45 protein-coding genes (1 of these 45 running past the window's edge) are annotated in these 57,671 nt (G+C 42.9%); all 45 read left to right on the top strand.

What is annotated here, in order from left to right; translation table 11 throughout:
• Positions 1-1,404: the 3' portion of a peptide ABC transporter substrate-binding protein gene (locus tag M3180_RS18170; RefSeq protein WP_251670119.1), read on the top strand. 243 nt of this gene lie to the left of the window's left edge; the window shows 1,404 of its 1,647 coding nt (coding positions 244-1,647); the start codon falls outside the window, past its left edge; its stop codon occupies positions 1,402-1,404.
• 84 nt (positions 1,405-1,488) lie between these two features.
• Entirely contained in the window at positions 1,489-2,424 is a 936-nt protein-coding gene (locus M3180_RS18165; protein WP_251670118.1) for an ABC transporter permease, read from the top strand.
• Positions 2,424-3,347 (top strand): ABC transporter permease, encoded by a 924-nt coding sequence (locus tag M3180_RS18160; protein ID WP_251670116.1) that lies wholly within the window; start codon positions 2,424-2,426, stop codon positions 3,345-3,347. Before M3180_RS18165 ends, M3180_RS18160 begins: the two co-directional genes overlap by 1 nt.
• 11 nt (positions 3,348-3,358) lie before the next feature.
• Entirely contained in the window at positions 3,359-4,366 is a 1,008-nt protein-coding gene (locus M3180_RS18155; protein WP_251670115.1) for an ABC transporter ATP-binding protein, read from the top strand.
• The gene (locus tag M3180_RS18150) at positions 4,363-5,319 is read left to right on the top strand and encodes an ABC transporter ATP-binding protein (protein WP_251670113.1); all 957 of its coding nucleotides are present in this window, start codon (positions 4,363-4,365) and stop codon (positions 5,317-5,319) included. Before M3180_RS18155 ends, M3180_RS18150 begins: the two co-directional genes overlap by 4 nt.
• Positions 5,320-5,576: 257 nt before the next feature.
• On the top strand, positions 5,577-6,206 hold the full coding sequence (gene upp / locus M3180_RS18145; RefSeq protein WP_251670111.1) for a uracil phosphoribosyltransferase: 630 nt from the start codon (positions 5,577-5,579) through the stop codon (positions 6,204-6,206).
• A 32-nt stretch (positions 6,207-6,238) separates the two neighbouring features.
• Positions 6,239-7,387 (top strand): non-hydrolyzing UDP-N-acetylglucosamine 2-epimerase, encoded by a 1,149-nt coding sequence (wecB, locus tag M3180_RS18140; RefSeq protein WP_285855790.1) that lies wholly within the window; start codon positions 6,239-6,241, stop codon positions 7,385-7,387.
• A gap of 189 nt (positions 7,388-7,576) precedes the next feature.
• Entirely contained in the window at positions 7,577-7,807 is a 231-nt protein-coding gene (locus M3180_RS18135) for a hypothetical protein (protein ID WP_251670109.1), read from the top strand.
• The gene (locus M3180_RS18130; RefSeq protein ID WP_251670107.1) at positions 7,800-8,192 is read left to right on the top strand and encodes an ATP synthase subunit I; all 393 of its coding nucleotides are present in this window, start codon (positions 7,800-7,802) and stop codon (positions 8,190-8,192) included. The genes M3180_RS18135 and M3180_RS18130 overlap by 8 nt, the downstream gene beginning before the upstream one ends.
• 9 nt (positions 8,193-8,201) lie before the next feature.
• Positions 8,202-8,972, top strand: a complete 771-nt coding sequence (gene atpB / locus M3180_RS18125; RefSeq protein ID WP_251670105.1) for a F0F1 ATP synthase subunit A — start codon at positions 8,202-8,204, stop codon at positions 8,970-8,972.
• Positions 8,973-9,071: 99 nt separating this feature from the next.
• Positions 9,072-9,287 carry a F0F1 ATP synthase subunit C gene (gene atpE / locus M3180_RS18120; RefSeq protein WP_251670102.1) on the top strand — a complete coding sequence of 72 codons (216 nt, stop codon included), beginning with the start codon at positions 9,072-9,074 and terminating at the stop codon, positions 9,285-9,287.
• 85 nt (positions 9,288-9,372) lie between these two features.
• On the top strand, positions 9,373-9,855 hold the full coding sequence (atpF, locus tag M3180_RS18115) for a F0F1 ATP synthase subunit B (protein ID WP_251670100.1): 483 nt from the start codon (positions 9,373-9,375) through the stop codon (positions 9,853-9,855).
• On the top strand, positions 9,852-10,400 hold the full coding sequence (locus M3180_RS18110) for a F0F1 ATP synthase subunit delta (RefSeq protein WP_251670098.1): 549 nt from the start codon (positions 9,852-9,854) through the stop codon (positions 10,398-10,400). The genes atpF and M3180_RS18110 overlap by 4 nt, the downstream gene beginning before the upstream one ends.
• Before the next feature lie 15 nt (positions 10,401-10,415).
• The gene (gene atpA, locus M3180_RS18105) at positions 10,416-11,930 is read left to right on the top strand and encodes a F0F1 ATP synthase subunit alpha (protein ID WP_251670095.1); all 1,515 of its coding nucleotides are present in this window, start codon (positions 10,416-10,418) and stop codon (positions 11,928-11,930) included.
• 111 nt (positions 11,931-12,041) lie between these two features.
• A complete protein-coding gene (gene atpG / locus M3180_RS18100; RefSeq protein WP_251670093.1) occupies positions 12,042-12,905 on the top strand; it encodes an ATP synthase F1 subunit gamma in 864 nt (287 codons plus the stop codon).
• Between the two features lie 31 nt (positions 12,906-12,936).
• Complete coding sequence (gene atpD / locus M3180_RS18095; RefSeq protein WP_251670091.1) at positions 12,937-14,346, top strand: F0F1 ATP synthase subunit beta; 1,410 nt, start codon at positions 12,937-12,939, stop codon at positions 14,344-14,346.
• A gap of 21 nt (positions 14,347-14,367) precedes the next feature.
• The gene (locus M3180_RS18090; protein ID WP_251670090.1) at positions 14,368-14,775 is read left to right on the top strand and encodes a F0F1 ATP synthase subunit epsilon; all 408 of its coding nucleotides are present in this window, start codon (positions 14,368-14,370) and stop codon (positions 14,773-14,775) included.
• Positions 14,776-14,907: 132 nt separating this feature from the next.
• Positions 14,908-16,674 carry a hypothetical protein gene (locus tag M3180_RS18085; RefSeq protein WP_251670088.1) on the top strand — a complete coding sequence of 589 codons (1,767 nt, stop codon included), beginning with the start codon at positions 14,908-14,910 and terminating at the stop codon, positions 16,672-16,674.
• A 151-nt stretch (positions 16,675-16,825) separates the two neighbouring features.
• Positions 16,826-18,817: a proton-conducting transporter transmembrane domain-containing protein gene (locus tag M3180_RS18080; protein WP_251670086.1), complete on the top strand. Its 1,992-nt coding sequence runs from the start codon at positions 16,826-16,828 to the stop codon at positions 18,815-18,817.
• 16 nt (positions 18,818-18,833) lie between these two features.
• Positions 18,834-19,064 (top strand): DUF1146 family protein, encoded by a 231-nt coding sequence (locus tag M3180_RS18075; RefSeq protein ID WP_251670085.1) that lies wholly within the window; start codon positions 18,834-18,836, stop codon positions 19,062-19,064.
• Positions 19,065-19,316: 252 nt separating this feature from the next.
• Positions 19,317-20,648 carry a UDP-N-acetylglucosamine 1-carboxyvinyltransferase gene (gene murA, locus M3180_RS18070; protein WP_251670083.1) on the top strand — a complete coding sequence of 444 codons (1,332 nt, stop codon included), beginning with the start codon at positions 19,317-19,319 and terminating at the stop codon, positions 20,646-20,648.
• A gap of 136 nt (positions 20,649-20,784) precedes the next feature.
• Positions 20,785-21,942: a stage II sporulation protein D gene (spoIID, locus tag M3180_RS18065; protein ID WP_251670080.1), complete on the top strand. Its 1,158-nt coding sequence runs from the start codon at positions 20,785-20,787 to the stop codon at positions 21,940-21,942.
• Between the two features lie 83 nt (positions 21,943-22,025).
• On the top strand, positions 22,026-22,781 hold the full coding sequence (locus tag M3180_RS18060) for a M23 family metallopeptidase (RefSeq protein ID WP_251670078.1): 756 nt from the start codon (positions 22,026-22,028) through the stop codon (positions 22,779-22,781).
• Between the two features lie 213 nt (positions 22,782-22,994).
• Positions 22,995-23,285 carry a sporulation transcriptional regulator SpoIIID gene (gene spoIIID, locus M3180_RS18055; protein WP_251670075.1) on the top strand — a complete coding sequence of 97 codons (291 nt, stop codon included), beginning with the start codon at positions 22,995-22,997 and terminating at the stop codon, positions 23,283-23,285.
• Positions 23,286-23,433: 148 nt separating this feature from the next.
• The gene (mreB, locus tag M3180_RS18050) at positions 23,434-24,423 is read left to right on the top strand and encodes a rod shape-determining protein MreB (protein WP_251670073.1); all 990 of its coding nucleotides are present in this window, start codon (positions 23,434-23,436) and stop codon (positions 24,421-24,423) included.
• A 191-nt stretch (positions 24,424-24,614) separates the two neighbouring features.
• Complete coding sequence (locus M3180_RS18045; RefSeq protein ID WP_251670071.1) at positions 24,615-25,475, top strand: flagellar hook-basal body protein; 861 nt, start codon at positions 24,615-24,617, stop codon at positions 25,473-25,475.
• Positions 25,476-25,489: 14 nt separating this feature from the next.
• Positions 25,490-26,323: a flagellar hook-basal body protein gene (locus M3180_RS18040; RefSeq protein ID WP_251670069.1), complete on the top strand. Its 834-nt coding sequence runs from the start codon at positions 25,490-25,492 to the stop codon at positions 26,321-26,323.
• A gap of 8 nt (positions 26,324-26,331) precedes the next feature.
• A complete protein-coding gene (locus tag M3180_RS18035) occupies positions 26,332-26,742 on the top strand; it encodes a DNA-directed RNA polymerase subunit beta (protein ID WP_251670067.1) in 411 nt (136 codons plus the stop codon).
• Positions 26,743-27,123: 381 nt separating this feature from the next.
• The gene (fabZ, locus tag M3180_RS18030; protein ID WP_251670065.1) at positions 27,124-27,561 is read left to right on the top strand and encodes a 3-hydroxyacyl-ACP dehydratase FabZ; all 438 of its coding nucleotides are present in this window, start codon (positions 27,124-27,126) and stop codon (positions 27,559-27,561) included.
• Between the two features lie 23 nt (positions 27,562-27,584).
• Positions 27,585-29,300 carry a phospho-sugar mutase gene (locus M3180_RS18025; protein WP_285855789.1) on the top strand — a complete coding sequence of 572 codons (1,716 nt, stop codon included), beginning with the start codon at positions 27,585-27,587 and terminating at the stop codon, positions 29,298-29,300.
• A gap of 109 nt (positions 29,301-29,409) precedes the next feature.
• Positions 29,410-31,533 (top strand): DUF5693 family protein, encoded by a 2,124-nt coding sequence (locus M3180_RS18020; protein WP_251670063.1) that lies wholly within the window; start codon positions 29,410-29,412, stop codon positions 31,531-31,533.
• Positions 31,497-32,636 carry a polysaccharide pyruvyl transferase CsaB gene (csaB, locus tag M3180_RS18015; protein WP_251670061.1) on the top strand — a complete coding sequence of 380 codons (1,140 nt, stop codon included), beginning with the start codon at positions 31,497-31,499 and terminating at the stop codon, positions 32,634-32,636. Before M3180_RS18020 ends, csaB begins: the two co-directional genes overlap by 37 nt.
• Before the next feature lie 7 nt (positions 32,637-32,643).
• Positions 32,644-33,405 (top strand): WecB/TagA/CpsF family glycosyltransferase, encoded by a 762-nt coding sequence (locus tag M3180_RS18010; protein ID WP_251670059.1) that lies wholly within the window; start codon positions 32,644-32,646, stop codon positions 33,403-33,405.
• A gap of 205 nt (positions 33,406-33,610) precedes the next feature.
• On the top strand, positions 33,611-34,756 hold the full coding sequence (locus M3180_RS18005) for a glycosyltransferase family 4 protein (RefSeq protein WP_251670057.1): 1,146 nt from the start codon (positions 33,611-33,613) through the stop codon (positions 34,754-34,756).
• A gap of 306 nt (positions 34,757-35,062) precedes the next feature.
• The gene (locus tag M3180_RS18000) at positions 35,063-39,268 is read left to right on the top strand and encodes an S-layer homology domain-containing protein (RefSeq protein ID WP_251670055.1); all 4,206 of its coding nucleotides are present in this window, start codon (positions 35,063-35,065) and stop codon (positions 39,266-39,268) included.
• Between the two features lie 448 nt (positions 39,269-39,716).
• Complete coding sequence (locus M3180_RS17995) at positions 39,717-42,155, top strand: beta strand repeat-containing protein (protein WP_251670053.1); 2,439 nt, start codon at positions 39,717-39,719, stop codon at positions 42,153-42,155.
• Positions 42,156-42,283: 128 nt separating this feature from the next.
• A complete protein-coding gene (locus tag M3180_RS17990) occupies positions 42,284-44,746 on the top strand; it encodes a hypothetical protein (RefSeq protein ID WP_251670051.1) in 2,463 nt (820 codons plus the stop codon).
• A 60-nt stretch (positions 44,747-44,806) separates the two neighbouring features.
• A complete protein-coding gene (locus tag M3180_RS17985; protein WP_251670049.1) occupies positions 44,807-45,295 on the top strand; it encodes a hypothetical protein in 489 nt (162 codons plus the stop codon).
• A 218-nt stretch (positions 45,296-45,513) separates the two neighbouring features.
• On the top strand, positions 45,514-45,780 hold the full coding sequence (locus tag M3180_RS17980; RefSeq protein ID WP_251670047.1) for an alpha/beta-type small acid-soluble spore protein: 267 nt from the start codon (positions 45,514-45,516) through the stop codon (positions 45,778-45,780).
• 187 nt (positions 45,781-45,967) lie between these two features.
• On the top strand, positions 45,968-47,170 hold the full coding sequence (gene metK, locus M3180_RS17975) for a methionine adenosyltransferase (RefSeq protein WP_251670045.1): 1,203 nt from the start codon (positions 45,968-45,970) through the stop codon (positions 47,168-47,170).
• Between the two features lie 172 nt (positions 47,171-47,342).
• On the top strand, positions 47,343-51,764 hold the full coding sequence (locus M3180_RS17970) for an Ig-like domain-containing protein (RefSeq protein ID WP_251670043.1): 4,422 nt from the start codon (positions 47,343-47,345) through the stop codon (positions 51,762-51,764).
• 224 nt (positions 51,765-51,988) lie between these two features.
• The gene (locus M3180_RS17965) at positions 51,989-54,682 is read left to right on the top strand and encodes a stalk domain-containing protein (RefSeq protein ID WP_251670041.1); all 2,694 of its coding nucleotides are present in this window, start codon (positions 51,989-51,991) and stop codon (positions 54,680-54,682) included.
• A gap of 70 nt (positions 54,683-54,752) precedes the next feature.
• Positions 54,753-55,892, top strand: coding sequence for a sensor histidine kinase (locus M3180_RS17960; RefSeq protein WP_340834591.1), 1,140 nt, complete (start codon positions 54,753-54,755; stop codon positions 55,890-55,892).
• Between the two features lie 24 nt (positions 55,893-55,916).
• Positions 55,917-56,639: a response regulator gene (locus M3180_RS17955; protein ID WP_251670192.1), complete on the top strand. Its 723-nt coding sequence runs from the start codon at positions 55,917-55,919 to the stop codon at positions 56,637-56,639.
• 470 nt (positions 56,640-57,109) lie between these two features.
• On the top strand, positions 57,110-57,475 hold the full coding sequence (locus tag M3180_RS17950) for a hypothetical protein (RefSeq protein ID WP_251670039.1): 366 nt from the start codon (positions 57,110-57,112) through the stop codon (positions 57,473-57,475).
• The last annotated feature ends 196 nt before the right edge of the window (positions 57,476-57,671 follow it).

Here is a 57,671-nt window from a genome sequence, read left to right as displayed (position 1 = left end):
GGTATTGCTGAGAAATGGGATGTGTCTGAGGACGGTAAAACGTACACATTCACTATTCGTTCTGATGCAAAATGGAACAACGGTGATCCTATAACAGCACATGACTTTGAATTCTCATGGAAACGTGCACTAGATCCGAAGCTAGTTCCTAAGCCATCTCAATATGCTTACCAAATGTACTATATCGAAGGTGCAGAAGCATATAATACGGGCTCTGGCTCTGTCGACGACGTAAAGATCAAAGCGACAGACGATCATACATTAGTCGTAACGCTTAATGCTCCGACCGTGTATTTTGAATCCTTGCTTTCTACAGCAATCTACTTCCCGGTTCACCAATCGGTAACTGAGAATGAAGCATTTGCTGCAGCAGCAGATACAATGATTACCAACGGTCCATTTACGATGACGGAGTGGAAACGTAATACATCCATCGTCCTAGAACCAAGTGAATCTTATTATGCTCGTAATGATATTAAATTCGCTAAAGTATCCTTCACGATGGTTAACGATTCTAACTCTGAGCTTAATATGTATGAGACTGGTAAGCTGGACTATGCTGGTTACCCTACAGGTGCTCTTCCAACCGATCAGTTTGCGAGCTTGAAGGAGAAATATCCTAATGAGTTCCAAATTAAAGGTACAGCTAGCTTGTACTACTATTTGATCAATACAACGGAAGCGCCATTTACAAACGAAAAAATTAGACAGGCATTGTCTCTATCCATCGATCGTGCAGCGATTACTGAAAAAGTAACGCTTGGCGGACAAATTCCTGCTTACGGCTTAGTTCCTCCGGGTATTAAAGGCGTTGAGGATGAATATCGCAATGAAGTCGATGATAACTACTTCCAAGAGGATCTTGAGCTTGCAAAACAATTGCTTGCAGAGGGTCTTGCCGAAGAAGGACTTACAGAGCTTCCAGCTTTCTCATTAACGTTTAACACGAATGAACTACACCAAAAGGTTGCTGAAGCTGTCGTTGATATGTGGAGCAATAATCTTGGTGTTAACGCTCAAATCGGTAACGAAGAGTGGGGCGTATTCCTAGATAATCGTACAGCAATGAACTATCAGGTTGCACGTGCAGGCTGGGGTGCTGACTACAACGATCCGATTTCATTCATTGGACTCTTTACTTCAAAAAGCGGAAACAACAACACGGGCTATGCTAACGTTGAATACGATGCGCTTGTAAGTCAAGTGGATCAGTCAACAGACGCAGCTGAACGTGTTCGTTTAATGGCCGAAGCTGAAAAAATGATTATTGATTCGCATTCGATCATTCCGATTTACTACTACAGTACAGTGTATCTAATGAAGCCTGACGTTAAAGGTGTTTACGTTGACTATAAAGGCGATGTTATCTTCACGCGTGGTTATTACGAAGCAGAAGCAGAATAAGTACGTTAGAAAAATCGAGGGATATATGCGCAGTTGGTAGCATATATCCCTTTCTTTCAGCATGATATGGAGGTGTACAAGCAATTGGTTCGATACGTTATCAAGAAGATACTGTTTATGCTGCTATCGCTTTTTGTATTAGCTTCAGCAACATTCTTCTTAATGAAGGCCATACCCGGCAATCCGTTTCAATCTGAAAAAAACATTCCTCCAGCTATTCAACAAATGCTGATGGAAAGATATGGATTTGACCAGCCTTTATGGAAGCAGTATATCACTTATATTGGTAATTTACTGCAGTTTGACTTGGGTACATCAATGAAACAGCAGTACGTTACCGTAGAAAGCGTAATAAAAAATGGCTTTGCCTATTCAATGCAACTTGGTGTGTTAGCAATTTTAGTATCTATTGTTGTCGGGGTGCTGCTTGGTCTTGTAGCAGCATTGAATCATCGTAAGTTTCTAGACGGATTTACTATTTTTATAGCCGTACTAGGAGTTTCTATTCCTAACTTTGTCGTTGCTTCTGCATTGCAGTATATATTTGGTGTTCAGCTGCGCTGGTTTAATGTAACTGGCCTGTATGGACCGCTCGATTATGTTCTACCTGTTATCGCACTCTCTTTCTTGCCTACCGCGTTTATCGCGCGATTAACGAGATCCAGCATGCTAGAGGTGCTTTCGGCTGATTATATTAAAACGGCTCGTTCAAAAGGCTTGTCGGGCAGAGTAATTCTCGTAAAGCATGCTTTGCGTAATGCGATTTTACCTGTTGTAACCTACGTAGGTCCTATGACAGCCAACATTATTACCGGTTCGGTCATTGTCGAACAGATCTTTGGTATCGGCGGTCTAGGTAAAGACTTTGTTAGCAGTATTACGAATCGTGACTATACACTCATTATGGGTTTAACGTTATTCTATGCAGTTATCCTCATGATCGCACGTCTTATTACGGATGTCGCCTATGGCTTTGTTGATCCTCGGATCAAACTTACAGGCGGGAAAGGAGGTTCGTAATGTCAGATCAAACGCTAAAAAAGCAAGATTTTGCTAAATTAGACAGAACGGAGCAGCCCAAAGAGCTTGTTGTACGCGAAAGTATATCGGCTTGGAAGGATGCATGGCTTCGTCTAAAAGAAAATAAACTAGCGATGATTAGCTTGTATGTGTTAATCGTTATTGCTTTGTTTGCGATTTTTGCTCAGTTTATGACACCTTATGATTATAAAACGAATGATCTTTCAAGTACGAACCTCCCTCCTGGTCCTGACCATTGGTTTGGTACCGATGCACTAGGCCGCGATATGTTCGAGAGAACATGGATGGGCGCAGGGATCTCCTTGCAGGTTGGACTATATGCTGCGCTGGTTGATCTAGTACTTGGCGTCATTATCGGCGGCATTATGGGCTACTATGGCGGTAAAGTCGATGAAATCTTAAACCGCTTTTGTGAAATTATGTACTCTATTCCAAGTATGCTTGTTGTCATTCTGCTCATTGTTGTTCTAGAGCCTAGTATGTTTACGATCGTTCTCGCACTAAGTATTACAGGCTGGATCAATATGGCCTGGATTGTACGCGGACAAGTCATGCAGCTAAAAAACCAAGAGTATGTGCTTGCTGCACGTACGATCGGTGCAAGTACAAGCCGCATTATGTTTAAGCATCTTATTCCGAATGCGCTAGGACCAATTATCGTTACGATTACGATGACTGTGCCATCAGCAATATTCGCAGAGGCTTTTCTAAGCTTTCTTGGCTTAGGTGTTCAATCGCCTGCTGCTTCTCTAGGTACGTTGATTAATGACGCCTTAAAGGCGATGACTGTATATCCATGGCGGATGCTGTTCCCTGCTATACTCATAAGTTTAACAATGCTTTGCTTTAATATTTTTGGAGATGGCTTACGTGATGCGCTTGATCCGAAGATGAAAAAATAGGAGGTGGAAACATGGAAAAGCTACTTGAGGTTCATGATCTAAAGGTTAACTTTAATGTTCGCGGTGGTGTCGTACAAGCAGTACGCGGCGTGAATTTTCATATTAACAAGGGTGAAGCAGTAGCTATTGTAGGTGAATCAGGTTGTGGTAAAAGTGTCACCGCTCAATCCTTGATGCGCCTTATTCCGAGTCCTCCTGCTAATTTGAGTGGTGAAATATTATTTAATGGGGAAGATCTATTAAAAAAATCAGATAAAGAGATGGAAGCTGTTCGAGGTAAAGATATCGGGATGATCTTTCAGGATCCGATGACATCATTGAATCCTACGCTAACAATCGGTACTCAAATTATCGAAGGTCTTAAAAAGCACGAAAAAATAAGCAAAGCAGATGCACGGGAGCGTGCGATCGAAATGCTTAAGCTTGTTGGTATACCAAATCCAGAAAGCCGTGTAGACCAATATCCCCATCAATTTTCCGGTGGTATGCGTCAGCGTGCTATGATTGCTATTGCGCTGGCTTGCAATCCCGCATTATTAATTGCGGATGAGCCAACGACCGCGCTTGATGTAACGATTCAAGCTCAAATTATGCAGGTCATGAAGGACTTGCAGCAAAAAATGGGCACTTCCATTGTGCTTATTACACACGATCTAGGCGTTGTTGCCGATGTATGTGATCGCGTCATCGTTATGTATGCGGGTAAGGTTGTAGAAACGGGAACGAAGCATGAGATATTCAACAATCCGCAGCACCCGTATACAAGAGGTCTTCTTCGTTCTGTTCCACGTCTTGATCAGAAGAAGGACGAGCCATTAGTTCCTATTCATGGCACACCGCCAGATTTGTTCTCGCCACCGAAGGGCTGCAGCTTCTGCGCTCGATGTGATGAGGCAATGAGAGTATGTGTGGATAATGACCCAGATCTTGTCGCAGCTGAAGAGGGCGATGAGCATGCTGGTCATCGAGCAGCCTGCTGGCTGTTGCACCCTTATGCGAAGGGGGAAGTGAACCAATGAGTAAGCCGCTTATAGAGGTTAATCATTTAAGTAAATTTTTTAATCTAGGTAATAATAACATTCTTAAAGCAGTCAATGATCTTAATTTTTCGATAGAGCAAGGTGAAACCGTAGGGGTTGTAGGTGAATCTGGATGCGGGAAGTCAACAGCTGGCCGCACGATGATGCGCTTATACGAGCCTACGGAAGGTGAAGTACTGTTCAATGGAAAAAACATTTATTCGATGCGCGGTTCAGAGCTGAAGCAGCTTCGCCGCGATATGCAGATGATCTTCCAGGATCCGTACGCTTCACTCAATCCTAGAATGACGGTTATGGACATTATCGGTGAATCCCTTGATGTGCATAAGCTCGTTAGCAGCCGTAAAGAGCGTAAAAAACGTGTTGAGCAACTGCTTGATCTCGTTAATCTTAATGCTGCGCACGCTTCACGTTATCCTCATGAATTTTCAGGTGGTCAACGTCAACGTATCGGGATTGCTCGAGCACTTGCGGTAAATCCGAAGTTCATTATTGCAGACGAACCAATCTCTGCACTGGACGTATCGATTCAGGCACAGGTCGTTAATCTCTTGCAGGACCTTCAGCGTGATATGGGCTTAACGTATTTGTTTATTGCGCATGATCTGTCTATGGTCAAGCATATTAGTGACCGAGTGGCCGTGATGTACCTCGGCAAAATCGTAGAGCTTGCGCGTAGCGAAGACCTGTATAGCGACCCAAGACATCCTTACACAAGAGCGTTGATGTCTGCGATACCGATTCCAGATCCTGATGTAGAGCAGACAAGGGAGAGAATTGTACTAAGCGGTGATCTGCCTAGTCCAATCCATCTTCCAACCGGCTGTCCGTTCCATACGAGATGCCCGATCGCTACTGATAAATGTAAAGTGGATGCTCCTAAGCTGCTAGAAGTGAAGGATAAGCATTTTGCTGCATGTCATTACGCGTAAAACACTGTTAAGGAATGTGAATATAAAACAAAATCGACCAAGGCAGCTTGCTTTTGGTCGATTTTGTTTAATGTATGATATAATTTTCACTAACTTTTTCCCTAACTTCATAAAGAAATGTGGCTTGCTTGTTAACAACAAGTAAATTATGATGCAACTCGCTAATGACAGTGCTATAATAAGTTGGATTATGAGCAATATTAATAATAAGAATAAAATAGATGAATAATAGAAAAAGGATAAATTTGGGAGGCAACATGGGTAAATTATTTATTTGTGATCATCCGATGATCCAGCACAAGTTAACATTTATTCGAGACAAAAATACAAACACAAAGGATTTTCGTGAGCTCATCGATGAAGTAGCTACTTTCATGGCATATGAGATTACTAGAGATTTGCCGCTCGAGACGGTTCAGGTAGAAACACCTGTAGCTGTTACGGATGCCAAGATTGTGTCTGGACGTATGATTGGGCTAGTGCCGATTCTTCGTGCTGGTCTCGGAATGGTGGATGGGATCCTTAAGATGATTCCTTCTGCAAAGGTTGGTCATATTGGACTGGCTCGTGATCACGAAACATTAAAGCCTAAAGAATATTACATTAATTTACCTACTGATGCGCAGGAACGTCTACTTATTGTTGTAGATCCAATGCTTGCAACAGGCGGCTCTGCTGTTGCTGCCATTAACTCTCTAAAGCAACGCGGCTGTGATCATATCAAGCTAATGTGTGTCATTGCAGCGCCTGAAGGGATTAAAGCTGTACAGGATGCACATCCAGATATTGATATCTATATTGCAGCGCAGGATGAGCGTCTTAACGAGAAAGGCTATATTGTGCCAGGCCTTGGAGACGCAGGCGACCGTATATTTGGTACGAATTAACTGAAATGTAGAATGAATTGGAGTTGAGCAGTTTGTCGAAGTTGAAAGTGATGACGATTTTTGGAACGAGACCTGAGGCTGTAAAGATGGCTCCTCTGGTGCTGGAGCTGCAAAAGCGCGAGGATGAGATTGAATCGATCGTATGTGTTACGGCTCAGCATAGGGAAATTCTTGATCAAGTGCTTGAATTTTTTGAGATCAAGCCGAATTATGACTTGAACGTCATGAAGGAGCGTCAAACGCTAACACAAACGACGATAAGCGTCATTGAAGGTCTAGATCCAGTGTTAGAAGAAGCTAAGCCAGATATCGTTCTCGTTCACGGAGATACACAGACAACGTTTCTAGCCAGCTATGCTGCGTTTTTGAAAAAAATTAAAGTCGGACATGTCGAGGCAGGGTTGCGGACTTGGAACAAGATGTCTCCTTATCCTGAGGAGATGAATCGTCAACTTGCTGGCGTTTTGTCAGATATTCATTTTGCGCCGACTGAGTGGTCAGCAAACAACCTACGTAAAGAGAATAAAAACGAAGAGACGATTTACATTACCGGTAATACAGCCACTGATGTATTTCAATATACAGTGGATGAATCCTTTATGCATCCCGTCATCGATTGGGCCCGTGGAAAACGCATGGTGCTGATGACTGCACACCGTCGCGAATCAATCGGTGAGCCTCATCGTAATATTTTCCGTGCAGTTAAGCGTATCGCAGATGAGTTTGAGGATGTTGTGTTCGTATATGCTGTTCACCCTAATCCAGCTGTTCGCGAGCCAGCCAAGGAAATATTGGGCAATCACCCACGCATACAGCTAATCGAGCCGCTTGACGTATTCGAATTCCATAATTTTTACCCTCATACATACATGATTATGACAGATTCAGGGGGCTTGCAGGAAGAAGCGCCGTCGTTTGGCGTACCTACGCTTGTGCTGCGTGATACGACTGAGCGTCCTGAAGGAATTGAAGCTGGAACACTTGAGCTTGTTGGTACAGATGAAGAGCAAGTATATGAGCGTGCGAAAGTACTGCTTACCGATTCAGAGCTATACAAACGTATGAGTCAGGCAGCTAATCCGTATGGAGATGGACAGGCTTCAGAGCGAATTGTTGATTCCATTCTCCATTTTTTCGGAAAATCAACTAATCGTCCTGATCCGTTCACACAACGTTCATAGTTTTTGTTTTAAGAAGATGACGTAGCCGAATATACAGTATACAGTAGTACTGTACGGTTTTCGCTGGCTAACAACCCTTATCAGATAAGGATTGTTAGCCGTAAATATAAGCATTTATATTGGAATTAGAATTGACAAACCTTCTACCGCTTCGATAAAATATATTAGGATTGACAGGAGTGTCTACCTATGACAAAGCAAAGAAAAAAAGATCGGCCAATTTTTGCTATTGCTCTTATGGGAGTATTCGGAATACAGGTCGCAATCTTCATTGTTCTTGGCTATTGGGTAGGTTCTTATGTGAGTGATTTGACTGGCAGCAAGGGTTGGCTCATCGGTGGTGTTCTAACTGGACTTGCTATTGGGATCGGATCTGCAATCTTAGTAGTATTGAAGGTGTTGGAGGGCTCCGATGGATAAAATGATGAAGTCAGCAACACGTTGGATGCTCTGCCTTCTGGTGCCGACGTTAATCGCCTATGCTGCATTGCCCCAGTGGAGATCAGTGGCATTAGGGTTAGCGCTGGGCTTACTCGCGAGTGCTATGAATGCGTTTTTATTGCAGCGGAGAGTTGTAATGTCAACTGAATCTGCAGTGCAGCAAGAAGGAACTCGCACAAGAAGAAAAGGGCTCGGATTTGGTAATCGGATCGCGACGGTTTTACTGCTTGCGATGTTCGGCTATCGATACCCAGACATAATCAATTTACCTGCAGCGCTTGTTGGCAGCATGGTGATGCCTTTTCTTATATTAGTGGCAGCTTTTATTCACACTGTGAAAGAAAATAACAGCGGAAAGGGGTGATATTGACTTATGCATTTGTTTCCAATAGTGGAATTCATGGGGATCCGCTTTGACCTTTCAGCTATTATTGCAATTGTTGTAACTTCAATAATTGTATTAGTGCTAGCTCGCTTATCTGTTCGTAATCTATCAGTTGAAAATCCTAGTAAGATGCAAAACTTCATGGAGTGGATTATCGAATTCGTTCACAGCACGATTGCAAGTACAATGCCGTTTGAAAAAGCAAAGAAGTTTGTTAGCTTAGGGATGACGATCATTGTATTTATTTTCGTAGGTAACTTGCTAGGCTTGCCGTTCCAAATCGTGACGGAAGCAACAACAGAAATTGAGTGGCTAGGTATTACGCAAGCAGTGCTTGATTCTCATGATGGTCATGCGCATATCGCTTGGTGGAAATCTCCAACAGCTGATCTATCGGTAACAGCTGGACTAGCGCTTGTCGTATTCATCATCGTGCATTCTCTAGGGTTAAAGTGGAATAAAAAGCACTATTTGAAGCATTACTTTGAGCCATATCCAATTTTCTTCCCAATTAACTTGATTGAAACGCTGGCGAAGCCTTTAACGTTGGCTTTGCGTCTATACGCAAACATTCTAGCGGGTGAAATCTTAATTACAACCATTTTGATGCTAGGTGGTTGGGGCGTACCGTTTATGATGGTATGGCAAGGCTTTAGTATTTTCGTAGGTGCAATTCAAGCCTTCCTATTCACAATTCTTACAATGGTGTATATCTCGCAGGCAGCCGTTCACGAGGACGATCCTGCATTGAGCCATTAATGTTAGGAACTAGCTTTGAACGAGCCTAATGGGCGGCTTCAAGGTTTGTTATACAGATTTTAATTAAAATTATTTTCTAAATTTGAGGAGGATTCAGTAATGAGTGTATTGGCAGCAGCTATTGCAGTAGGTTTGGGCGCGATTGGCGCAGGTATTGGTAACGGTATGATCGTATCTAAAACAGTTGAGGGTATCGCTCGTCAACCAGAACAAAAAGCAGCACTTCAAACAACAATGTTTATCGGTGCTGGTATCGTAGAGGTTGTTCCTATCGTTGGCGTAGTTATCGGTTTCTTGGCGTTCTTCAGCGCTTAATATTTACCTCTAATGGCGGGGAAGGGCTTGCCCTCTTCGCCTTTGTTTTGATTACCTTTACTAATCGGAGGAAAGGAGTGCAGATATGGATATCGTTATGTCATCTACCTTGATTACAATTATTGCCTTTCTACTCTTGCTCTGGCTTTTGAACAAATATGCGTTCGGTCCATTGTTTGGAGTAATGGAGAAGCGTAGAGAGTTAATTAAAGAACAAATGAATGCTGCAGAAACTAGCCGTAACGCAGCGGAAGCTTCGATGGCTGAGCAAAAGGCAGCGCTTGATGAAGCACGTAAGGAAGCATATGCAATTCTTGAGCAGGCTCGTGCAACTAGCTCGAAGCAAGCTGATGAAATTGTTACATCTGCTAAAAATGAAGCAGCTAGACTTAAGGATGAAGCACTCAAAGATATCGAGAGTGAGAAAAATAAAGCGATCTCCGCGCTTCGTACAGAAGTGGGCGGCATTTCTGTGCAAATCGCTTCCAAAATTATTGAGAAGCAAGTGGACGAGAAATCCCAAGAGGAGATTGTTAACAAGTATCTTAAAGAGGTTGGAAGTAAATGAGCCGCGATATCGTGGTAGCTAAACGCTACGCACAAGCGTTGTTCGAACTTGCAGCCGCTGGCAAGATCGTTTCTCAAGTTGAAAATGAGCTTAAGCTTATTGTTGACGCGTTAGAGAGCAATGAGCAATTGAATAAATTTTTAGCTCTGCCAAGCGTGCAGACTGAAAACAAAATGCAGCTGTTGAAGGATTCCTTCGGCGCAGAGCTGTCTGAGCTTGTATACAGCACGTTACGACTTATGATTGAGCGTGGTCGCCAATCCGTAATCCCGAATTTATATGATAGCTACGTTAAAATCGCAGGTGCAGCACTTGGCCAAGCTAAAGCGGTAGTTTATACTGCGAAAAAGCTGTCAGATGCTGAGCTGGCAGGTGTAGCTGCTCAATTCGAAGGAATTACAGGCAAAAAGATCGTTGCTGAGCAAGTCGAAAATCCAGCGCTTCTTGGTGGCGTACAAGTGCGTATCGGTGATCGCCTTTACGACGGAAGTCTAGCAGGTAAGCTGGAGCGTTTGCAAAAAACTTTAAATTCTAAAGCACTGTAGATAGGGGTGAACGAATTGAGTATCAGACCTGATGAAATTAGTACGCTGATTAAACAGCAAATTGAAAACTACAAATCTGAAATTCAAGTCGTGGATGTCGGCACTGTTATCAACGTCGGTGACGGTATCGCTCGCGTTCACGGTCTTGAAAATGCGATGCAGGGAGAGCTTCTTGAATTCGCAAATGGTGTCGTCGGTATGGCTCTTAACCTTGAAGAGAGCAACGTCGGTGTCGTTATTCTAGGACCGTATACTGATATTCGTGAAGGTGACCAAGTTAAACGTACGGGTCGCATTATGGAAGTTCCAGTTGGTGAAGCACTACTTGGACGTGTCGTTAACGCACTGGGTCAACCAGTTGACGGCAAAGGACCAATTAACACAACGGAATTCCGCGCAATTGAATCACCAGCTCCTGGTGTTATCGATCGTAAAAGCGTTCATGAGCCAATGCAGACTGGTATTAAAGCGATTGACTCCATGGTACCAATTGGCCGCGGTCAACGTGAGTTGATCATCGGTGACCGTCAAACGGGTAAAACAACAATCGCAATTGACGCGATTATTAACCAAAAGGGCACAGGCGTAAAATGTATCTATGTAGCGATTGGTCAGAAGCAATCTACCGTTGCTAACGTAGTAGAAACATTGCGTCGCCATGGTGCACTAGATTACACAATCGTAGTTACAGCAAGTGCTTCTGAGCCTTCTCCATTGCTATTCCTTGCACCATATGCAGGTTGCTCAATGGGTGAGTACTTCATGTACAAAGGCGAGCATGTTCTTGTAATCTATGATGACTTAACGAAACAAGCTGCAGCATATCGTGAGCTTTCCCTATTGCTTCGTCGTCCTCCAGGTCGTGAGGCGTATCCAGGGGATGTATTCTACTTGCACTCTCGTTTGCTAGAGCGTGCTGCTAAGCTGAGTGATAAACTAGGCGGCGGTTCCTTGACTGCTCTACCATTTATCGAAACTCAAGCTTCTGACGTATCTGCATATATTCCAACAAACGTAATCTCCATCACGGACGGACAGATCTTCCTTGAGTCTGACCTGTTCTACTCTGGACAACGTCCAGCGGTTAACGTTGGTATTTCCGTATCACGTGTTGGTGGTTCCGCTCAGATTAAAGCGATGAAAAAGGTTGCAGGTACACTGCGTCTTGACCTTGCTGCTTATCGTGAGCTTCAAGCGTTCTCGCAATTCGGATCTGACCTTGATAAGTCTACAGTAGCACGTCTAAACCGTGGTGCTCGTACGATGGAAATCCTTAAGCAAGGAGTTAACCAGCCAATGCCGGTTGAGCAGCAAGTTATCTCAATCTACACAGCGGTTAAAGGTCATCTTGATGAAATTGCGATCGAGGACATTCTTCGCTTTGAGCAAGAGTTCCTAGCATTCCTAGACAGCAAATATCCACAAATCGGCGCGTCAATCCGCGATACGAAGGATCTTGCTGCTGACAATGAGAAGGCTCTTGTTGATGCAATTAACGAATTTAAAAGAAGCTTTGCTGCATCCGTTTAATAGACGGCGCAGCAACGCTCGTTCGACATAATATCATCTGTACGTGATGCATAGTACAGATCCCTTACCAAGCCTGGCAGCGATGCTGGGCATCGAAGGCGGGTGAAACGAATGGCAAAAGGCATGCGTGAGATTAAGCGTGAGATTAAAGGTAAACAAAATACACGCCAAATTACGAAAGCGATGGAGATGGTTGCTGCATCTAAGCTTAGAAAAGCTCAAGAGGCTGCAGTAGCTGCACGTCCATATGCTGATAAGTTGCTAGAAGTGGTGAGTAATATTGCTGCAGGCACGAAGGGTGTAAGTCATCCTATGCTTGAGGCTCGTCCAATTAAGAAAACAGCATATCTCGTCATTACTTCAGACCGTGGTTTGGCTGGTGGTTATAATGCCAATCTCTTGCGCCAATTAACGCTTACAATTAAAGAAAGACATCAATCTACTGATGAATATGTGATTTTTGTAATCGGACGTAAAGGTCGTGACTATTTCCGTCGTAGAAATATGCCGATCATTGAGGAGATCATCGGTCTTGCTGATGCTCCAACGTTTGGTGACATTAAGTCTATTGCTGCAAGCGCGGTAAGCAAATTCTCAGACGGATCTTATGATGAGCTTTATATTTACTATAATAAGTTTGTAAACGCACTTACTCAAATTCCAACGGAAACTAGATTGCTGCCACTAGAAAACTTTGAAGGCAATAATCAGGCTGTTTCTTCTTATGAGTACGAGCCTTCTGCTGAAGGTGTGCTTGAGGTACTGCTGCCGAAATACGCTGAAACGCTTATTTATAGCGCAGTATTGGATGGAAAAGCGAGTGAGCAAGGTGCACGTATGACTGCAATGGGCAGTGCTACGAAAAATGCTACGAAGATGATTAACTCATTGACGTTGACATATAACCGTGCTCGTCAAGCTGCGATTACGCAGGAAATTACGGAAATTGTTGCGGGAGCTAACGCACAATCTTAAGTTCATAAATGAGGAACCAGGAGGGAAAGCAATGAAAAAAGGACGCGTTGTATCCGTCATGGGTCCGGTCGTCGATTTGGAGTTTGAACGCGGTAATCTGCCAGAGATTATGAATGCTGTAACGATTAAGCATAATGCAGAGGCTGGCGGCGGTGTAGACATTGATCTTACACTTGAAGTTGCCGTTCACCTTGGCGATAATCTTGTTCGTACCGTAGCGATGAGCTCTACAGACGGACTAGTTCGCGGTATGGAAGCAGTGGACACTGGCGCTGCTATTACAGTACCTGTAGGTGCTCCAACACTTGGCCGCGTATTTAACGTACTTGGTCAACCAATCGACGAAGCTGGCGATGTGGTAGCTGAAGAAAAACTACCTATCCATCGTCCAGCACCGACTTTTGACGAATTGTCTACTCAAGCTGAAATTCTTGAAACAGGTATTAAAGTTATCGACCTTCTTGCTCCATATGCAAAAGGTGGTAAAATTGGTTTGTTCGGTGGTGCCGGTGTAGGTAAAACCGTAACAATCCAGGAATTAATCAACAACATCGCACAAGAGCACGGCGGTATCTCCGTATTCGCGGGTGTAGGTGAGCGTACTCGTGAGGGTAACGACTTGTACCACGAGATGAAGGATTCTGGCGTATTAAGCAAAACGGCGATGGTATTCGGTCAGATGAACGAACCTCCAGGTGCGCGTCTTCGCGTAGCACTAACAGGTCTTACAATGGCTGAATATTTCCGTGATGCTGAAGGTCGTGACGTGCTTCTGTTCGTCGATAACATCTTCCGCTTTACACAAGCAGGTTCTGAGGTATCCGCGCTCCTAGGCCGTATGCCATCAGCGGTAGGTTACCAGCCAACGCTTGCGACAGAGATGGGTCAATTGCAAGAGCGTATTACGTCTACGAAAAAAGGTTCAGTTACATCGATTCAAGCGATCTACGTTCCAGCCGATGACTATACGGATCCGGCTCCAGCAACAACGTTCGCTCACCTTGATGCAACGACTAACCTAGAGCGTAAAATTTCTGAGATGGGTATCTTCCCAGCGGTAGATCCGCTTGCGTCCTCTTCTCGTATTCTTGCGCCTGAAATTCTTGGACAAGAGCATTACAATGTAGCTCAAGGCGTGAAGAAAATTCTTCAAACGTACAAAGAGCTTCAAGATATTATCGCAATCCTTGGTATGGATGAGCTTTCTGACGAACAAAAATTGATCGTTGCTCGCGCACGTAAAATTCAATTGTTCCTATCTCAGCCATTCCACGTTGCAGAACCATTTACAGGTCTTGCAGGTAAATACGTACCGGTTAAAGAATCCGTACGCAGCTTTAAAGAAATTCTCGAGGGCAAGCACGATGACCTGCCAGAGGAAGCATTCCGCTATGTAGGTACAATCGAAGAAGCCGTGGAGAAGGCCAAAACGCTTGTCTAGCGAAGGGCGGGAGGAATCCACATGAGTACGTTTCTAGTAGAAATCGTAACGCCTGAGCGCAAAGTATATGGAGAGCAAGCAAATATGGTTGTTGTTACAGGCCTTGAAGGTCAGCTAGGTATTATGCCTAACCATATTCCGCTTGTTACACCTTTACGTATTGCGCCAGTAACCATTAAGCGTGATGGGATCTCGGATGTAGTTGCAGTGAATGGCGGATTCATCGAAGTTCGTAAGGACAAGGTCGTTATTCTAGCTGAAAGTGCAGAACTTGCAGAGGACATCAATATTGAACGTGCAGAGGCCGCTAAGCAGCGTGCTGAGCAGCGTTTAACCATTGCGAAAACCGATGAAATTGATTTCCGCAGAGCAGAGCTTGCTCTTCAGCGTGCAATGAATCGTCTGAACGTTACACATATTCACAAATAATAAAAAGCTGCTTATTGCTATGGCAATAGGCAGCTTTTTTATTAGATAGCGCCACCATAGACAAACTGGACAACTAGCTTGCACATTAGTAAGATTAATAGTGACTGCTCGTTAGAGAGGTGAAACAACAATATGCTTGCATGGTCAGATATCGTATGGGTAATCCCTTTTTTATATGGCTTAATATTTATTATTGGATTAACGGTTGGCAGAAGTCATCAGCGCGTAATGGTAGTAAGTAGTACATTGCTTTCCGCTGCGGCATTTATCATAGCGATTGGATTGACGTGGGAGAGGGCAACTATCCAGGCTGATGATTATAGCTACTATGTCGATTGGCTCGTTATCGGAGATACATTCTTCCGTATTGGCTATGAGTTAAACAATTTGGCTGCATGGCTGCTTGTTTTAATTACAGGGATCAATATCCTACTGCTATGTCTGCTCTATCATAAGCAGGATCAAGCCGCGATATCATCGATATATGGCTACATGGGCTTATTATTGTTTGCAGCAAGCGGAGTTGTATTAGCTGATCATGCTGTCACCTTTTTTGCTTGTGCATTGCTTATAAGCTTCAGTCTATATTTGCTGTTATCTCATCCGATATATGGCAGTAAACCAAAAGCAATCTTTCAATTTATTACGGCACAATTGGCAGGCTATGCCGCATTTCTTGCTGCACTAGTCGTTCTATATTGGTACATACCGAATCACTCATTAGAGTTTACGATGCTTGAAACGTTTTTCAGTGGCTCGGCAGCAGGATTTACGCAGCAGATGAAACATATCATTGCCGGTGCTCTCGTTGCGAGCGCGTTGTTTATAGCAGGTCTTATTCCATATGGACACTGGATGAAGCAGCTTGAGCTTGAACGCCCGATTCTAAGAGTGGTAATTTTCTGCTTTGGCAGTGCGCTGTTGCCTATCTCTATTCTTCTTCGGTTTCGAGTCGTCATTACAGAAAGTACGGATGTGTTGACATTATGTAAGTGGCTCGGTGCTATTGTCGTTCTCTGGTGCACCATACGTATACTTACGCGTATACAGGATGCAATGGCTTATATCGGCATGACCATGGTAGGCATTATGATATTTGCATATGGGCATGGTGTCTATGTTTACATGATCGCTCAGCTGACGTTTATTATGCTGTCTTTGATTGCGATCTACGGCTCAGCCATACGTACCTCCTCGGTTATTGTGTTTGGCTCTTTCCTGGTTGCCGTGCTTACACTAATTGGTGTGCCGCCATTAAGTGGCTACTGGATGCAACAGTCATTAATTGCTACCATTGCTGTGCAGAATTCAAGCTGGACAATTGCGGCTCTGCTCGTTGTCATGTGCTCGGCATTAGGCGTAACGATATCCTTTACATCATATTGGAAAAAGTTGTCTTTCCCTCCAAAAAGAGGAGCGGTCTTTATTGTGTTATGGCCAGCTCTATTGTTAATTGGATTAGGGTTACTTTGGTTAGTTGATAATCAACGGCTAGAGCAATGGTTGTTTAATATGCAGACGATGGAAACGATGAAGCTTGGTCCTATGCTTTTAACTATGCTCAGTATAGCCGTAGGTGTTATGATTGCTTGGTTGTTCAGCGAACGAATTACTGGAGCGTTATCCAGTAAACTTGAATATATCGACGAAGGGCTCCAACAAAGTGGAGAGCGACTAGCTAATACGATTAGGAAGCTGGGGCGACTTGTGGCTAGAGGTGGTCAGCTTATAGAACGTGCCATCGTCCAGCTGCTTACGACGTGGCTTCCGTTTCCATTACGCTTCATTAGTCGTACCGGAGCTCAGGCTAATATTCTGCAAAGTATAGGTCTTGTTGCTGTTTTAACGATCATCATGATTGTACTATGGTATAGCGTAGGGGGGGATAATACTGAATAATATCATATTACCACTGCTGCTTGTGATTCCTGGTGTACTAGTAGGTATTCTAGCCCTCTGCCACCGTATTAATCTACGAAGCTATCGGCGATTATCAATCGTAAGCGCGGCTACTCCCCTCATCATCCTTTCTTATATGCTTTTTGGAGCTATGCAACGAGGGATGCTCTCGGAGTTTCATATTCACCTATCGACAAAAGTGTCGATTATAAGTCTAAGCTATGGCATGGATAGCGTCTCGCTTTGGCTCAGCTTCTTTACGAGTGTTGTGATGCTAGCTGTATGTATAGCGGCTGTGCATATTAAAAAACGACATAAGCTATTCTATGTGTTAGTGTTACTCGTTGAAGCCGTATTGTTACATATATACTCAATCAGAGATGGACTACTATTGTGTGCGGCACTTTTGCTGCTAGCCTTTCTATTTTTACTACTGATTGGGATATGGGGAGACGAACATTCTGAAAGAACGGCAAGACGATTTTTCTATTGGCAGCTAGCTGGAATATTTTTTATTTCGATGAGCTGCATCCTGTTGCTTGGTAGTAGCGATCAGTATTTTCAATTATCTAACGTTCAGCTTGGGGAGCTTCCTCTCGCCAGTACATTAACGGAAACAGCAGATCATGATCAGCGAATATTAGCATTTTTCATGCTGCTAGTAGGTTTAGTATGTTATATTCCCATTATCGGAATGCATCGACCTTTTTTATCAGTATATAGGCAAAGTCATCTCGTTGTATCTGTAATCTACAGTCTAGCAATAGGTTCAATAGGCATCTATATTAGCTATCGCATCGGACTAGTATATTTCGCTGATATGATGCATTGGATTAGCAAGCCAGTCATTTGGATTATGGGTTTTCAATGGCTGCTGGCTAGCATAGGCTTGTGGCGCCAACAAAATGTGAAGAGCTGGCTCGCATATATTGTATGGGGCCAATACTCTATCCTCGTTATACTGCTGCTATCAGGCTCAGAGATAGGATTGACGATGATGTGGCTGCAGATGCTGTCATTCCAGCTCATTATCGCTTTGCTTTGTGTGCTGCTTACATCCCTGTATGAGAGAACATCTAGCTTACAGCTGGAGCAGTGGAATGGAGCATTAAAAGGATCGCCTTATTTGACCGGGATGTTTACAGCTGCTTTGTGTGGATTAATGGGTATACCAGGCCTATCACATTTTCTAGGAACCTACCATGCCATCCTGCTTAGCTTTCCTATTAGTAGGTGGATTACAGTTGCCGGTGTGCTTGGTATGATGAGTGTCGTTGCTTATAATGTACGCTTTTTGTTCCGCTTGCAACAAGGACAAGCTGATGCACGTATGAAGGATATAGCTGATCTTCGATTTATCGAAGCCTTGCCAGCTATCATTCTACTGACATTCATCATTGTTCTAGGATGCTATCCAATTATTGCGGTAGATTTATTGGAATATGAACTGCATCAGCTACATAAATTTTGGGAGCATGCAGTTGCAGCATTGCCAGAAGTGAATGCCAGCTTTTTATCGGTATTTGATTTTAATAGTGTAGCGTGGAAGCTGCCTGTCGTTGTAAGTATCGCAATGTCGCTAGCGATATGGCTCGTTAATAATAGACAGCGCAATATCAATCGGATGTTGATGTGGCAAGCGATCTATCATCTATTAACGCTTATTGCAGTAGTGACAAGCGCCAAAGCGATGTCAGCAGAGCTAGACATTACCCTGACGATCCTTGCTGCCATCTGGTACGCTGTTATGCTTCTCGGCTGCTACAGCATGTTTAGGACGGTGCTCGCACCAGAACATATGCAGATTCATGCATTGACTGGCTTATATCACCGCAGGCCGATTCTTGCCTTTGTCATTATGCTGTTTTTACTGGCACTTATGTCGGCTCCTTTATCAGCAGGGTTTTCGTATCAGCTAAGCATAATTGAACTATGGAGTGCGTATGGTCAATATGGGTTAATTGCACTGTGGCTCATCTCACATACTTTAATGGCTACAATACCTTTAGAATATATAATTCGAATGTACATTACGAAGGACACATCGCTCGATGTGACTGAATTAATGAGTGTTCCTGTGCATTGGTACGTCATAGGCTTCAGCTCTCTTGCAGCTCTAATAGGGCTAGCGTTTTGGTTATAAGAAGGTGAGGATGTCAATGAGTGAAGGGGTTCAAGGGATTTTTTCAATCGTCGTCGTCGTTTTGTGTATTTTATTCGTATGGATGCTGCTATCCATCGTTGCATGGGATAAAATACTTAAAAATGTGAACCATCCGAAAGCAAAGATGCTGCAAATTGTCATTGCTATCGTGCTCGGTTACCAGTTAGGAAGTTTTTTTCTGCAGTACTGGGGCTTCTCCACAATGCTCCAAGATTTTGTAGAATAACTCGAATCAATATTGCAAACACTTGGTATCAATACATGAAAAATGACGACGTCGTCTTTTGAGAAATTGTTCAATAAGTCAGACTTTTTGAATACACATTTCACTATTAAAATCGACAATATTATAACGAATTAAAATTGTTGTTGTCGATTTATAGGTAATGATGTTAAGATGAAGGTTGATGAGTGTATGATTATACTCTAAATGGAAAAATCCGGAAACCGATAAATATGATTCGCGGAGGGACGCAAGATGGCAAAGATTATCGTCCGCGGAGGTCAACGATTAAAGGGTACGGTACGTGTAAGTGGAGCAAAAAACGCGGTACTTCCTATTCTTGCGGCCTCATTATTAGCGACTGAAGGTAAAAGTGTAATTTCAGATGTTCCTGAATTAGATGATGTAATGACCATTCGTGAGGTATTAAACACTCTTGGTGCAGACACACTATTTGATCAGGAGACGATGACGATCTCTGCGGCACAGATTACGTCATCGGAAGCTCCATATGAACTGATACGTAAGATGAGAGCCTCCTTCTTAGTGATGGGGCCTTTACTTGCACGAGTTGGCAGAGTTAAAATTTCACTGCCTGGCGGCTGCGCGATCGGTTCACGTCCCATTGAACAGCATCTAAAGGGATTTGAAGCGATGGGTGCAAAGATTCAGCTAGACCAAGGTGCCATTGAAGCTACCTGTCCACAAGGGCTTCAAGGTGCAAAAATTTATTTAGATGTCGCAAGCGTTGGGGCTACTGAAAACATCATGATGGCAGCTTCCTTAGCTAACGGCACAACCATTATTGAAAACGCGGCTAGAGAACCGGAAATTGTTGATTTGGCTAACTATATCAACGCAATGGGTGGTAAAGTAAGAGGTGCAGGAACCGGAATTATTCGTATTGAAGGTGTTACAGCGCTGCACGGAGCCGCACATAGTGTTATACCAGATCGTATCGAAGCAGGTACTTATATGATTGCTGCTGCCATTACTGGCGGAGATGTATTCGTTGAAGGGGCTATTGCTGATCATTTGGCACCAGTTATTTCAAAGCTTGAGGAAATGGGCGTGAGCGTTGTTGCTCACGATAACGGTGTGCATGTACGTGCGCAGCATCCATTAAAATCAGTCGATGTTAAAACATTGCCACATCCTGGCTTTCCTACAGATATGCAGTCACAGATGATGGCGTTGTTGCTAGTATCAGAAGGAACAAGCGTCGTTACGGAAACCGTATTTGAAAATCGCTTTATGCATGTCGAGGAATTTCTTAAGATGGCAGCGAACATTAAAGTTGATGGCAGAACGGCTGTTGTAACAGGTAGCACTGCTTTGCAGGGAGCTAAAGTAACAGCTACAGATCTACGTGCGGGAGCAGCATTAATCTGTGCTGGTCTTGCAGCTGAAGGCGAGACGATGATTGATGGACTTCATCACATAGATCGCGGATATGTAGATATAACCGGAAAGCTTGCTTCGCTTGGTGCGAATATTACACGAAGCAGAGACCTGGAGGAGCCTTCTAAAATTAAGGTAAAGCATGAGTCTGTCGTTTTAACTCCAGTACAGGAATTAATGGCTTAGTCATTGAGATAGAAAGATAAACGGTGTACGTTCCAGTAAATGGACGTACACCGTTTTTTTGATCTATGATTCTATTCTTCTAGTTGTTTTCATAGGCTATAACATAGAGACGTGTTATTGCTATGGAGGAGAGTAAATGGTAAAACAATGGAGACTTTATTTAATCGCAGTTATGACCGTAGTCGTATTTATGAGCTTGTTAGTAACGTATGACCTGCAGCAAAAGAGTTCACGGACAAAGTCAGTCGTATACGCACAAGGGCAATCGGAGGTACTCGTCTTACAGGAGCTGAATCATCGACATAGTAATCGTATGGGGCAAGATAAGCAGCGTGAGAGAGTAATAGAGCAAGGGCCGAAGAATAATGAGCTACCTACAAATTCCGAAGGTATCGTAACCTCGGAAAATGATAGACAACCGAAGCTAGACACGCAGCAAGCTTCACAGAAAGAACCAGTCATCACTGTTCTATTAAGTAATGAAAATACCGTTGAACAGGTGCCGCTAGAGCAATATGTGCTCGGTGTTTCATTGGCTGAGCTGCCTGGAAGCTTTGAGTATGAAGCAATTAAAGCACAGATGATGGCGATTCGTACATATATTGTTCGTCGAATTCTTCAGGCAGAGAGGTCTGAGGAAAAGCAATCCTATATCGTAACGGATACGACCTCTGATCAGGTATATTTGTCGATAGAAGAAGTTAAAGCATATGAGGCGGATTATCCAGAGCCTTATGAAAAGTTTGTTAAAGCGCTAGAAGAAACGAAGGGGAAAATTATTAGCTATGAGAATGAACCGATTGATGCGTTGTTCTTCTCAACGAGCAACGGTTATACAGAGAACTCAGATGCTGTATGGGGGCAAGAAGTCGCTTATCTCAGAAGTGTTGCGAGCCCTTGGGATGAAGCGTTATCACCAAGTTATGAATCAGAGGTGAGCATCAGCTTTAATGAGCTGTATGAACGGCTTAATTTGAAGGAAAGCCGTAGAAACGGCAGTGTGAACATTACGAAGGTTGAACGTACGGAAAGCGGAAGAATTGAATCCTTGACTGTTAACGGTGCTAGCTTTACAGGAAAGGAGCTGCGGGAAAAGCTAGCTCTCTCATCTACGGATATGATGTGGACCATTGATAAGCAGCAGGAGTCCGTAACATTCATATGCTATGGGTACGGGCATGGTGTTGGACTTAGTCAATGGGGGGCCAACGGTATGGCCAAGGCAGGCTATCTAGCAGAAGATATTATTACGCATTACTATACTGGAGTTAGTATTGAACAAGCTAGCTTATAAGCTTGCAAAAAACTAGTAAAAATTCATTCATGTCACGTATAAAGCTGATCAATCTGGCAACAATGGCTAGTGAGGTGATATAAATGAATGAATTCAACAATCAAAACAAATCACAATCAACAGAGGATTCTCTTAAATCTGAAAAGAGAGTTTCTAATGTTGCCGAGCCAAAAACTGGTGTGAAAAGGCTGCTAGCCCAAAAATGGTTTTCTCCAGCATTGTTTATGATTACAGCAGCTATTATCGTTACCTTACTGTGGGTATATCAGGATAATTTTACTGACCAGCCAACCACAGGTACGGAGGTATCAGAGGAAGGTACTGCAGTAAACAGTGAAACAGACAAAGATGTTGCGGCAGTAGATATGGATGCTTCCGATGAGATTGCAGCGACTGGTGAGGATATGCAGTGGCCTGTTGCTAACATCAACGATCTTCAAATCGAGATTCCATTCTATGATACGAAAGCAACTGCAGTTGAAAATGAAGCTGCACTAATCCAAGTTGGCACAACATTCGCTCCTCATATGGGTATCGATTTTGTGCATCCTGATGGCATCGCATTCGATGTTCAAGCAGCTCTAGGCGGTACAGTAACCGTTGTAGAAAAAAATCCGATCAACGGTAATCTCGTTGAGATTAGTCATGGCAATGGCCTATCAACTGTTTACCAAAGCTTAAGCGATGTGGCGGTTAATGAAGGTGACGAAGTGCTGCAAGGCACAGTAATTGCTAAGGCGGGTCGTAATGATGTTGAGAGCGATCTAGGTGTTCACTTGCACTTCGAAGCAAGATTGAATGGTGACAATGTGAATCCAGGCGATTATATCGTTGAGTAATTGCGAGAGACCTGTTCTCCTTTTTGGAGAATAGGTCTTTTTTTTGTTATATTTATGAGCCGACTTGCATAGAGACGGGATAGGACAGGCTAAAGTATGCCGCTTGAAAAAATATTTATTGCATTTGTTACGCTCCAAGCTTGGACACAACGAATATCTGTAAGACCTACTCATATAATGTACCAAACTTAATACGAGTAGGGAGGCGGGAGCGTGCACGATTACATCAAGGAGCGAACGATCAAAATCGGTCGTTGTTTAGTCGAAACTAAGCAGACGGTCCGAACGATCGCAAAAGAATTCGGTGTATCTAAAAGTACGGTGCATAAAGATTTAACAGAGCGATTGCCAGAAATTAACCCTGAGTTGGCGGATCAAGTGAAGCACATTCTCGAATATCATAAGTCTATCCGTCATTTGCGCGGCGGAGAAGCAACGAAAATTAAGTATAAAAAGAATACGCCTAAAAAAAGAGAGGTGCTCACAGTAGGGAATCCGAAGTAAAGAGGTCGCAACTTTCCTTTATGAAGGAAATACCAATATAAAATATTTTTTAAGGAGAGGATTTTCTGATATTTTGGCGAATAATGTTATTAACTGTGATTATTTCCGGGGAAAAATAATACATTATTCGTTGGAGGAAAATGACCTAATGTTTAGTAAGGATATTGGTATTGATCTCGGTACAGCGAACGTATCGATTCATGTAAAGGGAAAGGGTGTTGTACTCGACGAGCCTTCTGTTGTTGCCATCGAGAGCGATACTAAAAAAGTACTGGCCGTTGGGGAAGAAGCTCATCGTATGGTAGGTCGTACTCCAGGCAATATTGTGGCAATTCGTCCGCTTCGTGATGGCGTAATTGCTGATTTTGATATTACAGAAATGATGCTGAAAGAATTTATCCATCGTGTAGATGGACGTACATGGTACTCACGTCCGCGCATCCTAATCTGTGCACCTACGAACATAACCTCTGTTGAGCAGAAGGCCATTCGTGAAGCAGCAGAAAGAAGCGGTGCGAAAGACGTGTATTTAGAAGAAGAACCAAAGGCTGCCGCAATAGGGGCTGGAATGGATATCTTCCAGCCTAGCGGCAATATGGTCGTAGACATCGGCGGTGGTACAACAGATGTGGCCGTATTGTCCATGGGCGATATCGTAACGGCTTCTTCCATCAAGGTTGCGGGAGACAAGTTTGACGAGGCGATCATGAAATATATTAAAAGCAAGTACAAGCTGTTAATCGGTGAGCGTACGAGCGAGGATATTAAAATTCGCATCGGGACTGTACTTGAGCAAGCACCTGTAGAAGAAATTGATATTCGCGGAAGAGACATGGTCACTGGTTTGCCGCAAACCATTACTATTCGCTCCAATGAAGTTCGTGAAGCGCTGTGGGATCCTGTTATGTCGATTGTGTCTGCGGCAAAGTATGTATTGGAGCAAACTCCGCCAGAGCTGTCAGCCGATATTATCGATCGAGGCGTAATATTGACGGGGGGCGGCGCTTTGCTGGGCGGATTCGATTCGCTGCTAGCAGATCAGCTGAAGGTACCCGTTCTCATTGCAGAAAATCCTATGCATTGTGTCGTTAAAGGCACAGGCATCCTCTTAGATAATTTGGACAAGCTGAAAAGATAAGCCGAACACGAATAAGCACTGGTAAGACGTCATAAGGGGGACGTGCTGAAGTGCTTATTCGTAATTGTTCGCGCTATTCACTAACATCGTCCTCTATCCGATATATACGTAGAATGCGTGACCAAAGATAGACGTTATGAACGACCTCTTATAAGTTCGGATACCGATGATGATGATGAAGGAGGAGCAACATGCTTAGAGGGCTCTATTCTGCTGCATCAGGGCTTACTAGCCAGCAGCGCCGACATGACACCATTACAAATAATATTGCTAATATAGAAACAGCAGGGTTTAAACAAAACACAACACCACTTCGTTCATTCAATGAGATGCTTCTGTCGATGACGGGTGTAGACAGTAACCAGCCGAAAACGATCGGAACCTGGACAGGCAACGTCTTTGCAGAAGAAAGCTTGACGTATCACTTGCAGGGTGATTTAACACAGACGAATAACCGCTATGACTTTGCGATTATTTCTAATATTGCAGTCGATGGCCTTATCTTCGATCAATCAGGCAAAGCTGTAACAGATAACGGAGAGGTTGTTTATCAGCCACAGGCGTATTTCACTGTGCAAAATGAGCAGGGTGAACGTCGCTACACAAGAGGTGGTCAATTTTCCGTAAATAGTGAAGGCTTTTTAACGACGAGCACGGGAGATTATGTGCTAGGAACCAACGATGAGCCAATCGTTCTTCCTGCTGGCGTCAGTATCGAGGATTTGACACTAACGAATGATCGTCGTCTTGTTACATCAGCAGGCACGGATACGGGAATTCAACTACTCATCTCTCGTATAGACAACCCTCATGGTCTAGTTCGCGAGGGTGATGGCAGCTTTAGATTAGAAGAAGGTTCAGCTGCTGCAATTACGGAAGATGATGCAGTAGAGGTGCGTCAAGGCTATATCGAACAATCTAACGTTGATATCACGCAGGCTTCTGTAGACTTAATGGCTGCACTTCGCGCCTATGAAGCGAATCAGAAGGTTATTCAATTCTATGATACAACGCTGCAAAAAACAGCTAATGACATTGGCAGAATTAGCTAGGGAGGTAATGATTCATGAATAGCTCCATGATAAAAGCGCTAAATTCGATGAACTCCTATCAGATGAAGCTGGATCTGATTGCTGATAATGTAGCGAACTCTAACACAGTAGGATATAAAAAGAAATCAGCTGTATTTGAAGATTTGCTAAACACGGTAAAGGAGCAGCCTGATAGCTTTGCGTTAGATGGACGTAAAGCTCCGCTTGGCTTTAATCAAGGCTGGGGCTCTAGAGTGACAGGTATTGCCACGGACTTTACCCAGGGTACGATGAAGGAGACCGGCGTATTAACAGACCTTGCTATTGAAGGAAATGCACTATTCCAAGTGCAGGTGGATGCAGCAGGAACAGCAGCCTATACACGAGATGGCTCGTTCCAAATTAGCATCAACGAAGCGGGAGAGGCAGTACTTACAACCTCTCAAGGCTATCCAGTGGTCGCGACGCTTCCTGATGGTTCACAGGGCAGAATTGTTGTGCCAGAGGGCTACGCGATGCAGGTTCGAGCGGATGGATCTGTGAATGCGGTGGATGAGATCGGAGATACTATTCCGTTAGGTCGTATTAGTTTGGTGGAGGCTGTACGTCCGGATGCATTAGTTCTTGCTGCTGACAACCTATTTGCATTAGCAGCTGGTGCGGATGCTGATCAAGCGGTAGCAGAGGTCATACCTAACACTGACAACCGATTGGCAGTTCGTCAAGGATACGTTGAGCAATCTAACGTAGATCTTTCCACAGAAATGACAGATATGATCAGAGTTCAGCGTGCATATCAGCTAGCTGCGAGAGCATTAAGCTCTAGTGAGACGATGATGCAAATAGCGAACAATTTGCGTAGTAATTAGGTGAAATTATGAATGAGAACCGTAACGATGAAGACAATTGGAAAGGTCCAGATGAAGCTTCTTTGCAGCATGAGACCTCTTTAACGAGAGCAAAAAAGCATTCATCAGCCACTGGAGGCAGATTTCAGCAGCTATGGCGTAGAAATAAAACACGTCAAGAATTGCCAGACGAAGAGAGAAGAGCGTTTACTCATGACGACGAGAAGCTGGCAGTCGATGCACCTGTACGCCGATATCCATTGTGGGCACGGACATTGCTTTGGATTTTAAGAAAAAGCATAGCACCTCTCATCATGATCGTCATGCTGCTTGCGGGGCTGTATATCGGTTATGTCATTATGGGGGATCAACCGAAGGAAGAAGCGTTTAAATTCAGCACCTACAAGCATTTGTGGGATTTAATATTTGCTGAATCATAAGCGACATAATTGCATATAGATGATGAATAATAATCAGTCAGCAGCCTGCTGGCTGATTTTTACTTTCCGTTAAGTTTTCATTTTAACTGAGGTAGTCTATAATAGTTGAAAGCTAGGTAAAATCATACACACACAAAGAGGCTTGCTTACCATTGAACATTCGTTCCAGCAAGCAAGCCTCCTTATCTCAACCTTCATTTCCTGCAGGACACTGAAGGGTATCTATAGTATGGGGACAAGTAGCAAAATTTATACGCATGAATGAACAAAGTGGTTGTTTCAATTTAATCCCTTGGATTAAGCAGCAGTGTTAACTGCAATATTGACATGGATTGTTGAAGCTTATGAAACACGCAATTAAAGGAAAAGAGGGACATACTAATGATGGATATTAATGAAATTCAAAAGATTATTCCACACCGACCACCATTTTTACTTATTGACCGAATCACAGAGGTTGTGCCTGGAGAGCGTGCAGTCGGAATTAAAAACGTGACAATGAATGAACCTTATTTTGTCGGGCATTTTCCAGGATATCCCGTAATGCCTGGTGTGCTAATTGTTGAGGCATTAGCCCAAGTGGGCTCTGTTGCGATGCTTATGCTTGAAGCCAACAAAGGTAAGCTAGGGTTCTTTGCTGGCATTGATGGCTTCCGTTTCCGTGGTCAGGTGACACCTGGCGATACATTAACGCTTGAGGTTGAAATCACGCGACTAAAGGGCTCGATTGGCAAAGGTAAAGGTACGGCAAAAGTGGATGGCAAGGTCGTAGCAGAAGGCGAGCTTATGTTTGCACTATCCGACCCAGCGAAGCAATAAAGGAATAAGAAAGAAGGTATCATATGACACGTTTAAATCAGGAGCAAGTCAACCATAGATATGAAAGCTGGATGAATGATCCATCCATTGATGCGGCAACGAAGCAAGAGCTAGCTGGTCTAGCTGGTAATGATCAAGAAATTATGGATCGTTTCTATAGAGACTTAGAATTCGGTACAGGCGGATTACGTGGGGTAATGGGCGCTGGAACCAATCGTTTGAATGCCTATACGGTTGGAAAGGCTACCCAGGGCTTAGCGAACTGGCTGCTCGCTCAAAAGCTTGAACAGCCTTCATCTGTAATCGCTCATGATTCGCGCAATAATTCTCCACAGTTTGCATTGGATGCAGCGCTTGTACTAGCTGCCAATGGAGTGCGTACTTATTTATTCCGTTCACTACGTCCAACTCCGCAGCTGTCTTTCGCTATCCGTCATCTTAAAGCAAGCACAGGTGTGGTTATTACAGCTAGTCATAATCCGCCTGAATATAATGGATACAAGGCATATGGGGCAGATGGCTGTCAGCTTGTGCCTGAGGATGCGGAGCAAGTGATAGCGGCGATTGCTGGCATAGCAAGCTTCGATGAGGTAAAACGGATGTCTCAAGCAGAAGCCGAAGAGCAAGGCTTGCTTGTATGGCTAGGCGATGATATTGACGAAGCGTACGTGAATACTGTCGTTGCTCAAAGCGTCAATCAACCGCTATTGCAAGGTGAGCTTGGCGAAAGCTTCAAAGTCGTATTCACGCCGCTGCATGGATCGGGAAATATGCCTGTTCGTCAAGTGCTTGCTGCCGCTGGCTTTAAGCAAGTGCATGTTGTAGCGCAGCAGGAGCAGCCAGACGGTAATTTTAGCACGGTCAAATCTCCTAATCCAGAAGAGAAGGAGGCATTCACACTAGCGATTGAGCTAGCTCGTAAAGTAGGCGCTGATGTTATCGTTGGCACCGATCCCGATGCTGACCGCATGGGTGCTGTTGTAAAAAACAACGATGGCGAATACGTCGTGCTGACAGGTAACCAATCTGGTGCATTGATGATTCATTACTTGCTTAGTCAGCTAAAGGAACGTGGCCAGCTGCCTGCTAACGGAGTAGTGATCAAAACCATTGTTACAAGTGAAATGGGCGAGGTTATCGCTAAGCATTATGGTGCTAGTGTTGAAAATACATTAACAGGGTTTAAATACATCGGCGAGAAAATGACCAGATATGAACAAACAGGAGAAAAGACTTTCCTGTTTGGCTATGAGGAAAGCTATGGTTACTTGACTGGAACCTATGCGCGTGACAAGGATGCGATTGTCGCTTCTATGTTGATTTGCGAGGCTGCAGCATATTACAGCACACAAGGGAAAACACTTTATGACGTGCTTGTTGAGCTGTATGAGCAATTTGGCTATTTCCTAGAAAGCCAGCAATCCCGGACATTAAAAGGTATTGATGGTGTGGCGCAAATCTCAGCGATTATGACAAACTTCCGTGAACAGCCGCCGGCTCAAGTGGCTGGAATTGAGATTGCTGAAGTGCTTGATTACTCTCAGAGCATTGATGGGTTACGTCCTGAGAACGTACTGAAGTTCATCTTGAAGGATGGTTCATGGTTCTGCTTAAGACCTTCAGGCACAGAGCCTAAGATTAAAGTTTACTTTGCCGTAAAAGGCACCTCTGCTGAGGATGCAGCTGCCAAACAGGCTGCATTAATTGAAGATGTAATGAAACGTGTAGATGGAATCTAATTTCGTTATGATATAGGTAGATACGTATATTAGCATTAGGATTGCCTACGAAGATGTAGCAGGCAATCCTAGCTTTGTTATGAGTAAAGGTTAGAAATGGAGGACTATCGTGCGCTGGAAGCAATGGAATAAAAAAGCAAGGACACTGCTATGGATCATTACGTTAATAGGAGTATTAGCAGCGTTACCTTTAGCATTCTTAAGAGTTGAGATGGAACAATCGGCCGATACCGTTGAATATGTATTCGACTATCGGGATTTAGAGGAAATTGCCAACTATCAAAGCAATGTTTCACAATTTATTGATGAGAAGCTGCTTGCTTTGAAGGACGCTGGAGTACAATCTATGTCGTTGTATGAGAGCTCCTTACGTGATCTTATGCAGTCAGGCCGTCTTGTCTATTATTCAGAGAAGGAAATGGCTTCTCTGCTAAGTAAAGTGCTCGACACCAATGTTAACCACACGTATGTTGTATTTACCGGAGAGCATGAAGCGGAGATGATCAAGCCGATCATAGAGCGCGAGTATGAACGACAAGGCGTGAATGTTACCGACTGGACTTATGAAGGTAAGCCAGCTTTAATTATCGAAGAAGCGGTCAATGCTGCGACGCTAAAAACATTAGACTTTGACCCGATTGCAGTGGAGAAGCTATCAAGCTATGGCTTCCAAATTATTGCAAGGTTCTCGGATCGCGTACAGCCATACAATATGGACATGGCTGAGCAGCAAATCAAACGTCTAAGTGAGTATGGTGTGACGCGAATCATTTTTGATGGTTCTAAGGCTAAAGGTGCAACTGACCAAGCCGAATTAAAAAGCTTGAATCATTTTGGAGCTTTGCTAAAGCAGCATGGTATGGGCGTTGCGGCCATTGAAAATCTTAAAGTTCCTCAAGCGGGCATGAGCACACTTTCGTATTTACTTGATTATGATGTGGTGCGACTATATTCCTTGTCTGAGAATGATAGCTTTACGATGACAGCCGAAGGGATGACCGATCGCTTCAAGCTTGCTGCCAAGGACCGTAACATTCGTATGTTCTTCTTGAATGTCGGCATCAAAGCTAACGGTAATACGGGAGTGTTAGAGCACTCTGCGGACAAGCTTATCGAGACGCTTTCTGGAGAAGAGGGTGTCATTGCTCAGATGGAAAAAGCCGGCTACCCTGATGGTATGGCTAGCGCCTTTCAATATGAGAACCCATCATGGACGAAGCTTGTACGTATGATCGTAGCACTGGCTGCAGTAGCGTTTATTACGCTGCTTGTTGGAGCATTTTTGCCAGGAACAGAAATCATCGTATTTGTATTAGGCTTACTAGGTTCAGCAGGACTATATGTGCTGAATAGCTCGTTAATGGAGCAAGCGTTAGCGCTTGGCGCCGCAATCAGTGGTCCGACGCTAGGTGTAATCTGGATGCTTAACCGTATATATTCACGTACCATTGGTGAACGTCGAATGCTCGGCAATACCAACTGGACGTTAAGTGGTACTACGCCAATTCATGATGGGACGGTGGAGACTGATCGCTGGATCTTCCCTGAGCTTCCACTATCTCGCAGACTTGGCTTAACGCTGAACTGGTTTATCGTAGGTACGATCATTACGCTATGTGCTGTACCGATCGTATTCGGACTGCTGTTTAACATTACGTACAGCTTAGTTATTGAGCAGTTTAGAGGAGTTAGCTTACTTCACCTAGGTCCAATTGCGCTCGTTGCGATTTACGTGCTGTTGTATCGAGGTCAAGGAGCGAAAGGCTCCATTACACGCCTTTGGAAGCTTCTTATGACACCAATTAGCTTATTATGGGTAGTCGTTGCTGTTATCGTGGCAGCAGTTGGGGCATACTACTTATCTCGCACAGGCAATAGCGGTCAGGTATCAGCGATCGAGATGATGATCAGACAATGGCTTGAAACAACTGTCGGCGTACGTCCGAGATTTAAAGAGTTTATGCTAGGACATCCTCCGCTTATTCTTGGATTGTTCTTAGCATTACGTTATAGAGCCTCCTGGCTGCTACTAATTGTCGGTACATTAGGTCAGCTAACGATGGTAAGCACGTTCACACATATTCATACACCAATTATGATGTCAACATTGCGTACTCTGTTAGGCTTAGGAATAGGTATTATTTTCGGCTTAGTGCTGATTGCGATATGGACAGTATTGGAAGGAGTTTGGCGTAAATGGGTATGGCCGAAGCTTCAACAACGTTTCGAGTAGTAATTTCAGGCTATTACGGCTTTAAAAATAGCGGGGATGAGGCAGTGCTCAAGTCCATATTATTAGCATTAGAGGAGCAGGGTAAAGCAGCAGGCATTACCCTTGCTCCAGTCGTGCTAAGTGGAGATCCAAGCTGGACATCAAAAAAGTACGGCGTGGAAGCTGTGCCACGCATGCACCCTGCGTCCGTGTGGCGTGCGATATCTTCTTCTGATGCGTTAATTAGCGGTGGGGGAAGCTTGCTTCAAGATGCAACTGGCATGAAAAGCATTCCATACTATACAGGGATCATTAAGCTGGCACAATGGCTCCGCAAGCCAACCTTTATCTATGCACAAGGAATTGGTCCTGTTCATCGTCAGTCAATGTACGCATTTATTCGTTCCGCGATGAATAAGAGTCAATATGTTTCGGTGCGTGATGAACAATCTTCACAATTTCTAAGCTCGATCGGTGTAAACACCAAAATCGAGATCGTACCAGACCCGGTTATGGGGATGCCGCTTCCTGAGCAGCGCCAGCAATTGCTGCCTGAAGCAAGTGGTGTACAACAGATCGGTATATCTGTTAGGTTTTGGAACAAGGATCGCTCAGACCTACAGCGGATTGGTGAGGCACTTATAGCGCTAACCGAGCAGCGTAACGTGATGCTAACATTTTTACCCTTCCATCTACCTGATGATATCGAAGCGTCACAGTTTCTAATCGATCAGATCCAATCACGGATCGGAGCAGGAAGCAGTATTAAGCTAATGGATCTACCCGATGACCCCATGCTGATGCTGCAGGCTGTATCGGAGTGTGATGCATTGTTCGGTATGAGGTTGCATGCGCTAATCTATGCAGCTAACCAGCGAGTACCGATGCTTGGCCTGTCCTATGATCCGAAAATTGATCAGTTTCTAAAGCGAATTGAAGCTAAAGTGGTAGGCACAACAAATGAGCTCGAGTCTAAGGAATTTGTGGAGCAGATGGGGAATATTTTAGATCATCGTGACCAATGGCTGGAGCAGCGAAGTCGACAAATTCAAACATTAAAAGAACAATCCCAAAAACCAGCGCAACAAATCAGTCAATTTTTGCGTCAGAATATATCGAGGTGATTTCCTCATGACGAAAACTATACCTAAAGTTCATATTTTCGGTATTCCTTTTTCGAAGATGGGAATGAAGGATACGGTTCAATACTTAACGGACCGAATTAATGCAAGAGAGCAAACACATGTCATAACAGCTAATCCGATTATGATCATGAGTGCACTGGAGAAGCCAACCTATAAAGAAATGATGCTAAAATCAGATCTTATTGTGCCTGATGGTGCGGGAGTCGTTTGGGCTGCACAAAAAGGCGGCGATCCTGTCGCTGAACGAGTCACTGGTATCGAGCTGCTTCACGAGCTGCTTAAGGTCGGTGAATCGCATCATTGGAAGGTGTACTTACTGGGTACTACACAGGAAATTATTGAAGCCGCAGCACAATCCCTTCAGATGCAGTATCCGCAAGTGCGCATTGTCGGTTATCGCAATGGTTTCTTTGGTGCCGATGAAGACGATGAGGTCGTTGCTTCTATTGCCGAGCTGAAGCCTGATTTATTGTTTGTTGCTCGAGGTGCAGAAACGCAGGAGCCATGGATCGTAAAGCATCGCGAGAAGCTAGGCGTACCGCTTATTATGGGCGTTGGCGGAAGCTTCGATGTCATCTCAGGTAAGCTTAAGCGAGCACCTGAGTGGATACAGAAGCTGCGCATCGAGTGGCTGTTCCGTTTGCTTCAGGAACCGAAGCGTTTGCCACGCATGCTGGTTCTGCCAAAGTTTATGTTAAAAGTGATGCGTAATAAAGAGAATGTTACAAAACATATTGAAAATTCGTAAAAACAGGCTAATTTCTGTTTTTTAGGTAAATTTCGATAGTAGTATTTTGTTTTCATTGAGAGTATAATTCAACACGATGCTTATAAGAAACGAGATATCTATACAAATGGCATCAGAGACGCTGGATAAGTTGATTGTCTACGGCTAATGATAACGGTAGACAACTTAATCTCGCTTGTAAATCCAGAGGGGGAGAATCTACACTATGTCTATTGGAGTCATTTATGCGATTGGATTCGCAATTGCTCTTATCGTTGCTTTACTTATCACACCGCTCGTTAAAAAATTCGCTTTTTTTGTAGGCGCAATTGATAAACCTAACCATCGCAAGGTCCATACGCGTATTATGCCAAGAATGGGCGGTCTCGCTATTTATCTTGCATTCGTGGTTTCGTTCTTTTGTGTTATCACGCTATTTCCAGAGGGGACACTGCTCGGTAAGGACTTGAATTTACTTAAGGCAGTGCTGGTAGGCGGTACAATTATTATACTGACTGGTGCGTTTGACGATCGCTTTGAGCTTTCAGCAAAGCTAAAGCTTGTCCTGCAAATTATTGCCGCATGCGTTGTCGTTTTTGGCTTTAACATTTCGATTGAATTTGTAAGCCTGCCGTTTGGTGAGGATATGCAGCAAATCAATGATTGGATTGGCATCCCTGTCACCATTCTATGGATTGTTGGGGTAACGAACGCCATTAATCTAATTGATGGACTGGACGGCTTAGCTTCCGGGGTATCAGGTATTGCGATAGCAACGATTTTAATTATGGCGATTATTATGGGCTTCACGCCTGTTATTTTACTAAGCACGTTACTGCTCGGCGGAATCATTGGATTTTTACGATATAATTTTCACCCAGCGAAAATTTTTATGGGTGATTCAGGATCATTATTTCTAGGGTTTTGCTTAGCGATGCTCTCATTAATTGCCTTTAAGCAGGTAACGCTTGTTTCATTTGTTATTCCATTGCTTATTATTGGTGTACCATTATCGGATACGTTCTTTGCTATTATCCGCAGGCTTGTAAACAAAAAGCCGATCTTTGCACCCGATAAGGGGCATCTGCACCATCGCTTGCAGGATTTAGGCTATGGACATCGCAAGACCGTACTCATGATTTGGGGCATCGCGGCTATATTCGGCTCGATGGCTATTGTACAGTCCGCAGTTATTAAGTTTAACGGAGCAAACTGGATTACATTTGCCGTTGTATGTATTGTCATCTTCCTAACTCAAATTGGGGCTGAGGTAATCGGCATTGTAGACAAGTCACGTCGACCGCTGATCGGGTTATTGCATAAGCTGGGACTCAAGCTTGGGATCGTCAATTCACAGTCACGTAGTAAATAATCTTTTTCAATATAAAGGTGCTCAGGATCATTGAAGGATGATCCTCGAGCACCTTTTTTGTCATTTCGGAACGAAAGTTGTCATTAGCAATAATTTCATATTACGACCACTTTAAATCCAACCTCATCCAACCGATATAAATGATACGGAACTTTTTAGCAAAACCTGCGTCTAAAGTAGTAGAGTAATAGTAAATTGTGGGAAGGAGTTACTGTAGGACATGCCGTTCATGCTCATGTGATATGCACAGTGTGCAGTTCATATAGAAAAAATATCGAAAAATGTCATGAAGAGAGGAGTATTCACTTGAAAAAACTAGTATCGATCTTTTTAGCACTGGCACTCATCGTTACATTAATTCCAGTGTACGGTCCGGCGAGTCAAGTTGATGCCGCAGGGAGTTTCTTTATCTTCCCGAATGAGAAGGATGATAAAACATCTGCACGGATCGTTTCAACTAAATACGTAAACCTATCAGGAACGATTAACGGGGTTGTTGGATCTTCTATTAGCTATAAGGTGGAGCAGGTAACGCTCAATAGTGATACACCATTAAACAGCACAGAGGATATTACAACAGGAATTACAACGACAGGTGATAATCGACTCACTGTATCGAATGTAGAGCTGTTTCCAGGCCTGAATAAAATTACGTTTAAAGGGGTTGCTGGCACTTCAACACAAGAAGAATCCATCTACATAGAATTCCGCGACAGCCCGATGTTGAATGACTTGAAAATTTTATTCGAGAATAGATCATACGATGTGTTGGAGAATGGCGTAACGATGCTATACTCTGACGGTCAAACGCAAACACAAACAGGTGTGATAACGATTGATGGTTATGCACCGAATGCTTCTAAAGTAACGGTAGAAATCAATAACTTCAGCTATGATTTTAACGTGTCTCAAACAGGCAACTTCCGTTTTACTACATCCCAGCTTACGATTAATAAAGGGATGAATACGATTAAGTTTAAAGTGACCAACGGCGGACAAGTCATTGAGACGACTCGTCAGGTTACGCTTTACAACGGTGAGGTTACATACTTCGATGAGAGACTTGAGAATAGCGGTAACTCATATGCATTATCTTACAATGGTGAGTATACGGTAGATATGAATAACCCGCTTGTTCTTAAAGGAAAGGCGATTATTCCTTTGCCGCTATATGACGTTGCGAATATCGCTACAAACTCGAATCCTGTTGATGTAACGGACCCATCGACTGTAGATAGTGTGCTTAGACGTAACCTAAGTCTTGCAATTACAGGAGTAGCTACTAATCCTACAGTTAATATCGTTTCTTTAAATCCATCGGCACTAACGGCTGATACGAAATACGTAACAGTAGAGTATAGCTATACATTGCCTAATACATTGGCATTCGACACACAAATCAGAATGACGATGAAGGCTCCAAACTCAACACAATACGATACATCAAGTACAAGACAGTTTGTTTTGCGAGATGGTAATAAAGCATATATCGCAGACATTAACTATCTATCTGGGTACGATGCATCCGTAACATCTCCAAGCCGCATTAAAGCGCTGCAGCCTACAGATATTCCAGCAGCAGGTGTAGAGGTATACTCTATTCCAATGGCTGTTGAAGTTCTTATTGCTAACCATGGGAACTTAGGGACATCATACGAAGATGAGATCGAAGTTACCATCAATGGAACCAACTATTCATTTGAAGTGCTTAAAGATAATAATCAAGCGATAACTGAGGTAGTTACGAGAAATGTAGACGGCATAGAGGTGTCATATCTTCGCGTATTCCTTAAATTTTCTAAGCTTGATAAATCAGGTACAAATACGGTTGGATTTAAGCTTACAGATGCGACTAATGCTGTAACTGACGTTAAAAACGTAGTGTTCAAGCTTCAATATGGTCCGTATGTGAAGTTTGAGAATGTTGTAAATGGTATGTCTGTTAATTTCGATTCGTATAAGGATAATAATGATGATCTTGTCGAACGAATTGGCGCGTTAGTTGGTCGTATTATGAACATCGCCAACTATAAGGATGTTGTCTATAAAGACGAAATCGACACTAATACTAATGTAAGAACGAAGCGTCAATCGGTATTCTTATACTTAAATAACGTTGAAGTTCCTATTCAAGCATTTTCAGTAGATGCAGATGGTTATCCAACTTCATCGTTGTTCCATCCAGTTGGAACAGTAATTGATCCTAATGGAAAAGTAACATCATTCACGAGTAATTTTAGTGATAATCTTGCATCCATTATGAATAAAGCTGGAGAGAATACAGTTAAGTTTGTATTCCAATCAAGTAATTACAGCTATGAGAACACGATAAAGTTTAACGTTGTTCCTACGAATCTTCCAAGTGTTCCAGCACCTAACACGGACGGGGTATATCCTTATACTTCTGGTTCAGATAACTGGCCGCCGAAGTCCAATGATGCAAACTTTACATTTAGTAACGGCGCCTATACGACAAGACAAGCTGAATTTAACGTGTATGGTACATTCGATTTTATTGATCTAGGTACTACAAAGGAAGAGGTCGAGCAGAAGCTTGATTCAAACACACAAAACTCCATTACTGGAGCAGATTATATTGTTACCATTACAAATCCTGACTGGAACTCTACAGTAAATTGGGATTTAACCAAGCAATTTAAGGCAACGGACAAGCAACGTAATATTAAGAAAACAGACACAGGTGCTGATCTCTTATTCAACAGTGGCAAAGAAAGCGGTTCTACGCCGGATGCAAACATAACATTCTACTACGACATGGAATCACAGAATTTCTTCTTCGATATTACGAATCAGAAAATGCCTGAGGATGGTAGTCCACTAGTATATGTTATTACTGTATATAATGCGGGTCTAACAGGACCTCGTGCAACGTATCGCTTAGAGGTTAACCCGATCTCTATTCCATACAACATTAAGTCGCCGGTTGTGGAAGAGCGCGTAACGAATAAGAACTTTGTAGAGGTCATTATTACTTCTCCAGGAGCAGAATCGATCACGATCGGTAAGCAGGAGATGGAAAAAATCGATTATATTGATTACAGTCAAGGTACAACGTCAACCGTAAAAGCGTTCCGTGCCATCGTAAATGATCTGAAGGCCAACAAGGACACGAAGATCTCCTTTACGATAAAACGTGGCGATAATACGACAACGGACACGTTTAATGTAAAGTATGTACCGACGAATATACCTGGTGCGCAATATCTCGAAACGATGAAAAGCTCTCATAAATTGTTTAATAATACATTGGCATTAACTTTTCCGAAGAGTACGAATTTAATACGTCCGAAGTACAATGAATCAGCAAACTATGCTACGCAGGTTTATAATAACCACGACATCTTGTTTGCCATTGCTAACCCGAACGACGGAATTATTGATCGACATATGTTCGAAAGTCAGCCGCCTGATTATTCAGCGAATAGTCAAGCGACAGGAGATCTTCATATTAAAACAAGATTTGAAAGCTTTGCGAACCGATTCATTAAAGCAAGTCCATTGTTCTGGATTGATGCTGGTCTAGCCGATGATCCAGATGTATCGTCACCACAGTACGACCCGATTACGAGCGGCTTAGATCCATTCCCGTTCCCGAACGTTGTAGGGAAGCATACAGGAAACTTTGCTAGTCGTTACGGTCAAATCAACCGTGAGCTCGTGCCAAGCAATGTAGGCTCGTTATCGATAACGTACGATAAAAGCATTGTACAGAGCGCTGGAACGACGATAACGGTATTCCGCTTCGATCCATACGCTAGTACTTGGGAAAACATTGGCGGGGTTGTCGATGATAAGAAGGGTACGATTACTGTTCCATTTGAGAAGTTCGGTTACTATGTAGCCGTGAAGCTAACGCGCAGCTACAACGATATTATCGATCATAGCTATGCACGTGAGGCGATGGAGGCTATTTACTCTAAAGGGGTAATGAACGCAGTTGAGCCTGTGAATCGCTTTGGTGGAGATGAGTACATTACACGCGGAGAATTTACACGTATGATAGTGCGTGCACTTGATCTTCCGCTGAACTACTCTGGAAGCCTGCATTTTACGTACTATCCAGAAACGATTACGAATGCAAGCAACTCCAACTCTATCTATGACTATCGTTACATTGAAACAGCCGCTCGTGCGGGCATTGTAAACGGAACAAGACCTGGCTTCTTCGGTGAGGATGTATCCATCACTCGTCAGGATGCAGCGGTCATTCTCGCTCGTGCATTGGAGCTTAAGCTAGAGACCAACTCAACAAAAGCAAGACAACAGCTAGATAAAGCATTCCTCGATGGAGGAAACTTCGACTTCTATGCAATCCCTGCGGTGCTTGCCATTCAGAAGAAGGGCTTTATCGTAGGTAAGCCAATTAACAGCGCAGATCCAAAAGCAGGATCTATCTTTGATCCGAAAGCTAGAATGCTGCGTAGTGATGCGGCAATCATCATGGCACGTGTTATGAACAGCTTGAAGAAGCTACCTCAAATTTATAATTAGTATGGAAGCCAAAGCGGTATAAGAGGAGACTCTTGTACCGCTTGGTGCTATAATGAAGGTATGGTAAAAGTTTGGTATCGACTTCAATTCTAGTACAGGCTATACTATTAATAGAAATTTGAAATAAAAATTTCCATCACGCTTCCTTAACTCGAACTTCAAAAAACTTCTGAATTGAACGCAACCTTTTTAGTTTTCATGCGTCTAAATGAATGTAAGTTTGATTGAGAGGTCAGGGAACCTGGAATTCGGAAAGATTTGGAATGAAAATTCAACTTCCTCTTTACGGTCTGGGCACAACATTGTATAATGTTATAGTGATACACGTAATCTAGCACCATTCTCTCATTGTTTACAAGTTTCTACAGCGTGTAACTTATCTAACAGTCATGCTCGTAGACATCATTTAATATTACGTGCTCTACTCTAGGAAGGGGGTGAACTGGCTATGAGTAAAACGAGCCATTTATTATCAAAACAAAACTCTCAACAACCGAAGCAATTTAGAGGAGGAGAAAAAAAGGTTATGAAAAAAAGTTTATCTCTATTAGTTGCAATTGCAATGGTATTCTCCATGTTTGCAACTGTTGTATCTGCTGACGGTAAAGCAGCAGGTCAAAAACTCCAAGATCTTGGAGTGATTAAAGGTACATCCGCAGGTCTTGACGAAGACAAAGAATGGTTACGTCAAGATGTAACAGTTCTTGTTGCACGTCTACTAGGTGCTGAAGAAGAAGCTAAAGCACACGCTAATACACACGGCTTTGAAGATCTTGATTCTAAGTTCTACAACGGTTTTGTGTCTTGGGCTAAAGAAGAAGGTTATTTCACTGGCGAAACTACTACTAGATTCGGCGTAAATAACCCTATCACTAACCAACAATTCGCAGCAGTTCTTCTTCGCGTTCTTGGCGCTGATAAAGACGTTGCATATGCTGACGTATTCGAAAAAGCAGTTGAACTAGGTCTAGTTTCTGAAGATCTTGACAAAACTGCTAACGCTATCCGTGGCGATATCTACAGCTCTCTAGTAACTGCTCTTGATTTCAAAATCGATGGCAAAAAACTAGGAAACATCCTTGGTCTTAAAGGATATGAAGTGACTGATCTTGAACTAGTTAGCGCTTCTGCATTCGTTTCTACAGCTGTATCTCTTGAGTTCAACACAGATCTTAAAAAAGTTTCTAACGAAGACGTAACAGTTGTTAACTCTAACGGTAACCCTGTTCTAGTTGAAAAAGTTACTGTTGAAGGTAACAAAGCACAAGTTTCTCTTGCTGGTAACCTAGTTAACGGTTCTGCTTACACTGTTACTGTAAATAACGCAATTAGCAACGAAGACAACGTACTTGAAACTGCTTCTGCAGACTTCACTTACACAGCTCCTGTTGCTGCAAGTGTTTCTTTCAAAAACACTACAGTTCAAGTTGGTTCTAAACTAGAGCTAGTAGTTAAAGATGCTAACGGAAACGATGTTTCTTCTGAATTCGGTATTAACGATTTCACAATTACATCTTCTGCACCAACTGTAGTTGTTCCTAGCACTTTGAACACTGCACTTCCAGCTAATGCTGGTTACATCTCTGTAGTTAATGCTACATTGAACAACAACAATGCTGTAACAACTGGTAATGTTATCATTACTGTTAAAAATGCACTATCTGTATCTATCGATACGCTTAAAGTAGCTGGTACTGACAACAACACTGTATACCTTGGTGCTAACGGTTCTGCGGCAACTGGTACAATTACACGTGTAGTTAAAGACCAAAAAGGTGATGAGATCGCTGCTCCAGAAGTAACTTACAGATCTCTTAACCCATCTATCGTTGTTGTAAACAACACTGAAGCTGCTGGTGCAACTTCTCAACCATTTACAGCTCTTCAAGCGGGTACTGCTACAATCGTAGTAACTGCTAAATACGATGGTTTCACAGTTTCTAAAAACCTTGTAATTACGGTTAAAGCTGCACAATCTGTTGCTTCTTATGACCTATCTTCTACAAACATCAGCGTTGTTCAAGGTACTTCAATTAATAACTCTGTAACTGTTACTGCTAAAGACCAATACGGTCAAGCGCTAAGCGGCGTATCTGTTGCATTGACTGTACCTGCTAACAACAACGTACAACTAGTTACATCTTCTCCAGTTACTACTGATGGTAACGGTCAAGCTAAGTTTGAATTCCAAGCTGGCGCTGACACTGGATCTGTAACTGCTACAGTTTCTGTACAAATCAACAATGCAGCTGTAACTAGAACTCTAACTGTTAACAACGTAGCTCAAGCTGCTGCTAACGGTTACCTAGTTGAAGCTGATGGCACTACAATCGATTTCAACCGTCATACTACTGACACAAACAAACACCTAGGTGAAACTAGCCGTACAATCACTGTTTACACTAAAGACGTTAACGGTAACAAAACTGGTATCGTAAACACTGGTGTAACTGTTGAATCTGCTGTAACATCTGGTTCTATCCTAACTATTACTGGTCAATCAGTATCTGCTACTAAAAAAGGTACTGAAGCAGTAAACGTTAAGCTTAACGGTGTAATTGTTGGTACTGTAACATTCACAGCAGCTGCTTCTAACGAAACAATTGTTGATAAAGTTACTCAAAACAAAACATCTATCAGCATTGACAAAAATGCTACTCAAGCACAATTGACAGCTGCTCTATTCGACAAAGATAACGGTGCTCTTGTTGGTGCGAATATCTATGGTGATGCTCTTGCAGTAACTCCAACAGCTATTCTAAGCTCTAACAACTCTATCGTTGCAGCTTCTGGTGCAACTGCTAGCCTAACTGGTTCTACTGGTAGCACAGTTCTTACTATCCAAGTAGGTAACAGCTTCTACGTAGTAAACGTTAATGTTAAGTAATTATTACTTTATTATTAACAAATCTTAAATAAAAAATCCTTCCCTCTGGGAAGGATTTTTTATTTATATCTCGCAACTTTATCTAGGGTGATCGCGTCTGATAATGTAGAATGTTAGGAGGGGAAATAATGGTTTATCAATTGTACAAAGAGATTTTTTCGAGGAAATCATTGATATTAATACTTAGCTTAACGTTAATGCTGCTTTGTATACCTAATGTAAAGGCTGACGGACTGTCGAATCAATCAGTAAAGGTTGCTTCTGATATATCTGTCAGTCTATATGATGTGGAAAGTATGAAGAACGAAACAGGGCAGATTTTTGCTTTTACTTTGGAATTTAAGAATAATTCGTCCTCAAGCCTGCCTCTTATTGATTATTGGGCAAGAATTAAAGGGAAAAGTAATAAGTCTTATGTTACGAAGTTAATCGAAGCGGATAAGACAAAACAAATTGTACCTTCTAAAGGAACTACATATTTAACGTATTATACAAATGCTGAGGCATCAGCTAGTTTGAATGATTTTCAAATTAACATCATTAAATGGGACTTTAGCGTAAGTAGCTACGAAAGAGTGATAGGAACATTAAGTGCAAAAGATTATAAAATCACTCCATATAAAAGATCTAAGGAAATATTAATTGATAGTAACAAGCTTAATGTATTAATTAGTAATTATATTATGTACAGAGATCAGGAGTATGGTTACATCAATTTTGATATGGCCATTCGTAACTTATCTTCAAAATCCATTAATCTTGATAATCTAAAATTTCAGGCATCCGTTGGTGGAAAATCGTACACGATTACACCATCCTATGAAACGTTAACGCTTAAAGGTAACGAGCGTAAGAGTCTTACACTTGGCGTTTCCATTCCAGTTGAAGCACTTTCGAAGGAGCTAATTATTAATGGATACATAGATCCGAGCGAGGGCGAATTTGGAATACCTAAGTTTTCTATTCAATTGTTGAATTTAGTGGATACACCTGCTGTAGATATCAATACAGCTAAAATCGTTCGTATTAACGACACTTCGATTGCCTTCCAATCGGACAAAAGTACAGTTAAAACGAATAATAACAAGACCGAATTAGAAACTAAAATTACACTTGAAAACAAAAGTACTTTTCCAGTAGCTATTCCTGACGTTAAATACTACCTAAAAACGAAAGAAGGCTACTTGTACCCATTAAATCTAGCTAAAGAAGAGGAAGCTGGAAATCTACTGCCGAATATCAAGAAAGAGATTTCGTTAGTTGGATTGATTCCTGACAGCAAATCGCTATCCAATAGCCAAATTGTTGTGATGCAAGAAAAGGACAGCTATAGAAACTTTTTAGCTAATTTTAAATTAGCTCTAGGGGCGTCTACTGGACCTACAACTAATCCAACAGCTTCAACAACATATGAAGGATTAAAGATTGAACAGATATCTTCTCAGCGTACACCGAATGATTTAATGGATTTAGTAGTTGCTGAGTTCAAAGTGACGAATACGAGCAGTACAGCTAAATCAAAATTAGATCTTTCTGGACAGTTTGTTTTGGATGGTGTTGCATTACCAGCTACAATGACGAAGGTTTATAATGTAGATCCTATCCTTGCACTATCACCTAACCAGTCTTATCGTATGTTAGTCTATACGCAAATTCCGTATACACAAACAGTGAATAAGCTAGGTTTTAAGATGATAGATAACGAGAAGGAATCCGACGTTCATACATTCACAGTAGATAATTTGAGAAATGCTCAATTATTAGCAAGTAATCAAAAGTATGAAATTGATTCTGCTGGTAAACGTGCGGATGTTAAACTATTAAATTCATACATGTATGAAGGCGGCCAGACAAACCTATTCTATGCTGAATTGGAATATACCAACAAAGAGCGTAGAACCATTGTGCCAGGTGAATTAAAAGGTTATATTACTAATAAAGATGATGAAATCATAGATCTCAACTTTGCAAAATATGAACAACGCTTATTGCCAAGTGGTAAGCTTGTATTAAGTGCGTGGGCTGTAATTCCAAAGAACTTCGAGCAAGAGCAACTAGAGTTTTACTTTGGGGAATCTCTAGCATTAGCAGAAACTGAGATTGAAGCTGTACTGAATCCTGTATATACAAGACATGTCTTCACGGATAGACAGCCAACGAATAGCTTTGAGAAGCTTCCGTTTAGCCAGTATGATGTAAGCTTGAGATATATTACTGCAGTACCAGCGATTTCAGACGGATTCATTGCTGACTCTATCGAGCTGTCCTTTGAATATGATGTTGAGATCAGAGAAAATGCGTCTGCATATTCCGATGAGCACAGCATTCTAGTAGAATTTGTAGATCCTAATGTACCTGCTATTTCGTTCTCTAAGGAATTTACGATTAACAAGGACAAAACAGAAGCTACAGAAACAACGGATTCTAACTTGCTGCTAGGAAAGAACAAAGAGATGAAGTTTATGTACACGAATGATCTTCTACGTAATCGATTCATTAATCAATATACGTTAAATATTTACGACGTGTATAAGGGACATAAGCGATTAATTGCTACTAAACAATTAACCTTTAATGAAATTGTTAAATAAGTAGTTGTTGATTCAGCAGTATAAATGTCAAATTACTAGAGAGAGGAGATGAACGGACGTATGAAACAATTGTCGTTCAAAAAGCTAGGCGCTGCATCGATTCTAGCGATCGGCATCATTACGGGAGTCGTACTCGGTAATGCATTGACGGTTGGAACGAGCTCAGTGACACCAGGAACCGTTAATGATCCTGTCGTTACGAAAAGCTATGTCGATGAGCAGATCGCTAAGCTAGGCGGCAGTGGTGCTTCTGGAGGTGGTTCATCTTCGGCAAGTCAAGCACTAGAGGTTGTAACCGTTCCTGTTGGTAAAACGTTAATGGTGAATGCTGGTAGTGAAGCTGTCGTTCGCGGAGGAAAAGCTATCGCATACAGCTCAGATGCTAACGGTATATCGGATGTAACGGCTGGTGTTGATATTAAAAAAGGTTCACCTGTACCTGCCAATCATCTAATATGGTTCCCTCGTGAGGGTCGTGGTATTCAAGCTTCTTCAGATTCAAAAACATCATTAATTGTTTTAGTTAAAGGCACTTATACTTTAGAATAATTTTATATGATGATTGAAAGGCTGCTCTAGGTCGATGAACTGACCATATGAGCAGCCTTTTTTCTTTTGACCGGTCTAAAAATATTCGCGTATGTAACTCAATTGGATAAAGAGCAAAGATTAGCCAAGCTTGTCAAAACTTCATCAGCGTATAACCGTGGCTCACAGCCATACTATGTTTGTAATCATCTTCTATATGATAAAAGGAGGAATTGACGATGAGCAGACGAAATCAAGTCGTTGTTCCAGAGGCGAAGGCTGCGCTTGAAGCGATGAAGTATGAGCTAGCAGCGGAGCTGGGATTATATGCCGCACCGGCTCAAGATCTTAATTCAGAATTCGCTGATGAATTAGGGGCAGCAGCGACTCCTGTTAAAGGCTCGATTGACTGGGCAACTGTATCGACAAGAAATGTAGGATATATTGGTGGTTCCATTACGAAACGTCTCATACAGCAAGCAGAGCAAGTGTTAGGTCGAATCTAGGTTTTGCCGCAACGTAATCTAAGATTCTGCATAATAACTGGGAATTTGACTTGCATTGACACGAAGCTTGATTTTCTGTATTATTCTATCTTAGAAGTGTTGTAATCAACCTTTTCCTACGGGAAAAGGTTCATTTTTTGTGTATAAGGTTATTCTTATATATATAAGCTATGGGAGGTTGATACGGATGTCGGTAAAAGGACGCCACTTATTCACATCAGAATCAGTAACAGAAGGTCATCCCGATAAAATTTGTGACCAAATTTCTGATGCGGTTCTAGATGCATTTTTGGAAGCCGATCCTAATGCGCGTGTTGCATGTGAGGTTTCTGTTGCGACAGGCTTAGTGCTTGTTATTGGGGAGATTACGAGTAAGGCTGATTATATTGATATTTCAGCAATTGCTCGTCGTACAATTAAGGAGATCGGTTACACACGTGCAAAGTATGGCTTTGACTACAGCACCTGTGCAGTATTGACGTCACTGAATGAGCAGTCTGCTGACATTGCTCAAGGGGTTAATGCAGCGCTAGAGTCTCGTGATGGTAAAGATGTTAATCAAGAGAATGAGGACATTGGTGCTGGTGACCAAGGTTTAATGTTCGGCTTCGCAACGAATGAGACGCCTGAGCTTATGCCGCTTCCAATCGCGCTATCACACCGTATCGCCCGTCGTCTGTCTGAAGTACGTAAAAACGGTAAATTAGATTACTTACGTCCGGACGGTAAAACACAAGTTACGATTGAGTATGAAGATGGCAAGCCGGTTCGTGTAGACACGATCGTTGTTTCCACTCAGCATGCTGAAGAGATTACTCTTGCTCAAATTCAATCTGATATTATGGAGCATGTTATTAAGCCAGTTGTACCTCAAGAGTGGCTTGATGAGCAAACAAAATATTTCATTAACCCAACTGGCCGCTTTGTTATTGGTGGACCACAAGGTGATGCTGGTCTAACAGGCCGTAAAATTATTGTAGACACGTATGGCGGTTATGCACGTCATGGCGGTGGAGCATTCTCCGGTAAGGATCCAACGAAGGTTGACCGTTCCGCTGCATATGCTGCTCGCTACGTAGCTAAAAATATCGTTGCTGCTGGTCTAGCGGATAAATGTGAAATTCAATTGGCTTATGCGATCGGTGTTGCACAGCCTGTATCCATCAACGTAGATACGTATGGTACTGGTCATGTTGCTGACGAGAAGCTAGTTGAGATCATTCGTAAAAACTTTGATCTTCGTCCTGCAGGAATCATTAAAATGCTTGATCTTCGTCGTCCTATTTACTCTCAAACGGCGGCTTACGGACATTTTGGCCGTACAGATATCGATCTACCGTGGGAGCGCGTAGATAAAGCTGAAATTTTGAAGCAAGACGCAGGTCTTTAATCCCATAAGTTAGAAACTTTTAAGTCAGATTTTACGTCTAATGTGATTAGATGCAGAGTCTGGCTTATTTGTTTTGGAAAGGAGCATGCACATCGTTTTGTGACTTAAGACCCTTCATTTTGAAGACGAAAAAACCGACAAATATGGTACGAGTGTAATTTGAGGAGTGTGAATGATGCGGGGAAAACAAAAACTATCTTTGATCATTGCAATTATTATGTTATTACAAATAGCGCTTCCTGCGAGCTTGGTACAGAAGGAAGCAGCTGCGGCTACTTTGGGACCAGTCGTCGTCAGCTTAAGTCCAGCGGATAACGCAATGAATGTTGCAGTACGACCAATATTTAAGATCACATTTGATGAAAATATTGTAAAGCATGATCTTAACAAAAAAATAACGATTTATCGCTATGCAGATAATGCAGAAATTCAAGCATTTACTATGAACTCACCCTATGTTTCAGTTTCTAGCAATGTGCTGACAATAAATGCAAATCATATCCAGTTGGATCTAGACACAGAATATTATGTGTTGGTTGAGGGTGGTGCGGTTGCTAACTCATCGAACGGTGCAGTATTTGCTGGCATTAGTTCTCCATCTGAGTGGAATATGAAAACTAGCGCGATCGTGGATAATGTACATCCAACCCTTCAATCACAAAGCTCAGCGCTATGCCCCTTGTATGGCAGCTGTAATGTGAAGCTACCAATTACAGGGTCACTGTCCTTCACGTTTAGCGAACCCGTATATGCAGCGAGTGGTTTCATTACGCTAAGCAGTACAACAGACAATCGCTCAATTGCCGTATCATCACAAGAAATTGTGGGCAGCGGTACAAGAACGATTACGATTACACCGAATCAAGTACTTCAGCCATCAACACAGTATACGGTTAGCATTCCACACGGTGCGATTGTGGATGCAGCAGGCAACAATTATGCTGGAAACATCTGGCAGCTAAACACAGATAAAAGTCCAGTAGAGCTTCGATCCACTACTCCTACCAACAACGCGTCAGGTGTAGCGGTATCGGATAACTTAACGTTAAGCTTTGACAAAATCGTTAGTGCAAGCTCAAGCAAACGTGTCATGATACGTAAAGTAGCGAACAATGATATCGTATTTAACGAGCTCGCTAACAGCCCACGTATTAGCATCGCTGGTTCAAAGGTTACGATTGATCCACTGGTTGATCTAGAACCGAATACGAACTATTACATAACGGTTGAGCCAGGTGCTTTTTACGCTACAGGCAGAGTAAATGATATTTATTATGGGATGTCTAATGCAACTGATTGGCGATTCCAGACAGGCCACGCTACTGATACAGTACCGCCGGTAATTACAACGTATTCACCTGCCAGCGGTAGCAATAATGTAGGTGTGAATGAGAATATTATTCTTACCTTCTCCGAGCCGGTTTACGCTAAAAATGGTACGCTCGAAATTAGAGAGTACAATTCTAATGCTATCTATCGTTCCATCGATATAACATCCGCTCGAATTACTGGTGGTGGAAGCAATCAATTAACGATTGATCCACATAGTGCTAAGGGCGGCGAAGCTGCAAAATCGTTTGCTATTAATACGCGTTACTATGTAACGATTTCAAATCAGGCGTTAGTTGACGTTGCAGGAAATGCGTTCTCAGGTATTACGGGAAAGAACTATAGCTTTGTGGTCTCATCACAGCAAACAGGTACAGGACCACAGCTTACTGCCTTGTCACCGTCTAACTTAAGTACTACGGTAGCAACGACAAATGAGAAGTTTAAGCTGACATTTGATAAGCCTGTACAGGTGAATCAACATAGCAGCGGGGCAACGATCTATAGCGTTTCAAGTCGATCAACGGATGTGACAGCGGTTCTTACGGTCGATCCAAAGGACAGCAAGGTTGTCAATCTAACACCTGCAAGTGCGCTTGATCCTAACACAGATTATTATATTCATATTGAGCCAAACTCTATCGTCGATCAAAGCGGCAATTATTTTGTAGGTATTAAAAATCAGTATCAATGGAAATTCAAAACACTAGGTGGAGATACAACGCCACCTTCAATCATAAAAACAGAGGTAAGCGGTAATACGATTCGTATCGTCTATAATGAGCTACTGAAGGAAACATTGAATCCTTCACCTGCTAGCTATTATGTTACGGTTGCAGGTAATGCGCGCAATATTAACAGTGTAAAAGTGGAAGGAAACGTCGTATTCCTTACCTTGTCATCGAGTGTGACCAACAATCAGCAGGTACTCGTGTCCTACAGTAAGGGCAGAACTGGACAGATTCAGGATCTGACAGGCAACGAAGCACCGGATTTTGCTAATCGAGTAGCTACGAATGGATTCACAGAAGCGAATCCAGTTGTCACATCCAGCAGCTATAGTGGAAGCACAATTACGTTAACCTTCAGCGAAACGCTCGACACGCTTAACTCCTTAGCGTATACACAGTTTGTCGTTACGGCTAATGGGCGAGCTGTTACGATTCAGCGACTATCTCAATCGAATAATAGTCTTGTATTTACGATGAATCAATCGATCGCTTCGAACTCTACAGTTATCGTTAACTATGTTCAAGGGCTATATCCGATAAGCGGCTTATCTAACAATAAGGTTGCGTCATTCTCGCACACTGTAGGAACGACAAACAACAGCGGTGGCGGTGAAGTAGCGGGACCACCTACGCTACAAACGATATCAGTAGTCGCTGATAAGCTGTTCTTGAAATACAACAAAACGTTGAACTCTAGCACCAAGCCAGGTACTTACCAATATTCCGTGCTTGTCAACGGCCGTACGACTTCGGTTCGTTCTGTTGATCTGACGACGGATACCGTTGTGCTGACACTTTCTTCAACGCCAGCTGCAGCAGATACGGTATACGTTACTTACTACGGTACGGGATCAACACTGCATGATAATAGCAACAATGCTGCAGCTTCATTCTCTAGTGTGAAGGCAACGAACGGTACAACCGATGGAGGCAGTGACAAAACAACCGTATCCGTACAAGGGGCAGTGATTAAGGGAGATACCATAACGATTAATTTCTCTGGTGCATTGGATGCAGGCTCTGTGCCAAGCGAGACTAATTTCCTTGTTCGAATATCAGAAAATGTAAGAGTAATCTCTAATATAACGATCAATGGATCGCAGGTGACATTGAAGCTGAATAGCGCAGCGAAAGTCGGCGAAACAGTAAAGGTATCTTACTTTAATACGAATAGCTCGCTTCGCAGCTCTGCAGGCATAGCGGTCAATGGCTTTACCGACCTGAACGTTGCGAACCAAACAACCGTGCTTGATGCTCTGTCGAACGACTATGCGTCCCATGCGAACGGTATTATTATTAAAACATCAGCAAGTACAACAAGCAGTGACATCTCACCAGGCGGATATACTGTTAATCGATATACGATCGCAACAGAAAAGCTTACAACGGCGATCTCAACGTTATCGGATGCAAAGCTTACGGAGTCACAGCTAATCTTCGAGGTGCCGACATCAGAGCGCGCAGCGATTGTTGCGTATTCGATCTCTGCACTGGAGTATGCCGCAAGAAAAGGCGACTTTACATTAGTTGTGAAGCATGGTGACAAAACGTACTTGCTTCCAGTAAGCTCTATTGACGTCAACGCGGCTGCAAGAGCACTTGGAGGAAGCTCTGTTTCTAACTATTTGAAGGTTGTGCTTGAAGAAGGAGATACACCAGCGACATCCTCACTCGTTACGGCAATTAACCGCAGCGGTGCTACGCTGCTGGAAGGACCGTATTATTACGACGCACTTATCGTAAACGGTTCGCAATCTCAACCTGCGAAAATAACGGGTAATCTTACACGTACGGTGAACACGACGCGTTCCATTACGAACAATAACACGACAGCCGTGTTCTATGATGAGGTCGTTGGTCAGATCTCTTACGTACCAACAACGTTTAGTAAATCAGGCAACACGACAACGATAACGTTTAAGCGTCCAGGCAACAGTGCCTACGCCATTGTCTCCAACAACAAGCTATATAGCGATTCATCTAAGCATTGGGGTCTTAGCTCGATCTCATTGATGACACGTAAATTTATAGCGGAAGGTCACAGTGCAACGAACTTTAATCCAAAAACAAATATTACACGCGGTGAGTTCGCTACGTATATTGTTCGTGGATTAGGTCTAAGCGCCAACAAGGATGCAGCGAAAAAATTCAAGGATGTGAACAGCAATTCGGTCATGGGCGGCTATATCGGTGCTGCTGTTGAAGCTGGCCTTGTCTCAGGTGTATCAGCGACATCCTTTGAACCGAACAGCTACATCACTAGACAGGATATGGCACTTATGATGATTCGCATGGCCAATGCCGTTGGTCTTGATACGAAGCTGAATGCCACAGCTGATAGTGTACTTAGCGGCTTCAAGGACAAATCATCCGTGAGCTCCTATGCAAGAACTGGTCTTGCGCAAGCTATCGAAATTGGCATTATCTCTGGTACATCAACAACGGCTCTATCACCTAAGAGTAATGCTGAGCGTGTACAAGGAATCATTATGATCCAACGTGTGCTCGAGCGTGCAAATTATTTACAAAAGTAATCGTACACAGCATATAGAAAACAGCGGCTCTACCCGTAACGGTAGAGCCGCTGTTATTATATTTATTGGCAATTCTTGCTTAGATTAGATGGTTTTAAAGCTGTCGTATCATTCGAACATTAATAGATTCTAATCTATGAAATAAATTACCAGTCGCGGGCAACTTTCTATCTTCTCTTGTAGTCTAATATAATAAAGTAAAGAGATAGGAGAGAGACTAATAGATGCAACGCTACACGATAAAGAAGCTATTTACGAATAAAAAGACAATGATTCTACTTATTTCCGGTGCATTGATTGTTGCACCAATCCAGTCATTGCTGCCAGTTTCAGTGACTGGCCTTAGCGATCGTGCTTACGCTGCTACTGCTCAGCAGCCAAAGCTAACGGTGAATGGGGAAAGCATTATTTCTTCTGGCGTTATACGCAAAGATTACACATTTACAACGACGCGAGGGAGCAAGCAAATCTCTACTGGCGTTCATGTGCTGGAAGTAGACTTGTCTAATCCATACATCTCCCTGCAAGCGATTAACGGGAAGAACGGTGAAGTCGGTACAAGAACGAATATGATGACGATGGCTACGAACTCTGGCGCAATTGCAGCGATTAATGGCGATGTGTTTAATATGTTCAGAGAAGGTGCGCCGCTTGGCTCGCATATTGTATCCGGAGACATGCTTGTTAGCCCATCGTTGTTAAAAGGGATGTATGCATTTGGCATAACTGCGGATAAAAAACCTTCGATCGATTCTTATGTATTTGAAGGTGTTGTAACGGCATCGAGCGGAACAAGCTTTCCACTTTCAGGCATTAATCAATCCACCTACAGCTCGGACGTTACGGGTGAAGCTTATAGCCATTATAATCGTTTATTTATTTATACAAGTGCATGGGGCGGCAAGGAAAGACCAGCAAGCTCAGGTACGACACCAACAGAAGTGCTTGTCGTAGACAATGTCGTACAGGAGATCGTCCAAAACGGCACCATTACTTCTTCCATTCCTGAGAATGGGTACGTACTGCGCGGTCATAAGGATGCAGCAAACTTCCTGCTTGGCCTATCCGTTGGAGACACGATCAACGCAGAGTATAGCTTGATCTCACAGACAACGAAGAAAAAGATAGATCCTAGCAGCTTTGACATGATGGTAAGCGGACATACCCTGCTCGTTGAAAACGGCAAAGCTTCAAGCTTTTCACGTGATATTACAGGAGTGAGCGGAAGCTCCTACACCTCTCGTACAGCGATTGGTTATTCCGCAGACGGCAAGAAGGTGTATATGGTGACAGCCGAACGATCCGGCTCAAATACTGGTCTAAGCTTAAGAGAGCTGCAGACAGTTATGGTGAAGCTAGGTGCTCATAAGGCTGTTAATCTAGATGGAGGCGGCTCTACGACGATGGTAGAGCGCAAGCTGGGCTATACCTCGCTTTCGCTTGCTCATGCGACACAAGAGAGCTCCATGCGTGCGGTGGCTAATGGCATTGGTGTGTTCACATCTGCGCCACAGAGCTCATTGAAAGGACTCATTGTAACAGGCTCGCAAAAAATGCTTATTGGCCAAACCGCTACCTTTAATCTAAGAGGTTACGACACGCATTATAATCCGATCGAGATAGCTGGAACGCCTTCATGGTCTAGTGAAGGCGGCGCAGGAGCATTTGCAGGAGATGTATTTACAGCGAAATCAGCTGGTACAGCGACCGTAACAGCGAAGTCTGGGTCTGCTTCCGCATCGATGAAGGTTGAGGTTGTCGGCAGTGATCAATTGAAGTCACTCGTGTCCATGTCAGGGGTAGGTGTGCTATCAGCTGGAGCGACTGTTCCAGTCTCACTTAAGGCGACCTTGAACAATGGAGATCAATATACGCTTAGTGGAAATCATTTAACATGGGAATTTGTAGGCTTTGATGGTACATTTAAAGACGGTACGATTAAAGTGAATGCTGTAACCAATGGAGCTAAAAATGGCTATGCGATTGCTCGCTATGGAGATGTCGCTGCCATGATTCCATTTACGAATGAGATGTCCACCTCTACGGTAGAAAGCTTTAACAATGTCGGCTACAGCATTACGAGTGAAGTTACACCGGCAGACACAACGAAAGGAAGCGCGAAGCTTGTAGCGGGTGCTTCATCCGATAGTAAGGACAAAGCACTGCAGATCAGCTATGATTTCACTGCAGGCACAGGCACGAAGGCATCCTACGCGAAGCTAGGAACAGCAGGACGCACATTGATGGCCGGCTTAAACGGAATATCTTTGGATATCCTCGGCGATGGCAGCAACAACTGGCTGCGTGCTGAATTAATAGATGAAGACAATAAGATCCATTATGTAGATTTGGCGAAGTCCGTGAATTGGACAGGATGGAAAAATATAAAAGTTGATGTAGACAGCAGTCAGATGAAGGGTGCACTGAAGCTGAGACGCATCTATGTCGTTACGGTTGATTCGACAAAAGCCGGTGTTGCTCCGACAGGAAGCATTACGATCGATAATATCGTTCAATACGGACAGAATCCAAACTCAACCGCATCGAGCTCGAATGTTATAAAGTTGACACTGGATAGCAAGCAAGCTTTCGTAAACGGCAAGGCGGTACAGCTGGAGGTTGCTCCAACATTGAAGGATAAATATACGTATCTACCTGTACGTTTCATTACGGAGCAGCTCGGTGCTCAGGTCAGATATAAAAACTCTGCAAAGCGCGTTACTGTTCTAAGCGGAAGCAATATGTTCGAAATGAAGCTGAATGATAAGAAATACATTCTTAACGGCAAACGCTATGAGGCAGAGGTTGAACCATACGTGTCTCAAGGTAGAACGATGATCCCTGTTCGCTTATTCTCAGAAAAGCTAGGCTACAAGGTGACATATAACCATGCAGAGCGCAGCATAACGATACAGTAACAAAATATCGTTCTCATACTAGTTATGGTATAATTGTGAAAGCAATTTATGTAAAGGAGTCCTGGTTTAGGTGGATCCTCTCTCCCTCGATATTAATCGCATATTTACAAATGCGATACGTGTAATGGAAGACAGTAAATATCAAATATATGAGGTGTGTGAATCAGCTCGCAGCGAGCGGTCAGCCTTAGAAAAAGAACTCGAGCAAGTGCTGCAGCAAACCATTCAAGTGATCGAGCAAGTAGATAAGCTTGAGATGGAATACCGATATGCTAGGATTCGCCTTACGGAAGTAAGTCGCGATTTTACACGCTATGGGGAGCTGGATATTAAGCGAGCTTATGAGAAAGCGACCTTAATCCAGCTTCAGCTTGCGACTTCAAGAGAACAAGAAAAGCACTTAAAGCTGCGTAGAGATGATCTTCAATTACGTATACGAAATGTGGAGAAAAACATCGAGCGTGCTGAAAGTATTGCCTCGCAAATGAATGTTGTACTAGAGTATTTATCCGGTGATTTGGATAATGTAACGCGCATCTTGGAATCCGCCAAAAATCGTCAGCTGCTAGGTCTTAAAATTATTTTGGCACAGGAAGAGGAGCGTAAACGTATAGCAAGAGAGATTCATGATGGACCTGCGCAGACATTAGCTAATCTTGTGCTACGCACAGAGATTGCCGAGCGGATGGCTGCAAAGCAAGATTATGATCTTATTCAAATGGAATTAGGAGATCTTAAAGGGCAGGTACGATCTGGGTTAGAGGAAATCAGAAAAGTGATATTCAACCTAAGACCGATGGCACTGGATGATCTGGGTCTAATTCCAACACTGCGTAAGCTGGCGCAGGATTTTGAAGATAAGACAAAGATTCATACGCTGTTCGAGGTTACTGGGAAAGAAATTCGATTAAGCTCCTCTATGGAAGCAGCCATTTATCGATTACTACAGGAAGCGTTGTCCAACGTTCATAAGCATGCGGAGGCTTCTAGAGTCTCCATTGTATTAAGCTACATGAACGATAAGCTGCAAATATCTGTGAACGATAATGGAAAGGGCTTTAAGCGTAAGCCCGACAATGACGATCAGGCACATTACGGGATTATCGGAATGTACGAGCGCGTTGATCTGCTCGAGGGAACGATTGATATTCAATCGGAGCCTTATAAAGGAACTGGAATTAAAATCCAAATACCATTGAAAAGTAGCTAGGAAAGGGGAAAAGTGTTGATGAGTATGCAAGAAGGAAACGGAGTAAGTGCAGAACCAATTAAAATCTTACTCGCTGATGATCATCAGCTGTTTCGTGAAGGGTTGAAGCGTATTTTGAATATGGAGAGTGATCTTGAAGTCATTGGCGAGTGCGGTGATGGCATTCAAGTGCTAGAGTTCTGTAATCATACGCTACCTGATATTGTGCTGATGGATATTAACATGCCAATCGAGACAGGCGTAGTAACGACTGAACGATTGCGCGATTTATTTCCTGCAGTAAAGGTTATTATTCTATCGATACATGATGATGAGAGCTATGTGTTTGAGTCGCTGCGCAAGGGGGCTACAGGCTATCTGCTAAAGGATATGGGTGCAGAATCGCTCATTAATGCGATCCGTGCAGTATCGCAAGGATATTCTTATATTCATCCTAAGGTAACAGGCAAGCTAATTAACCAGCTACGTCGCATGACGTATCTAGATGAGATTGGTGTGGCTACGAATCAAACCATTGATATTGGTGCCACATACATTCCGCTAGAAGAAAGTCCATTAACTCGCCGTGAGGCCGAGGTATTGCGTCTAATGGCAGAAGGAAAAAGCAACAAAATGATTGGCGAGCATTTGTTTATTAGTGAGAAAACCGTTAAGAACCATGTCAGCAGCATACTGCAGAAGATGGAAGTGGATGATCGGACGCAGGCTGTTATTAACTCCATCAAATTTGGCTGGGTAACACTTTAGAGGAAGTTCAAAAAGCTCAGCTTTGATCACGAAGTATTAATGGAAGTGGATCCGACGTCGAATTTTGAATTCAGCCGAGCTTTCCGATGCTCACGTACCAATAACGTACGCTGCGCTTCTCTAGCTCTAGCTTTATTCAAACTTCTCGGTGCTGAAAACTGAACTTTTTGAACACATATTTAACTCGGAAGTTCAAAAAGCTCAGCTTTGATCACGAAGTAGCACTGAAAGTTGGACTTTTTGAACACATATTGAATAAACGAAACTGAATAATATCGTAGATTTTACTGCGCACATAAAAGATGGTTATGTTAACTGTATTGACTGAATAAAATACGACATAGCCATTTTTGGTCTTTAAATGCAGGTTCAAAAAGTTCGGCTTTTTGAACATCCTTTTCAGAAAGGGCTTTCTTAGGTGACCGCATAGTTTGGTAGTGCATACAATATGCAAAGAGGAGGTTACGACGATGATAAGTCTTCTACTTTTTGTTATTGGATGCTATGTGCTTGCAGCGGCTGCTGTTCATTTGTATTATCGGATGTGTCGGCATCATCAGGTAGAAAAGCATTATGTCTTGTTAGCGGAAGAGCCAAAGGATGAGATGGAGTGGATTATACGCTCGATGCAATCATTTTCTAGATGGATGGGAATTCAAGTTCATGTTACGATCGTTCCTTCCTATCCAAGCTATGAGCTCAGCTATATGGCTGAACGCTGGAGCAGTGTATGTTTCCCAATCCATATTGAGCAGCAAGCTGAAGCTGAAGCACCGCCACATGCAATTGTTGTAGATCTTGCGAAGGAGCAGGACTTGTGCAAGCTACCATTTTGATTTATACTCATAGCATTATAAAGTCGTGAAGCACACGAATCGTCTATAACGGTTCGTGTGCTTTTTGCGGTGTGCCCAGCATGGGCGCTATCTCTAGGGTTCAAGTCCCGAATGGTGAAGGCAGTAGTAGCCATAGCTTAAGGCAAGGGTGTCCATCGCGAGGTGGAATCTGAAGGAAGCCAGCGGCAAATCTCCG

It is taken from the genome of Paenibacillus camelliae, assembly GCF_023715345.1.
GTDB classification, from domain to species: Bacteria; Bacillota; Bacilli; order Paenibacillales; family Paenibacillaceae; genus Pristimantibacillus; species Pristimantibacillus camelliae.
Note: the sequence above shows the minus strand (reverse complement) of the source record. Positions and strands in the feature narration are given on the sequence as shown.

Coding starts and splice junctions, on each gene's coding strand:
- M3180_RS18160 (WP_251670116.1), top strand. CDS start 2,424: ATGTCAGATCAAACGCTAAAAAAGCAAGATTTTGCTAAATTAGACAGA.
- M3180_RS18155 (WP_251670115.1), top strand. CDS start 3,359: ATGGAAAAGCTACTTGAGGTTCATGATCTAAAGGTTAACTTTAATGTT.
- M3180_RS18150 (WP_251670113.1), top strand. CDS start 4,363: ATGAGTAAGCCGCTTATAGAGGTTAATCATTTAAGTAAATTTTTTAAT.
- upp (WP_251670111.1), top strand. CDS start 5,577: ATGGGTAAATTATTTATTTGTGATCATCCGATGATCCAGCACAAGTTA.
- M3180_RS18135 (WP_251670109.1), top strand. CDS start 7,577: ATGACAAAGCAAAGAAAAAAAGATCGGCCAATTTTTGCTATTGCTCTT.
- M3180_RS18130 (WP_251670107.1), top strand. CDS start 7,800: ATGGATAAAATGATGAAGTCAGCAACACGTTGGATGCTCTGCCTTCTG.
- atpB (WP_251670105.1), top strand. CDS start 8,202: ATGCATTTGTTTCCAATAGTGGAATTCATGGGGATCCGCTTTGACCTT.
- atpE (WP_251670102.1), top strand. CDS start 9,072: ATGAGTGTATTGGCAGCAGCTATTGCAGTAGGTTTGGGCGCGATTGGC.
- atpF (WP_251670100.1), top strand. CDS start 9,373: ATGGATATCGTTATGTCATCTACCTTGATTACAATTATTGCCTTTCTA.
- M3180_RS18110 (WP_251670098.1), top strand. CDS start 9,852: ATGAGCCGCGATATCGTGGTAGCTAAACGCTACGCACAAGCGTTGTTC.
- atpG (WP_251670093.1), top strand. CDS start 12,042: ATGGCAAAAGGCATGCGTGAGATTAAGCGTGAGATTAAAGGTAAACAA.
- atpD (WP_251670091.1), top strand. CDS start 12,937: ATGAAAAAAGGACGCGTTGTATCCGTCATGGGTCCGGTCGTCGATTTG.
- M3180_RS18090 (WP_251670090.1), top strand. CDS start 14,368: ATGAGTACGTTTCTAGTAGAAATCGTAACGCCTGAGCGCAAAGTATAT.
- M3180_RS18085 (WP_251670088.1), top strand. CDS start 14,908: ATGCTTGCATGGTCAGATATCGTATGGGTAATCCCTTTTTTATATGGC.
- M3180_RS18080 (WP_251670086.1), top strand. CDS start 16,826: ATGCAACGAGGGATGCTCTCGGAGTTTCATATTCACCTATCGACAAAA.
- M3180_RS18075 (WP_251670085.1), top strand. CDS start 18,834: ATGAGTGAAGGGGTTCAAGGGATTTTTTCAATCGTCGTCGTCGTTTTG.
- murA (WP_251670083.1), top strand. CDS start 19,317: ATGGCAAAGATTATCGTCCGCGGAGGTCAACGATTAAAGGGTACGGTA.
- spoIID (WP_251670080.1), top strand. CDS start 20,785: ATGGTAAAACAATGGAGACTTTATTTAATCGCAGTTATGACCGTAGTC.
- M3180_RS18060 (WP_251670078.1), top strand. CDS start 22,026: ATGAATGAATTCAACAATCAAAACAAATCACAATCAACAGAGGATTCT.
- mreB (WP_251670073.1), top strand. CDS start 23,434: ATGTTTAGTAAGGATATTGGTATTGATCTCGGTACAGCGAACGTATCG.
- M3180_RS18045 (WP_251670071.1), top strand. CDS start 24,615: ATGCTTAGAGGGCTCTATTCTGCTGCATCAGGGCTTACTAGCCAGCAG.
- M3180_RS18040 (WP_251670069.1), top strand. CDS start 25,490: ATGAATAGCTCCATGATAAAAGCGCTAAATTCGATGAACTCCTATCAG.
- M3180_RS18035 (WP_251670067.1), top strand. CDS start 26,332: ATGAATGAGAACCGTAACGATGAAGACAATTGGAAAGGTCCAGATGAA.
- fabZ (WP_251670065.1), top strand. CDS start 27,124: ATGATGGATATTAATGAAATTCAAAAGATTATTCCACACCGACCACCA.
- M3180_RS18025 (WP_285855789.1), top strand. CDS start 27,585: ATGACACGTTTAAATCAGGAGCAAGTCAACCATAGATATGAAAGCTGG.
- csaB (WP_251670061.1), top strand. CDS start 31,497: ATGGGTATGGCCGAAGCTTCAACAACGTTTCGAGTAGTAATTTCAGGC.
- M3180_RS18010 (WP_251670059.1), top strand. CDS start 32,644: ATGACGAAAACTATACCTAAAGTTCATATTTTCGGTATTCCTTTTTCG.
- M3180_RS18005 (WP_251670057.1), top strand. CDS start 33,611: ATGTCTATTGGAGTCATTTATGCGATTGGATTCGCAATTGCTCTTATC.
- M3180_RS17995 (WP_251670053.1), top strand. CDS start 39,717: ATGAGTAAAACGAGCCATTTATTATCAAAACAAAACTCTCAACAACCG.
- M3180_RS17990 (WP_251670051.1), top strand. CDS start 42,284: ATGGTTTATCAATTGTACAAAGAGATTTTTTCGAGGAAATCATTGATA.
- M3180_RS17985 (WP_251670049.1), top strand. CDS start 44,807: ATGAAACAATTGTCGTTCAAAAAGCTAGGCGCTGCATCGATTCTAGCG.
- M3180_RS17980 (WP_251670047.1), top strand. CDS start 45,514: ATGAGCAGACGAAATCAAGTCGTTGTTCCAGAGGCGAAGGCTGCGCTT.
- metK (WP_251670045.1), top strand. CDS start 45,968: ATGTCGGTAAAAGGACGCCACTTATTCACATCAGAATCAGTAACAGAA.
- M3180_RS17970 (WP_251670043.1), top strand. CDS start 47,343: ATGATGCGGGGAAAACAAAAACTATCTTTGATCATTGCAATTATTATG.
- M3180_RS17965 (WP_251670041.1), top strand. CDS start 51,989: ATGCAACGCTACACGATAAAGAAGCTATTTACGAATAAAAAGACAATG.
- M3180_RS17955 (WP_251670192.1), top strand. CDS start 55,917: ATGCAAGAAGGAAACGGAGTAAGTGCAGAACCAATTAAAATCTTACTC.
- M3180_RS17950 (WP_251670039.1), top strand. CDS start 57,110: ATGATAAGTCTTCTACTTTTTGTTATTGGATGCTATGTGCTTGCAGCG.